This window comes from Verrucomicrobiales bacterium, assembly GCA_016793885.1.
GTDB lineage: Bacteria > Verrucomicrobiota > Verrucomicrobiia > Limisphaerales > UBA11320 > UBA11320.
Genome location: JAEUHE010000193.1, coordinates 1 through 57,671 on the forward strand (window position 1 = coordinate 1; position 57,671 = coordinate 57,671).

40 protein-coding genes (1 of these 40 running past the window's edge) are annotated in these 57,671 nt (G+C 60.9%); 27 read left to right on the forward strand and 13 right to left on the reverse strand.

Annotated features, from left to right (window positions below):
- Window positions 1-832 (forward strand): VWA domain-containing protein (locus JNN07_22020; protein MBL9170429.1); only part of this gene is annotated, 832 nt, incomplete at its 5' end.
- 215 nt (window positions 833-1,047) lie between these two features.
- Window positions 1,048-3,357, forward strand: a complete 2,310-nt coding sequence (locus tag JNN07_22025) for a hypothetical protein (protein ID MBL9170430.1) — start codon at window positions 1,048-1,050, stop codon at window positions 3,355-3,357.
- A 51-nt stretch (window positions 3,358-3,408) separates the two neighbouring features.
- Here the strand turns inward: JNN07_22025 and JNN07_22030 are convergent, their stop codons facing one another.
- Window positions 3,409-9,753, reverse strand: a complete 6,345-nt coding sequence (locus tag JNN07_22030; GenBank protein MBL9170431.1) for a lamin tail domain-containing protein — start codon at window positions 9,751-9,753, stop codon at window positions 3,409-3,411.
- 717 nt (window positions 9,754-10,470) lie between these two features.
- On the opposite strand from JNN07_22030, the gene JNN07_22035 reads away from it, so the two are divergent.
- Window positions 10,471-16,038 (forward strand): proprotein convertase P-domain-containing protein, encoded by a 5,568-nt coding sequence (locus JNN07_22035; GenBank protein MBL9170432.1) that lies wholly within the window; start codon window positions 10,471-10,473, stop codon window positions 16,036-16,038.
- A 72-nt stretch (window positions 16,039-16,110) separates the two neighbouring features.
- Here JNN07_22035 and JNN07_22040 read toward each other — a convergent pair whose 3' ends face one another.
- Window positions 16,111-18,525, reverse strand: coding sequence for a serine/threonine protein kinase (locus JNN07_22040; GenBank protein MBL9170433.1), 2,415 nt, complete (start codon window positions 18,523-18,525; stop codon window positions 16,111-16,113).
- Window positions 18,518-19,126, reverse strand: coding sequence for a sigma-70 family RNA polymerase sigma factor (locus JNN07_22045; GenBank protein ID MBL9170434.1), 609 nt, complete (start codon window positions 19,124-19,126; stop codon window positions 18,518-18,520). The genes JNN07_22040 and JNN07_22045 overlap by 8 nt, the downstream gene beginning before the upstream one ends.
- Window positions 19,127-19,333: 207 nt before the next feature.
- Between JNN07_22045 and JNN07_22050 the strand changes: the two genes are divergently transcribed.
- The 7 genes from JNN07_22050 (at window position 19,334) to JNN07_22080 (ending at window position 28,811) form a co-directional block, all read left to right on the forward strand.
- Window positions 19,334-20,086 carry a sigma-70 family RNA polymerase sigma factor gene (locus JNN07_22050; protein MBL9170435.1) on the forward strand — a complete coding sequence of 251 codons (753 nt, stop codon included), beginning with the start codon at window positions 19,334-19,336 and terminating at the stop codon, window positions 20,084-20,086.
- A gap of 64 nt (window positions 20,087-20,150) precedes the next feature.
- Window positions 20,151-22,475 carry a protein kinase gene (locus tag JNN07_22055; GenBank protein MBL9170436.1) on the forward strand — a complete coding sequence of 775 codons (2,325 nt, stop codon included), beginning with the start codon at window positions 20,151-20,153 and terminating at the stop codon, window positions 22,473-22,475.
- 11 nt (window positions 22,476-22,486) lie between these two features.
- The gene (locus JNN07_22060; protein ID MBL9170437.1) at window positions 22,487-24,427 is read left to right on the forward strand and encodes a hypothetical protein; all 1,941 of its coding nucleotides are present in this window, start codon (window positions 22,487-22,489) and stop codon (window positions 24,425-24,427) included.
- 5 nt (window positions 24,428-24,432) lie between these two features.
- The gene (locus JNN07_22065; GenBank protein ID MBL9170438.1) at window positions 24,433-25,263 is read left to right on the forward strand and encodes a type II secretion system protein; all 831 of its coding nucleotides are present in this window, start codon (window positions 24,433-24,435) and stop codon (window positions 25,261-25,263) included.
- A gap of 118 nt (window positions 25,264-25,381) precedes the next feature.
- Complete coding sequence (locus tag JNN07_22070; GenBank protein ID MBL9170439.1) at window positions 25,382-27,808, forward strand: phytase; 2,427 nt, start codon at window positions 25,382-25,384, stop codon at window positions 27,806-27,808.
- A gap of 141 nt (window positions 27,809-27,949) precedes the next feature.
- Entirely contained in the window at window positions 27,950-28,195 is a 246-nt protein-coding gene (locus tag JNN07_22075; GenBank protein MBL9170440.1) for a zinc ribbon domain-containing protein, read from the forward strand.
- A 64-nt stretch (window positions 28,196-28,259) separates the two neighbouring features.
- Window positions 28,260-28,811: an HD domain-containing protein gene (locus tag JNN07_22080; GenBank protein ID MBL9170441.1), complete on the forward strand. Its 552-nt coding sequence runs from the start codon at window positions 28,260-28,262 to the stop codon at window positions 28,809-28,811.
- A gap of 308 nt (window positions 28,812-29,119) precedes the next feature.
- Here the strand turns inward: JNN07_22080 and JNN07_22085 are convergent, their stop codons facing one another.
- A complete protein-coding gene (locus tag JNN07_22085; protein MBL9170442.1) occupies window positions 29,120-29,713 on the reverse strand; it encodes a lytic transglycosylase domain-containing protein in 594 nt (197 codons plus the stop codon).
- Window positions 29,714-29,770: 57 nt separating this feature from the next.
- Window positions 29,771-30,190, reverse strand: a complete 420-nt coding sequence (locus JNN07_22090) for an Rrf2 family transcriptional regulator (GenBank protein ID MBL9170443.1) — start codon at window positions 30,188-30,190, stop codon at window positions 29,771-29,773.
- 150 nt (window positions 30,191-30,340) lie between these two features.
- Between JNN07_22090 and JNN07_22095 the strand changes: the two genes are divergently transcribed.
- The 4 genes from JNN07_22095 (at window position 30,341) to JNN07_22110 (ending at window position 33,878) form a co-directional block, all read left to right on the forward strand.
- The gene (locus JNN07_22095; protein MBL9170444.1) at window positions 30,341-31,159 is read left to right on the forward strand and encodes a tetratricopeptide repeat protein; all 819 of its coding nucleotides are present in this window, start codon (window positions 30,341-30,343) and stop codon (window positions 31,157-31,159) included.
- Window positions 31,150-31,899 carry a TlyA family RNA methyltransferase gene (locus JNN07_22100; GenBank protein ID MBL9170445.1) on the forward strand — a complete coding sequence of 250 codons (750 nt, stop codon included), beginning with the start codon at window positions 31,150-31,152 and terminating at the stop codon, window positions 31,897-31,899. Before JNN07_22095 ends, JNN07_22100 begins: the two co-directional genes overlap by 10 nt.
- 217 nt (window positions 31,900-32,116) lie before the next feature.
- Window positions 32,117-32,767, forward strand: coding sequence for an NAD(+)/NADH kinase (locus tag JNN07_22105; protein MBL9170446.1), 651 nt, complete (start codon window positions 32,117-32,119; stop codon window positions 32,765-32,767).
- A 70-nt stretch (window positions 32,768-32,837) separates the two neighbouring features.
- On the forward strand, window positions 32,838-33,878 hold the full coding sequence (locus JNN07_22110) for a LacI family DNA-binding transcriptional regulator (protein ID MBL9170447.1): 1,041 nt from the start codon (window positions 32,838-32,840) through the stop codon (window positions 33,876-33,878).
- 293 nt (window positions 33,879-34,171) lie between these two features.
- Here JNN07_22110 and JNN07_22115 read toward each other — a convergent pair whose 3' ends face one another.
- The 6 genes from JNN07_22115 to JNN07_22140 form a co-directional block, all read right to left on the reverse strand.
- Entirely contained in the window at window positions 34,172-35,620 is a 1,449-nt protein-coding gene (locus tag JNN07_22115; protein MBL9170448.1) for a sigma-54-dependent Fis family transcriptional regulator, read from the reverse strand.
- Between the two features lie 213 nt (window positions 35,621-35,833).
- Window positions 35,834-36,268, reverse strand: a complete 435-nt coding sequence (locus JNN07_22120; GenBank protein MBL9170449.1) for a hypothetical protein — start codon at window positions 36,266-36,268, stop codon at window positions 35,834-35,836.
- Entirely contained in the window at window positions 36,265-37,674 is a 1,410-nt protein-coding gene (locus JNN07_22125; protein MBL9170450.1) for a tetratricopeptide repeat protein, read from the reverse strand. The genes JNN07_22120 and JNN07_22125 overlap by 4 nt, the downstream gene beginning before the upstream one ends.
- A complete protein-coding gene (locus JNN07_22130; GenBank protein ID MBL9170451.1) occupies window positions 37,671-38,411 on the reverse strand; it encodes a hypothetical protein in 741 nt (246 codons plus the stop codon). Before JNN07_22130 ends, JNN07_22125 begins: the two co-directional genes overlap by 4 nt.
- Before the next feature lie 123 nt (window positions 38,412-38,534).
- Window positions 38,535-39,680 (reverse strand): response regulator, encoded by a 1,146-nt coding sequence (locus JNN07_22135; protein MBL9170452.1) that lies wholly within the window; start codon window positions 39,678-39,680, stop codon window positions 38,535-38,537.
- 36 nt (window positions 39,681-39,716) lie between these two features.
- Complete coding sequence (locus tag JNN07_22140; GenBank protein MBL9170453.1) at window positions 39,717-40,202, reverse strand: chemotaxis protein CheX; 486 nt, start codon at window positions 40,200-40,202, stop codon at window positions 39,717-39,719.
- A gap of 223 nt (window positions 40,203-40,425) precedes the next feature.
- On the opposite strand from JNN07_22140, the gene JNN07_22145 reads away from it, so the two are divergent.
- On the forward strand, window positions 40,426-41,295 hold the full coding sequence (locus tag JNN07_22145) for an HDOD domain-containing protein (protein MBL9170454.1): 870 nt from the start codon (window positions 40,426-40,428) through the stop codon (window positions 41,293-41,295).
- Window positions 41,296-41,523: 228 nt separating this feature from the next.
- Here the strand turns inward: JNN07_22145 and JNN07_22150 are convergent, their stop codons facing one another.
- Window positions 41,524-42,462 carry a menaquinone biosynthesis protein gene (locus JNN07_22150; GenBank protein ID MBL9170455.1) on the reverse strand — a complete coding sequence of 313 codons (939 nt, stop codon included), beginning with the start codon at window positions 42,460-42,462 and terminating at the stop codon, window positions 41,524-41,526.
- Window positions 42,463-42,507: 45 nt separating this feature from the next.
- Here JNN07_22150 and JNN07_22155 point away from each other — a divergent pair, with 45 nt between their 5' ends.
- From JNN07_22155 to JNN07_22190, 8 genes are all read left to right on the forward strand, one after another.
- Window positions 42,508-43,878: an aspartate aminotransferase family protein gene (locus JNN07_22155; GenBank protein ID MBL9170456.1), complete on the forward strand. Its 1,371-nt coding sequence runs from the start codon at window positions 42,508-42,510 to the stop codon at window positions 43,876-43,878.
- Entirely contained in the window at window positions 43,875-44,699 is an 825-nt protein-coding gene (gene rsmA, locus JNN07_22160; GenBank protein ID MBL9170457.1) for a ribosomal RNA small subunit methyltransferase A, read from the forward strand. The genes JNN07_22155 and rsmA overlap by 4 nt, the downstream gene beginning before the upstream one ends.
- A 554-nt stretch (window positions 44,700-45,253) precedes the next feature.
- Window positions 45,254-45,658, forward strand: coding sequence for an Hsp20/alpha crystallin family protein (locus JNN07_22165; protein ID MBL9170458.1), 405 nt, complete (start codon window positions 45,254-45,256; stop codon window positions 45,656-45,658).
- A gap of 307 nt (window positions 45,659-45,965) precedes the next feature.
- Window positions 45,966-48,356: an endopeptidase La gene (gene lon / locus JNN07_22170; GenBank protein ID MBL9170459.1), complete on the forward strand. Its 2,391-nt coding sequence runs from the start codon at window positions 45,966-45,968 to the stop codon at window positions 48,354-48,356.
- 21 nt (window positions 48,357-48,377) lie between these two features.
- Window positions 48,378-49,151, forward strand: coding sequence for an outer membrane lipoprotein-sorting protein (locus tag JNN07_22175; GenBank protein MBL9170460.1), 774 nt, complete (start codon window positions 48,378-48,380; stop codon window positions 49,149-49,151).
- 225 nt (window positions 49,152-49,376) lie between these two features.
- Window positions 49,377-49,883 (forward strand): RNA polymerase sigma factor, encoded by a 507-nt coding sequence (locus tag JNN07_22180; GenBank protein MBL9170461.1) that lies wholly within the window; start codon window positions 49,377-49,379, stop codon window positions 49,881-49,883.
- An 11-nt stretch (window positions 49,884-49,894) separates the two neighbouring features.
- Entirely contained in the window at window positions 49,895-50,164 is a 270-nt protein-coding gene (locus JNN07_22185; protein MBL9170462.1) for a hypothetical protein, read from the forward strand.
- Between the two features lie 213 nt (window positions 50,165-50,377).
- Complete coding sequence (locus tag JNN07_22190) at window positions 50,378-51,607, forward strand: tetratricopeptide repeat protein (GenBank protein MBL9170463.1); 1,230 nt, start codon at window positions 50,378-50,380, stop codon at window positions 51,605-51,607.
- Here the strand turns inward: JNN07_22190 and JNN07_22195 are convergent.
- Window positions 51,583-52,032: a hypothetical protein gene (locus tag JNN07_22195; GenBank protein ID MBL9170464.1), complete on the reverse strand. Its 450-nt coding sequence runs from the start codon at window positions 52,030-52,032 to the stop codon at window positions 51,583-51,585. The two genes, JNN07_22190 and JNN07_22195, sit on opposite strands and share 25 nt — an antisense overlap.
- A 153-nt stretch (window positions 52,033-52,185) precedes the next feature.
- Between JNN07_22195 and carB the strand changes: the two genes are divergently transcribed.
- From carB to JNN07_22215, 4 genes are all read left to right on the forward strand, one after another.
- Complete coding sequence (gene carB / locus JNN07_22200; GenBank protein ID MBL9170465.1) at window positions 52,186-53,976, forward strand: carbamoyl-phosphate synthase large subunit; 1,791 nt, start codon at window positions 52,186-52,188, stop codon at window positions 53,974-53,976.
- 316 nt (window positions 53,977-54,292) lie between these two features.
- The gene (locus tag JNN07_22205) at window positions 54,293-55,462 is read left to right on the forward strand and encodes a nucleoside-diphosphate kinase (protein MBL9170466.1); all 1,170 of its coding nucleotides are present in this window, start codon (window positions 54,293-54,295) and stop codon (window positions 55,460-55,462) included.
- 132 nt (window positions 55,463-55,594) lie between these two features.
- A complete protein-coding gene (locus tag JNN07_22210) occupies window positions 55,595-56,680 on the forward strand; it encodes a hypothetical protein (protein ID MBL9170467.1) in 1,086 nt (361 codons plus the stop codon).
- A gap of 14 nt (window positions 56,681-56,694) precedes the next feature.
- On the forward strand, window positions 56,695-57,671 hold the 5' portion of the coding sequence (locus tag JNN07_22215; GenBank protein ID MBL9170468.1) for a MoxR family ATPase. The gene runs 31 nt beyond the window's last position; 977 of the gene's 1,008 nt are visible here — the first part of the coding sequence; the start codon lies at window positions 56,695-56,697; its stop codon lies beyond the right edge, outside the window.

A 57,671-nucleotide genomic window follows, 5' to 3' on the forward strand; every position in this document is an offset into this window, starting at 1 on the left:
TTGGTGTTTCGTGGACCAGACCGAGCTTACCCGCGAGGCGCCGGATTGGTTGCACCGGGTAGAACAAAGTCACGAGCCACTCATCCGCAAACTCCGACGTCAGTTCTATTCATTGACCCGTGATTGGCTGCGGCAACGACGTCAAACATCCGGATCGGAATTCGATCTCGACGCGGTGGTCGAATCAGAAACCGAGCGACGATCGGGCCACACTCCGGTGGAAGCCATTTATCTGAATCGAAAGCGGGACCTGCACGACATTGCAGCCCTGGTCTTGCTGGATGTCAGCTATTCCACCGACGCCTGGATCGACAACCGCCGAGTGTTGGATGTCATTCGAGAAACGGTGTTCTGCGTAGGAGAGGTCTTGGAGGATTATGTGGAGCAGTTTGGAATCGCGACCTTCACTTCGAATACCCGGAGGGCCTGCTCATTCGAATTCATCAAACCCCTCGCTGCGCCGTGGCGACAAACGCGAGGGCGGCTAGGCGCCATCGAACCACGCGGCTACACGCGCATGGGGCCGGCGCTCCGTCATGCCCAGGAGCAGCTCTTGAACATTCGGGCTAGTCGCAAGATTGTAATCCTCGTCACGGATGGGCGGCCGTGCGATTACGACCGTTACGAGGGGCAGTATGGACTCATGGATGTGCGCAAAGCGATCGAGACGGGCCAGGCCCAGGGGATTCGAACCCATGCCTTCGCGGTGGAGAAGCGTGCCGCTGAGTGTCTGCCGCAAATGTTCACCCGACATCGCTACGATATCGTCCCGCGTCCGGAGATTCTCGGCAGCGTGATGTGTCGGCTCTTTGCGAGGTTGCTGGCGGAGTAGTGGAAACACTCGTAATCGCTATTTCAGTTGGCGGAAATGTCGGCTGATCCCATTTCACCGATCTTGTGGCACCTAGGGAGGCTTTGGGCGGGTCGACCGTCGTGCCGTTCATCGCCCTTGGCCCTACCTCCGTGTGAGAAATTCGGATCGGGGACGTTTTTGAATCAGAGTTCGCTTGCCCAACGCATCCTCTCTTGGGTTGACTGCGCGCATCTATGAAAACCGGTTTGAAACGGGCTGCTCGAATTCTGCTGGCGGTGGGCGTCGCGGTGGGGACCTGTTCTGTGGTTGGTCAGACCTCGGCCGCGGTGCGCGTGCCCGAACTGATGGGGGCTTACCGTGCGGCGAAAGCGATACCGGACGACATGTTTCTGCAGGAGGTCGGGATGCAGGTGCCGTCGGCGGAGCCCTTGCTTTCGGTGGCCTTTCGCGGTGGACAGGTTTTCGCCGGCACCGCCCGCGGCATCGTCCGGCTCCAGGGATCCAACTGGCTGGCGGACTCCACCATCAGTCAGCCGATCCATCGGCTGGTGGAAACCTCAGGGCAATTGTGGGCCATGGGCGCTTCCGGGCTCCATCGATTGGAGGGGGATGCTTGGAAGCTCATCAGCTCGCAGCCGATCGTCGATGTCACCGAGTTTCGTGGTAAGCCGATCGCGGTGGGGGGCAAGCAGCTATTCGCCATCGACGCCGGCGCGTTGACCCCCTGGTCGACGAACGGATCACGGTTCGCCATCCATCGAGCGTTCCCGCATCAGGAGACGTTGTTTGTGGTCGGGCAAGGCCGGGTGGCGCCCTTCGCCTTCGGTTCGTTTGGCGGTCTGGATGCCTACACTTGGCCGTCCGATTTGGGATGGGACTGGGGATCGCCTCCGTCGTCGGCGACTCTTGATGCGCTGAGTGTGGGGCCGTGTCTCTACCTGGCCACCGACCGCGGATTGGGAGTTTTGAGGGGAATGTCCATGACCGCGGTACGCGGGGAGCACGGGTTGCCGTTTGAGGATCTAACCTGCCTGGCCAAGGGGTTTACCAATGACCTTTGGATCGGAACCACCCGCGGCGCCATCCGTCAGGTCGACGGGGTGTATCATTACTTCGCCGGCCGACGCTGGGTTCCCGGGGAGCGGGTGAATGATATCGATGTCCAAGGCTCAACCGTCTACCTGGCTACCGACAAAGGTCTGGGGATGATTCGTTACGAGCCGTACACCCTGCTCAAGAAGGCGGACTACTATGAACGTCATCTCGAGGAGTGGGGGCAGAAGCGGCTGGGGTTCACCCATAAATTGGAGTGGGATGCGAAGCTGAACGAGTATGTGCGGGAGGTCAGCGACAACGATGGCGGATACACGGGCAACTATTTGGCGGCGCAGTGCTATCGCTATGCGGTGACCAAAGATCCCGCGGCGCGACGCGAGGCGACCAACACCTTCCACGGCTTACGCTGGCTCGAGGCGATGACCGGGATTCCGGGTTTCCCGGCTCGGTCGGTATGGGCGAAGGGTGAGCGGGGGCATCAAGCGGGGCACGGATCGGGTGGCTACGCCGCCGAATGGCATGACACGGCAGATGGGCTCTTCGAGTGGAAGGGCGATACCTCCAGCGATGAAATCTGCTCTCATTTTTATGCCTTCGGACTTTTCCTCGAATTGGTGGCGGAAGGTGGCGAGAAAGATTTGGTGAAAGGCCATTTGGCCAGGGTGGCCTCCCACCTGATCGATCATCAATGGAAACTGGTCGATCTCGATGGGAAGCCCACGCGGTGGGGGCGGTGGGATCCTGACTACTTTCTGACCGATGAGGGAAAGTATGATCGCGGGTTGCAAGCGGTGGAGCTGCTTTCGTTCATCAAGACTGCGGAAGTTCTCACGGGGCAGGCCAAATTTAAGGAGGCGTACCAGCGGCTGATTCAACTGGGCTACCCGGCCTACACCCTGCGCGCGCGAAATACATTCCCGCCGGATAGTATCCTTCACTTTCTGGATGAACTGGCTTTCTGGAGCTATTGGAATCTGTTGCGGTATGAGCAAGACCCCGAGTTGCGCGCCCTCTATCGCCGTGGCTACGAACGAAGCTATGAGGTGGTCCGGGTGGAGCAGAATCCGTGGTTCAATTACCTTTACGGCGCGCTGACCGGCAATGATTGCGAACCCGTTGCCTCCATCGAGCATTTGCGGGGTTGGCCTTTGGACCTGCGGATATGGTCCTATCAGAATAGCCATCGCGCCGACCTACGAACCCCGGCTGGGTATGTCGCGTTGAAAGGCGGCAGCCGAACCTTCCCCCCGCGTGAAACTGAGCCGCTGCGTTGGGATCGATGGCTGATGCAGCCGGACGGCGGGGCGGGAGGCAATGATGTGGTGGAGCCGGGGGCCTGGTTGCTCGCCTATTGGATGGGCCGCTATCATGGGTACATCGACGCTCCCACCTCCACGGATCCGGCCCTGTTGGCTGTCGCGCACACCAAGGATCGTGAGCGCGGCGCCCGGCCCTACGAAGGACCGGGGCGCCCGCTGGGCTTCTGAGGCCCCTCAGGGACCGTACAAAAATAACTTCGGGTTAGTTTTGCACGGTCCCTAAGGTTGAAACGGCGTGATAATCCGGTAAAACCGAGAACCCGAGTTGGATTCCTCCGGAAGGCTCACCACACGATTGGTGGGGAAGGCGAGCACATGCGCCACGGCCCGCCATGAGGCCGTCGCGATTCGGTCGGTGGATTGAACGGTGTAAGTCCGATTCGAGACGGCGAGAAACTCCCAGCCCAGCCCCGCCACATTGGGTCGGGCTGCCAGTTGCAGCCGATCTTGGTTGCTGGTGGGATCTGTTCCCGCGACGTATTCCTCGCGATCGAGAAGTCCATCCTGATCGGTATCGATCTCCGGTTTTGTGCCGGCTGTGCCAAAGAGGATGTTTTCCCAGGAGTCGGCCAGGCCATCGCTGTCGAGGTCCGCCAGGTACTCGATCGCGGCGGGCGCGGAGACCACTCCGGCCGGGCTCGCTGGGTTGGTCGCGACGATGGCGTACGAAACCCAGGGAGGCGCCGCGTTGGTGCCTTCGATTCGAACGAAGAGATGATGGCCGTCCGTCACGAAGACCTGGGCCAGCTCGGGACCGACGGGAAGCCCGTTGCGCAGGATTCGGAAGCCGACCGGCGGGGTGGCGCTGTTGGTCACCGAGCCGGTGAGGATCAGCGGTCCTCCGGCGACGATGCCTTGGCTGATGGGCTGGAGCGTGAAGCTGGGCGGCACTGCCACCACCAGCCTGGCCGGGGCCGAGGTCAGGGAGGAGATCGGATCGGAGACCACCACCGTGTAGTCACCGCCATTGGCGGGAGCCACGCGACCGAGCTTGAGGGTGGAGGCTGTTTCCCCCGCCAGCTCGACTCCGTTTCGATACCATTGATACCGCAAATTCCACGGGCTCCGGGTGGTTACAGTCAGGGAAACATCCACGCCCGGGGAAACGGTGGTTCCGGCGGGTTGCTGCAGAATCAGGGTTGGTGCCGTCATGGTCAGAACCATCTCCGGGGCCGTTACGGAGCCAAAGGCATTGTAAATCACCACGCGGTAGCCGCCCATTTGACTCGGTTGGACTTTGGCCAGGTTGAGAGTTGAATTGGTCGCGCCGGGCAGATTCATTCCGTTCCATCGCCATTGATACGCCAGATCAGGACCAGTTGATTCCACCCCCAAGGTGATCGAGGCGTTGATCGTCACATTTTGGCTGCGCGAGGCATTCAAGAGCTGCGGCGCGGTTCCTGAGCGAGTTGCGGTGCCGGGGCTGGGGACGGCGGCGATCCAGTTGATCGGATCATTGCCGTAGCTGGCGGCGACCCGCCGCTGGAGCGAAAGACCATAGCCATCGGCGCCTGGCGGCCAGGGAGAGCCATCCTCGTAGTTAACTCGATCCAGGGTCACGTACGGGACATCCGTCTCGGTCGGGGTGGTCGGAGTCTTCAGCTCCACCGTTCCCTGGGAGTTGTCCAGTTTGCCGCGGTAAGGGCCGAAGAGGCGGGTGGCGGACGGCACGTTGTACTTGGCCCGGAATGCCGAGGCGTCGGTAGTGTTGGTCGGGTTGAAGTTCACCAGGAGGACATACTCACCCGGCGTGAGCGTGACGTTGGCGGGAAACTCGTAGTCCACTCCTCCGCGCAAATGCCAGGTGTTGGTGGCTGCGGCGGGATCGAATAGGGGTATTGCGATCGACGACAGGTTCAGCAACTCGATGTATTCCTCGCGATCCACATCCTCGCCGGCGGAATTCTCAGCCGGGTGATAAAAGATCTCCTGGATCACCACTGGGCCCACCCGGGGCGGGTGATTGGCCGAGCCCAGGCTGGGTTGGGATTGAGCGACGAAGTGCTGCTTTCCGGTGCTGGTGACGTGGAGCCCAAAGCTAACGCCATTGTCCGCCGCGCCGAAGGAGTGGCCATGAATAAAGCCCGTCAGCGCTCCGCTGGAGTCGGCGCTGAGCAGCCACACCTCATCGCCGTCGGCTCCCAGTCCAAAGCCATTGCCGGTGAGGTTGAAATCATTCTCATCGAACACAACATACCCTTGCGGAGGAATGACGGTTCCCGCCGGGATTTTGAATTTGTTGGGCGTGTTGAGATCATCGGTGAGCCACCATCCGCCGATGGCGGCCGAGGTGGTGCCAGGATTGTGCAATTCGATCGAGTCCAGCGGGGGCGGTGTGTCAGTGCGCGTCAGCGCCTCGGTTATCCAGACCGTCGGAGGGCGGGATCGTACGGGTTCCACGGCTCCGGGAGATCCGGCCTGCACCGCACTGGGCTGCCATTGGTCTCGGTTGCTCCACGAATCGGGTGCGGCGGTCTCGTCCACGAGTTGGAGGGAGAAGCCGAGGCCGTCGGTGAGGGCGAACCAATCATCGTCGTACTCGAAGTCCAGAATCTCCTCGCCGTTGCCATCGAGGAGCCGCAGTTGCTCCCCGTCGTTGTCCAGGCTGCCGACGTATTCGCCGGCGATGGGAAGGTCGCTGCCGTATCGTGCGGTGAAGGCGGCCAGGTTCTTCACGATGAGAACGCGCGCGCCGGGTGCCAAGGTGGTGAGGCTGCTGCCGGTGAAGCCGAACAGCACGCCGTTGGTGAAGCGGATGCCCCGCAAGTCCAATGCGGTGGTGGTGCTGATGTTCTTGAGCTCGAGGTATTCGAACTCATCGGGCGGCAGAGGGTTCCCCGCGAGAGGCGTGGGGTGAAACATGATCTCGGTCACTCGAAGAAACTCCTGGGCCAGGCTCGGAGAGCCGTCGTAGCTGTAGCTGCTCACCCGCTGGTCGTAGGCGTTTTCGATCCAGAGCGATTCCCCTCGGGCGGAGAGCTGGCCCTGGTAGGGACCCACCACAAAGAGACCTTGCCCCCCGCGCGGACCGGAGGCCCGCGCCCGGAAGGAAGGCGTGTGAGGGGAGAGGTAGATGACACCGTTGGAGGGAACCACTGTTCCTGGCCGGAACCGAAACTCCACGCCCCCGCCGACCTTCCAATCGGTGAGGTCGACGGCATAGGGCATGGTGTTGCTGAGGCAGACGTATTCCTGACGCTGATCGTGCGAGCTGGGGTTGAACTCGACACCGATGACCGTCAGCAGCGCGTCGTGGGGTTGGGCCAGCGGAATGCCGGCATTGTTGGCTGACGAGATCCCGATGGGACGGCTGGTGTTGGTGATGCTGTGGGTGACGTACCAGTGCCGACGACGCGGTCCGACAAACTGGTTCAGCAGATCTCCGACACCGGCACTGAAGCTTTTGGAAGGCGCCCAGGGCGAGTTGCCCCACTTGGCGCGGTCGAGGACGGCCTCGGCGGCGATGAGATTGGTCATCTGCTTGATGTGATTCTCGATGATCAGGCTCTCAGCGGGCGTGCCCGGAGGTTGGATCCATCCGTCCATGATGGAGCGTTCGCGTCGCAGCAACATCTGTCGCGTTTCCGGCAGCTGCACGATGACATCGTAGAGACGGTTGTAGTTGCCTCCGGTGCTGGAACCGCCGTAGAGCGGATGGCTCTTGGAGCCGTCGACCGTCGCCTCCAAGGGATCGCTGCCGCCGTAGAGCTGTCCCCAGGAGGCGTTCATATCAAAGGGAATATTGCGCCACAAACCGTCGCCGAACGTGTCCCGATACATGCTCATGTTGGCCCAGACATCGTCGTTCTCGGCGCACCAACGCGTTCCGGCGAGGTGGTTGATAACTTGGGGCAGGTCTAGGAGGTCAAACACGGTGCGGCGGCGAACGGCTGCACTCGAGGATTCGTTGATTCCGTTGGCCAGCTCCAGGTAGTCGGTGCGCGTCGGGTCCTCGTCCGGCTCGAGCTTCTGAAAGACGCCGGTGCTGGAGAAGTTTGGAACCAGGTTACCCACCGCCTTGTAGAGCGCCCCGTTGGGATCGTACCCGAGACGCTCCACCTGCTCCTGTCCGATGACGTCATTGTGGAAGGCGAGCTGGTAGAACTGCCCGTTCATCTGGACTCGCACTGGATAGTGATAGGGAGCGGGGACGCCGATCAGGTTGAGAAACCAGAAGCTGAGATGCTGGCGGAGGTAGGCGGGGTCCAAGTATTCCGCCAAGAGCGCCGAGCGTCGAGTTCTGCCTCCCGGGCCGGCATGGCGAAACTCGTGACCGCGATTGAACTCCAGCCGGTGTGATTTCTTGTTGAGGCTCGCCGAGGTGTTTCCTCGCAGCTCCATGTAGATGTTGTCATAGAGTTCGCCATCGTAGAAGACGGTCACCCTTCCGCCGTTTTCCGAATCAATGCCTCCCAGCTGGGTGGGCGCCACAAAAAGATGGAAGATCGGCAGCTTGCTGGTGAGGTTGGTGGGATTGACGATGGTTCCGAGATACTCCTCGGTGCTGGTGGGATTGGTGAACAGAGGCCAGCGGGAGTTGCGTGCTGTCGTGTCGGTGGCGGTGATCGCATAGCGGATGAGCTGACCGTTCGTGGACAGGTTGGCTGGGATGATCGCCCCATAGACACCGTCACCCGCGAGTCCATCCCCATGAAGGCCATCGTCCAACATCGGTGTGGACGCTTCGGTCCCAAATTGAATGCGATAACGCAGGGTGACACCGGCAACCGGCTGGAACGACCGGCGCACCGCCGCGGTGACGATGAGGTCTTCATGGTCGAGCGGCACGTTCGGCTCGTGCCCCACTTCGGCGATGACCGGTCCGGGCACGGCCGTGCCCCCCAGGTTGGCTGAGCCGGGCGTGGGTGTCGTGAAATAGACGTCGGTCGCACTGATCTCCCAACTGTCTCCAGCCGCCACCTGAGCGAATCCGAACGAAACATCCGGGACCTGTTGCGGCAGCGAGGGGGCGAATTCGGTCGCTACCGTCGTCCCATCAGGACGAACCAGAGCCAAGTACTCACCTCCGGCCGACAGTTGAAAGCTGGTATGCAGCCGCGCGCCCGGGATGCGACGATCGTTGCCCGAGGCGAAGACCACCAGGAACCGTCCGCCGGCCAGGTTGGTGGCGGGAAATCGCCACTTCCTCAGATCGTTGGCGGAGTCGGTGAGATACCATCCCTCGAGGTTCAAGTTGACGGCCGCCGGATTATAAATTTCGATCCAGTCGTTATAACGTCCGGTCTCGTCGGCCAAGATCCGAGTGTTCGAGACCAGGACCTCACTGATATAGGGGGGCAAATCCAACGCGTTTGGATCCAGCCGATAGGTCCAAGTTCCCCCCGCGAACCGATTGGCGGCCGGTGACTGATCGGTAATGCCATGGGTGGCGGCCCAAGCGAGGCGCACAGCACCGGTGGGAGGCTCCGGGAAGGTGAACAGGAACTGACTTCCTCCCGCCGGGGTCACTGAAGCAGCGGGCTTATCGTTGATGAGGAGATCGTTGGCGCTCACACCGCTCACGGGTTCGGTGAAGAGGACGGTCAGGTTAGTGAGAGAACGGACCGTTGCTCCGGCACTGGGCGATATCGCGGCCACTCCCGGGGGGCTGTTGTCGACGAGCGTGTAATTCCAAGAGGCATTGGGTGCTTGGGCGTTGAAGCGGTTAGGGGGCAGCGCTTGGTCGGTAATGGTATGGGCACTGTTCCAAGTGATCGATACCTCGCCGTAAGCGGGGGGCAGGAACGTATAGAGGTAGGTGGCGCTATCCAGGGCCGTTACCCCGGAGGCGGGAATGCCTGACACGAGCAGATGTGCCGCGGTTACCCCATTCACCGGCTCGCTAAAGGTGACGGTCAATTGGGACAGTTGATTTAAGGTGCTGCCTGCTGGAGGGGCGATGCTGGCGATGGTTGGGGGGATCGTTTCCGTGATGATGGTCTCCAGCGAAGCTTCGAAACCGAGATCGCTGCTGCCTAGACTGCTTTGGAAAACTTGGACCGCTAGCACATTGGTTCCGGTGACCAGGTAGGAGGGCGGCGCCGGGAGTTCGTAGACTTTGGACGACACGGGCTCCTGAGCATTGATGGCTTCGGTGGTGATCGAGACCGCACTGTCAGCTGCCCCGGACATGTTGACGCGGAGGACCTCCTTCCCATTGATCCAGGCGACGAACCCGTCGTCTACCAAGGCGTTAAGACGAAGACCACCGATTTGCGAAAAATTACTGATAGTGAACGTTTTGCGTAGGAAAATGGATCGATACACGCCCTGCATTCCCGAGATCTGGGTCCCACCTGGAAGAGCGTCACCAAACCAAAACGGGGCGGGTGCTGTCGTGAAAGATTGATCATTAAAGTCGACGCGTCGCCAGGCATCGACGGGAGCGGAGGCCTCAGCCGTTCCGGGCAACCACCGCCAGGGGGCACCCGTCGGAACGACGACGGCCGCCGATGCCTGCAGGCTCAACAACAGGGCAATCACGAACGAGGTGGCGAGGGGGTGTCCGCAGATCCGGTTTCGGAGGAGACGGCAAGGACTGTAAACGTTTAACAACAAGCTCATTACAAAGGTGCTTTCAGGTCGATCACGCCTAAAGATCGTGATCCAACGGCGCGCTCTGCACGGCAGAGCACGGGATATAACTAGTTATCGCATAGGAAATATCGGATGGGAAGCGTGTTTCGTGAGGAGCCCGACCGCTTCGCGGGGAGCTTGACGCTAGGGAGCGCTGTAAACCTCTCTCATCTTTGCCGCTAAGAATCGGGACCAGACAAATCGGAGGACACGGTCGTTTCTCACCTGGGAGGCAGTGGCTCGAACCCACAGGGTTCAAAGAGATTTAGCCGGGGGTGCTTGCACCCCCGGAACTGTTAAAAGTACGGAGCATCGCGCAGCGATGCCACCGGCCTCTGCGACCTGGGTCACCCGACTCAAGGAGCCTATTCAGTTCGTCACTCCATTGGCCGACGGGTGGCACGCCTTTCAGGGTGCTGTTGAATAGGGGGCCGACAAACCGGGGGTGTCGCTGCGCGCCACACCCCGTATAATCTCTTTGATCCTTTGGGGTTCTCGGCTTCGGCATCAGGAACTCAAGCGAATAAGGGAGGATCTCCTACAACTTGTGTAGTCTCGATTTTTAAAGGTAGAGATGAGAGCCCTCTGCGTCTTTGGTCCCCACAGCGGAGCTGGGATCTCGTCCCCCCGATTCCATTTTTCGTGAAAGGTTTTCTGAGGTGGCCGGTTTCCTTGGGTGCGCACACGGAAGATCACGGATGCACCATGAACCAGACATTAACGGAAACCGAGGGGCGAATCTCACTTCGTTCTCCGACCCACTCACGTTCGCAGACCCTGTTACTACTCATCCTCCTGTTCGCCTTTTCTTTGAGTCCAAGCCATGCGGCTACGCTTCGTTGGACGGGTGCGCACATTTCCAGCGGCCATTGGAGCCGCGGAGCGAATTGGGACTCGGGCAGTCCACCCCAGGACGGCGATACCATTGTTTTTCCAGGCGGGGCGGCTCGCCTCTCCAACACCAACGACATTGCCAACCTCCGCTTGGTAGCGGTCCGGTTCAGCGGGGCATCCGGCGGCTACGGTCTCTATGGAAACGGCTTCACGGTCACCAACAGTATTACCGCCACGAACTCGGCGGGAATCAATGGCATTGGCGTTGCTAGGATAACCCTCGGTAGGGACTTGCCCTTCACGGTTGCCCAGAGCGGCACAACCTTATCCATCACCTCGGAAGTGCGGCTCAACGGGCACGATCTGAGTTGCCATACCGTCGGCAGCCTGGGGCTTGGCGGTGCCATCAGCGGGACTGGTGGCGTCATCAAGAACGACAATGGAACACTCACTCTCTCCGGGCCGGACGCCAACACCTTTACAGGCGACTTGGTCGTGAATGGCGGACTGGTTCTGCTCGGCAAGACCGGTGGGCTGGCGGTGCCGAACCGGCTGGTCGTGGGTGGGGGTCCCGATACTCCTCACACCGACCAGGTTCGGAACCTGGCCGATGATCAGGTTAACGAGGTGACGATCAATGCCTCGGGGCTGTGGGATCTCAACGGAAACAAAGAGGTCATTGCGGACTTGGTGCTCAACTCGGGCGGGGATGTGGACACTGGAGCCTCGGGAGAGCTGATCCTGGGCATCGGTGCCGATGTGAGCGTGGTTCCGAGTCTCACAGGACTTCAGGATGTCTCGGTGATCACCGGCAACTTGAACCTGCTTCTGGGAGCGCATGTCATCTCGGTGGCGGAGGGCCCGGTGCTGCCCATTGATGCCACCGATCTGCGAATCGATGCGGTCGTCAGTGGGTTGGGGGGAATCACTAAGGAGGGTGCTGGAGATTTGCTGCTGACCGGCAGTAACAGCTTCTTGGCGCTCGTCACGGTCAATGGTGGGGATCTGCGCCTGGGGCATTCGTCGGCTCTGGGAGGATCTGTGGTGGGAACGATTGTCAACAACGACGCCGCCTTGGTGCTGCTGGGGAATCTGGCGATCGCGGATGAGTCCCTGACCTTGAACAGCACGGGACGGACTGGCGTGTTCAACGGGAGCGCGGTGGTGGATTCGGTGGGGACCAACCAATGGTCCGGCGAGGTGAGATTGGAAAGAACCGCACGTATTGATGCGGGGATGAATGCGGCGCTGAACTTCACTGGACCCATCGCCGGGCCCGGTGGCATCACCAAGGAGGGGGACGGCACGCTCCAATATTCATCGGCCTCCGGCAACAGCTATCGAGGGACGACAACGGTTCAAGCCGGAACACTGTGGCTGGACAACAGCCTCACCGCCTTCTCCGGCGACCTGGTGGTGGGTGATGGGATGGGTGGGCCTGCCGCTGACCGGGTGGTTTGCAACGGAGGACTTCAGCTTCCGGAAAGCCAAGCGGTCACGATTCAGTCCTCCGGACGATTGAAGACCTTCTTCGAGCGACTTGGTTCCCTGGCCGGATCCGGAGAGCTCGAACCAACCGTGCTTCTGCACTTCGGGTTGAACAACGCCTCGACGACCTTCGACGGCCATATTCTCCCGAGCGGCGGGATCCTCTACAAGTTTGGCACCGGCGTTTGGACCTTTAACGGACTGGCGGAGCACAACTTCACCTATCTCCTGTCAGGCGACCTCGTGGTGAACGGCGACCATCGGTTGCCGGGTCTCTACCTAAATGCATTGTCATCGCTCAGCGGTGAGGGGAAGGTCGGTCTTCTGCAGTGTGTGGGAGACATTTCTCCCGGCCACACTGTGGGCCGGCTCACGGTGAACCAGCTTCATTTCTTTGGCCCCAGCACGCTCCATCTCGAACTCAACGGGCCCTTGGCTGGGACGTCGTACGATCAACTCCGAGTGGTGAACATGGCGGATCTGGGATCCACCAAGTTGAATCTCGATCTCCAATACCCCCCAACCATCGGCGAGAGTCTCATCATCGTGGATAATCTCGGCGTGGATCCGATCGTAGATCGCTTCGATGGGCTACCGGAAGGGGCCACGATTCGGGTGAACCAAGTGCCGTTTGTCGTCAGCTACCACGGGGGTGATGGCAACGATGTCTCCCTGACCGCCACGAATGTCAGCGTCTCGATCACCGAAACCCGGATCGACGGCGGGAATGGCAACGGGGTCATCGATCCAGGGGAATGCAATGAACTCTCGGTGGGATTGATGAACGAAACGTCCACCCCGATGTCGGTCTCGCGGGTGGTCCTAGACACCACGACGCCTGGCGTTTTAATCACGCAACAGAACACAACGTACCCCGGATTCGCTCCGCTGGGGCGGCAGATCAATCGTGTGCCCTTTGAGTTGCGAACTCTGCCCGGGTTTGATTGTGGTCGAAAGGTTGAGCTCTTGCTCACGCTTACGGTGGATACCGGGGCGGTGTTCAGTATCCCGTTGTCACTGCCCAGCGGAGGAGCCGGTGCTCCTGCTCGGTTCGACAATGGGGCCAACTTGGCCTTGGTCGATCTGGGGTTGACCAGCTCGGATGTGGTAGTGTCGAACGTCGTGCCTTACGTCGGTAAGGTTTCCGTCTCGCTCCATGCCACCCACCCTGCGTCGGGCGATCTTGTGCTGCGGCTTCGCTCGCCTTCGGGGACGACCGTCAAACTGGCCAGCAACTTGGGAGGTACCACGGACAACTACGGCACCGGATGCGGCGAGTCCGCTCGGACCACGTTCGACGATGCGGCTGCCGTCAAGATCGCAGCTGGTGTCGCTCCGTTTGTGGGAAGCTTTACCCCGGAGGTTCCGTTGAGTGCTTTTCTGGGCGAAGATCCCAACGGGACGTGGACGCTTCTAGTGAACGACACCGTTGCGGGGGATACCGGTGAGCTGCGGTGCTGGTCGCTGCGGATCTCGCCCCCGGAATGCAGCTCCGGAGGAAGTAACTGTGAAGGCTGTGTCACCAACCTCACCGCCACGCTGAATGCGGACTCTTCGTTGCTGACTCAGCGGCTGGTGCGCGATGGCTTGGCCAGCCTGTGTGGCAGTCCCAAGGCTTGTCCGGGATCCGTGGCCGGACTTCCGCTTCGGTACCGAACCCACACCTTCACCAACAACGGCCCGGCCACGTGTGTGACGGTTGGCGTCACAGACCGTTGCCGTACGAATGCGCCGCTGCACGCGTCGGCGTATCTTACCCGGTTCGATCCAGCGGACCTCTGTGCTCGGTATCTGGGGGATGTGGGGAGTGAACTGCGCGGTTCCTCCGGGAGCTTTTCTTTCCCCGTGCCGGCCGATTCACTCTTCGTGGTGGTGGTGACATCCCCCGCCGCCTTGTCGTCCTGCGGCGCCTACGAATTGGAAGTTCATGGCCTGCCCTGTCCCGTGGCGCCTCCACATCCGTGCCCCGAGCCTCGGATGTCGATCCGAGCGCTGACGAACAACTTGGTGGAATTGAGTTGGCCGGCGTGCCCCGCCAATTTTTACCAAGTCGCAGCGAGTACCAACCTTCAGACGTGGAAGATGGCGAGCTCACCACTGGCTGGGCCTGCCCAGAACGGAATCATGACCTGGACGACTGAGTTGAGCTCGCCCCAGGAGTTCTTCCGCTTGATCGTGCTTCCCGTGACGAACTCGGTGGTGCCCACTCAAGCCGGGATCTATCGGGCTCAGAAGTTCGTCCACGACGGGATCACCCGGCAGTATCACCTCAACATTCCGACCGGTTACACCCATGCTGATCCGGCGCCTCTGATGCTGGCGTTGCACGGCCACAACCAAACCGCTGATTCGTTTTCATCGAACGTTCCTGCACTCGGCACGTATGCCAACTCAGCGGGAGTGATCCTGGTGTTTCCTGATGGGACTGAAGACGAGCGTGGGACAGGCTGGAATATCCTCCCTCCTTCCCTCGAGAATCCCGTCGATGATGTCGGGTTCCTCCTGGCGCTCATCGACCATTTGGACGCAACGCTGGGGGTGGATCGAAAGCGGGTCTATGCCGCGGGGTTCTCTAACGGCGGGCAGATGTGTCATCGGTTGGCGGCCACGACCACGAATGTGTTTGCGGCGTTTGCAGCCGTCGGGTCCGCGGTTGCCAGTCCGTTTGGCACCGATGCCTTGGTGTATCAGCCGCCTCCCTTGGAACCCCTGCCGGTAATGATTGTCAACGCAACCAACGACTGCAAACGTCCCTACTGGGGAGGCTTGAACGAGGATGGCGTGCTGCAGCCGGCCGCTCGGGATTCGGTGGCGCACTGGACCAATGCCAATCTCTGCACCCCGGCACCCATCATCACCACGAACACCTTTGTGACCAATCAGGTTCGGCGTGTGTTCGCTGACAGCTGTGCTGGGCCCTATCCAGGCTTGAATGCCGCGGTGACAAACCAGGTCATCCGAGAGCATTACCAGCTGACCTGCACTCCCGGCACCGAGGTCGTCTTCGTGACCCTGACCGACGGTGGCCACGCTTGGACCGAGGCGGGGGATAATGTGGGATTTGATGCCAGCCGGGAGGTTTTGGAGTTTTTTCTGAGCCACTGCCGCTGCGATGTGGCTGGGGCTCAGCCTCTCTCAGTGCCCACCGCGCCTGGCCAATACGAACTGACGTTCTGCGACCAGGGCTACAGCCGCCTGTTCCGACTTCAGATTCCGGCGGGATATCAGCCGGCGGTCCCCGCTCCGCTGGCTTTCGTGTTTCACGGAGGCCGCCAAACTGTGGCCGAGTTCAGCTCCCAGCATCCGGCTTTGTTCGCCAAGGCGAATGCCGAGAACCTGCTTTTGGTGCTACCCGAAGCGCTTGATCATCCCATGACTGGTGACACCTTGTGGGCGGATAAGCCGTTTCTTTACGTGGTGGACGACCGTTCGTTCATCACCAATCTTTTGGGCGCCCTCGATGCCGCTCTCAATGTGGACCGCCTGAGAGTCTATGCCGCTGGTTTTTCCGGTGGCGGCGAGTTCAGCTATTGGATGGGAAGCACGACCACCGGCGTGCTCGCCGCTGTGGCGGCCGTGGGTTCCCAAACGGGCTGGGTGGATCCTTCCACGGGATCGTTGGTTGTGCCAGCCCCGCCGCTCGAACCCATATCCGTGTTAATGGTTCGTGGGAGCCTGGATCCGGAGCGTCCGTTCAACGGCAGCGCCACCGTCTTCTCCGCCCAGCAAGATGTGGACTATTGGGTCGCCGGCAGCGGCTGCACTCCTCCGCCCACGTTCACGAGTGGAGGAAACCTGAGCGAATGGGATTACAACCCTTGTGCCGGCACGACACAAGTCACCTTGGTGCGCGTGGGGGGAATGGGCCACATCTGGCCGGACGCGGCCGATGGAGTGACCTATGACGCCAATGTTGACGTGATCGACTTCCTCCTCAGCCATAGTCGATAGTGTTCGATCGTTTCCGATAGCCCGGATCCGCACCTAGGTGGGATCCGGGCTATCGCTTCGAAAGACATGGGTCTACCTCCTTCCGCGGTTGCTCTCACTCCATCGGCGCGCCGTCGTTTCGACGTCTTCCCTCCATGCCTGATAAGCGGGCTCACGACGGAACAACTCATACGGATCGCCTTCGCCGACATGCTGGGGGGCGAAACCAACGAATTGTCGTTCGGATGCCGCTTCGTCGATCTCCACGTCGCTCGCGCTCACGCGCAGGCTCGAGCGAATGCGGGCGTGCTGGAATAATTCCACCTCGGAAAGGGTATGGCTGCCCGGCTTGAGTTGCATCCGCTCATTCCAGACCGATTCGGAATCGATTTGTCGCCCCCGCCGGTCGGCCAGAAAAACGCCCTTGCCGGCGTAGACCACCTTCGTCTCCGTCCAGCGCAGCGCCGCTGGCCATTCCCCCGGGACGTAGTCGGTGAGCCGGAGGAGGGCTCCATCGCTGCGATCGATGAGAGTGCTGTCCCAGATTGCCACGACCCGACTCAAGTTCTTGGCGTCGTCGAGATCGAGCAGGTTGCGGGTTACGATGACGCTGTTCGAGGTGCGGAACTCGGCCTCGCTTCCGGGGTCGGGGCGAAGGGTGTAGGCGCGGTGAATGATAAAGAGGCAGTTCTCGGTGTGGACCTTGATTGGGCCCCTCGGCGCTCCCCAGATGCCGACCGCGCTGCCCTGTCGGGCCAGCACCAGACAGTTTCGCAGCAGCGCGGAGCTGCCGGCGGAAAGGACGATCAGAGGTCGATGCGTCCGGGATCCGTCGTCCGAGGGAACCAGCTTTCCGGCCCGCAACAACATCGTCTCCCCTTGAGACTGAGCCCGGAGCACGCGGCAGTTCAACAGTGAGACCGGGGCACCCTCCGCTGAGATCAGCGGGAAGATGTTGATCCGATTGGAGCGCCGAAGCAGGGTGACTCCCTCAATGGTCAAAGGGGCGTCGGCCAGGATGAACGGTTGGCTTTCGTTGGTCGCCACCAGCACCGGAACATATCGATCGGCGGCCCGCAACGTCATCGACTTTGTGCCCACCCGAAACGAATCAATGACCTTTTCGCCCGAGAACCGCAGCTCGACGGTCTCCCCGTCACGGCAAGCTTGGACCGCATCCGGCAAGGTGGCGAACGTTCCCCATCGGCCCCGGATGAAGAACTCGTGTCCGTTGCGCTCGCAGAGGCGTGCGTTGATGAACGTCGTGCGGCCGGTGAGCTCGAGGCCGGCCAGAGCGGAGCCCGCGACCAGAGACAGGCCGGCCAGCACGGCGGCGGCCCGACCTACCCATACCGCGATTCGACGGCCTGGCTGCAGCACCACGCGCAAGGCATGGGTCACTTCATCGGCAGAGGAGAAACGATCCTCCGGCCTTCGGGCCGCCAACCGATCGATGATCGCGCCCAGATGGGCCGGGATCTCGGGCGCTCGTTCACGAATGGGTTTCCGGTTTCCTTGGGCGGCGAGCTGCAGGACCTCTGCGGAAGAGTCCCCCTCGTAGAGTGTGGTGCCGGCGGCGAGTCGATGCAGCAAGGCGCCCAAGGCGAAGAGATCACTTCGCGCGTCCATCGGTTCACCTCGTGCTTGCTCGGGGGCCATGTAGTGGGGGGTTCCGGCAATCGACCGATGGGTGGGTTCCGAGGCGGGCCCGTGGATAGGTTTGGCCAGCCCGAAGTCCGCGAGGCGCACCCGTTCCAGCCCCTGCTCGAGCAGGACGTTGGAGGGTTTGATATCCCGATGGAGGATGCCGACGGAGTGCATGGCGGCCAGCGCCTGAGCCAGCTGCATTCCCACGCGCGCCACCTGCTCCCAGGTCAGTCGGGGAGTCTTGGTCAAGAGGTCGGCGAGAGTCCCTTCCCCATGGAAGGGCATGACCAGGTAGGACAACCCCTTTTCGGTCCCGGCGTGGTAGACCGTGACGATGTGGTCATGGTGCATGGCGGCCACAGCCCGGGCTTCCGCGAGAAACCGATCGGAAAGCCGGTCTTCTCCCCTTTGGGGATAGAGGACCTTGATGGCCACGGTGCGATGCAGCGTCCGGTCTCGTGCCTTCAACACGAGGCCCATGCCACCGCTGCCTGCCAGGTCGAGGATTTCGTAGCCAGCGAACACTCCGAGTGAACCTGCGGAGAGGGGTGGATCGAGTCGCCGCAAAACCTGGGAGTTCGAAGCGTCGTCGTCGCAACCGCAGGACTGATCTTGGCTTATTACCGCCTGGCGGATGAGCGTGTCGAGAACCGGAGATCCCGGCGGCGCTTGCGCTAGGGGCGAGGCGCTTGGCAGGTCGCCTAGCAGACCCAGCAGCTGGCCCCGGGTCAGGCTTTCCAGCGACTCGGCACAGGACCGGCACCCGTGGAGGTGCAGCTCGATCGACTCCAGGGCGGGTGTGGCGAGGCTGCCGCGAGCAAAGGCCTCGAGTGTTTCTGGGGAAGGACAGGGGTTACTCATGTGCCAAACCCTCGAAGAGAGGGGACCCTTCTTCCACGGTTTGCACGAGCTGTCGTATGCGCAGGGTCACCCGGGAGCGGGCGATGTACAGTGCGTTGAGGGTCAAGCCAAGTTCTTGGGCGACAGTCTCGGCCGTCTCGTCCAGAATGGCGGTTCGCCAGAAGGCATCCCAGGTTTGGGGTTTGAACTCGGTCTGGATTTGTCCGGCCGCCCAACGCACCAGATTGAGCTGGTACTCACGCCGCCAGGTTTCTTCCAGTCGGCTCTCGGCCTCGGTTTCAGCCAGCTGTTGCAGTGTTGTTTCGCCCGCGGGGCGGGGATGTCGTGCCTGGGTGGCGAAAAAGTTGTTCAGTTTGCTGCGGACAACGGTGAACAGCCAGTTGCGAAAGGAGCTGCGCTGCGGGTCGTACTGAAAGCGAGAAATAGCCCCGGCCACCGCCTTCAGCACCTCTTGCGAGACATCGCCGGCATCGGTTTCGGAGAGACCCCGGCCGCGGCAGAACGCGAAGATAAGCGGCGTGTAGATCCCGACAAACTGAGACCATGCCGCTTCATCGCCCGCGTCACGCAGGCGGAGCAGCAAGGAGGGTCGAGTTCGCATCTCCGCAGCCATAACTCTCTATAAGGAAATCGAAGCCAATTGTCACCTCCGCTGTAACTCGCCGCGCCGGCTTCTGTAGTTCCCGGTGTGTCGAACCATTCCTTTGGCGCTTGGCTTTTGTGGGATTACTGGCCATTCTCAGACTGAGCCCATCGTGTGAAGACATAGCGGAGTCACTATAATAACAACCGACTGTCAGGCTAAACCATGTCACAGGAGACCAACCATCGGGAGCCGAGCTGGGATTCGGCGGGAATGTTCCAGACGACGCACTGGAGCGCGGTCCTGGCGGCGGGTCGATCTGAAACCCCGCAGGCGGCCGTCGCCCTGGAGGCGCTTTGCCGGGTGTACTGGTATCCGCTTTATGCTTACGTTCGACGACAGGGCCACAGTGCGCACGATGCTCAGGACCTGACTCAGGAATTCTTTTCGCGTCTCCTGCAGAAGAACTACCTTCAACTGGCGGACCAGGAGCGAGGCCGCTTTCGCTCGTTCCTGCTTAAGTCACTTCAAAATTTTCTCGTTAACGAATGGGTGCGAGGCCAGGCTCAGAAGCGTGGGGGAGGGGCTCCGCTCCTGCCCTTGGACGAGGCGGTTGCCGAGCGGCTCTATCAGCAGGAGTCGACGAACCGCACATCTGCCGAGACCTTGTTCGACAAGCGGTGGGCCATGACCTTGCTCGAGCGGGCACTCCAGCAGTTACAGGCGGACTATGCCGCGGCCGGCAAGGGGGAGCTATTCCAGCAGCTTCAGTCGCTGCTGCTGAACGAGGGCTCCGCGGAATGCTATCGAACCCTCGGTGGCCAGGTCGGGCTGAGCGAGGGTGCGGTGAAGGTAGCCGTTCACCGGCTGCGCCATCGGTTTAAGGAGGCGGTGCGATCCGAGGTCGCCCAGACGGTGGCGACGGCGGGCGAGGTGGATGAGGAGTTGCGCTGCTTGATGACCGCGATGATTGAATAAAAGGGGCAAATGGCTGTAACCGGTCGCTCTTGAATCTGTAGTGGGATGGGAAGCACGACTGTCTATGACGCAGTTTTCTTTAGATGCAATTTCCCGATGTCAGCGCTGCAACGCGTCGCTGGTCGGGCAGTCGGTGGGCGGTTTGTGCGCCAACTGCCTGCTGAAGCTCGCGTTCCAAAGCACTCCATTCGAGTCAGTTGAGCGGCATGGCACGCTCTCCGATCCCGGGGCTCCCCCGCCGGCTGCGGCTGCCGGTGCGGAACCCGTGCGCTCGCGTCCATTTGGGGACTTTGAGTTGCTGGAATTGGTGGGAAGGGGAGGGATGGGGGTGGTTTACAAGGCCTACCAGCGGAGCCTCAAACGAATGGTGGCTCTCAAGATGGTTTCGAATCACCAGGATGCATCCTACGACACGGTCGCGAGGTTTAGCATTGAGGCCGCCGCGACGGCCAAGCTGACTCATCCCAATATCGTGCCCATCTATCAGATCGGCGATCTTGAGGGACAGCCGTTCTTCAGCATGAAGCTGGTCAATGGGACCAGCTTGGCCAGGAGGCGGGCCGATTTCGGGCTGGTGGACTCTGCCAAGAAGAGCATTTCCAAAGAGTCGTCCCGGCAGCGTCAGGAAGTGATCGCCATGCTTCTGGCCAAGGTCGCCCGAGCCGTTCATTACGCGCATCAGCACGGTATTGTTCACCGCGACCTTAAGCCCAACAACATTCTGATCGATGCCGAGGGCGAACCTCATCTGACGGACTTCGGGATCGCCAAGCTCTTGGAGAGCGACGATGCGTTGACCGGCACCAATGATGTTCTGGGCACTCCGGCCTATATGGCTCCCGAGCAGGCCTCCGGCAAAGCGGTCTCGTTCGCGGCCGACATCTACAGTCTGGGAGCCATCCTGTATGAGCTGCTCACGGGGCGAGTGCCGTTTCAGGGTAAGACCCCGCTGGACACCTTGCGGAAGGTAGCCGAGGAGGAACCGTTACCGCCCGTGACGCTGAACGGGGCGGCCGATGTGGAATTGGCGGCCATTTGTCTGAAGTGCTTGGAGAAGGACCGGTCACTCCGCTACGAGTCCGCACTGAGTCTGGCGGAAGATTTGGAACGGTGGACGCGTGGCGAATCGGTGCAGGCCAAGCAAGCGGGGCCGTGGGTGAGGGCCTTCCGGTGGACGCGCCGCAATCCGGTCGGAGCCACCCTGATTGTTACGCTCTGCGCGGGCCTGATGGGAGCATTGGGGCTGTTAACGATGGTCAGTGCGGAGAAGGACAAGACCGCGGCGGTGCTCAAGGATGTTGAACGGGCCGGGCAAACGAATGCACAGCTGCTTTCCCTCACCGTGTCGATGCTCCACGAGCAGCTCGAGGGTTTGTGGCTCAGCACGGATCGTCGAGTTCTCCATATTTCCTCCGAACAATTGGCGGCGCTTTCTGGATTTCCTATAGCGACCGTGGCGAAGGGATCTTCGGTCGAGCGACTCGCTTTTGGGCTGGCCGCAAACGAGAGCCCGGTATCGGACTCTCAGAAGTATTCCTTGCTGCTTGCCCATCTGGAGCGCGAGTTGACGGAGCGGCGAGGGCGGCCGGTTCGAATCGATCTAAAGATCTTCAAGTTCAAAGAGGATCGTACCGCGGCTTTATTGACGAACGGAGTTCACTTTGCTCGCATGGGTGATATCTACTATTTGCGCACCAAGGAGAAGCATCCGGAGTTAGACGCGCTGGTCTTGCCGCGGTCGAAGCTGAAGACCGCAGTCTTTTTTACTCGCACCAACAGCGGCATCAAGAGCTTGGTAGATTTGAAGGGTCGCAGGCTTGCCTTCGGTGACTCGGTCTCAGGCATTACCTTTTGGGGCCAGGCCAAGCTGGCGGAGGCGGGCATTACCGGCTCCGACTTGAAGGAATACGTGTGCCTCGAGAGCCGCTCCGAATTCATCGAGGAAGTTCATGAGTTGGGCTACGAAGCGGCGGTTCGAAGGCGTGGCTGGCTACATAGTACTGCCGATGTGATCGAAGATGTTGTTCGGGGGCGATACGATGCCGGGGTCACCAGTTTGCGTGGGTTTGAAAACCATAAAAACCGAGGGCTTGTTCAGATTGGTGACTCCCACTTTGAGAGGAGCCCAAATCCTTGGGTCGGGAGCCGGCACTTGTCCGTGGAACTGGCCCGGGATCTGACTGCTGTGTTGACCAGGCTCGAGAACGCCCCGTTTCTGCTCCTTGTACCGGGCCGACCGTCAGGGTTCGAGCCGATCACGCCCTTGTCCTTCAGTGCGGTCCGCAAAGCGATGAGTCGGATGGAGGGGCTGTTTCCTCTCATCGATTATTCTTCTGCTGACGCTGGAACTCGCCCGGAGCATCGCCCTCCGCTTCCGTCAGCCAATTAGTGGAGCCAACAATGAAAATCTCCCGAACAATCTGGACCACCTTGGCCTTCGGTGCGGTCTTGTTGCTCCCGGTGAATTACGGTCGCTGCCAACTTGCCATCACGGAAGTGATGGCGTCCGCGTCGACAAACCTGGGCTCCATCAAGGTTCCTCAAGGGCCGGACTTCTGGGAGTTGACCAACTTCGGCAGCGAGCCAGCTGACCTCTCCGACTTCCGGTTTAGTGACAGTGTAGGGCTCACTGATGTCTTTGAGGCTGAAGACCGAGCCATGTTTGCGGGGCTCCAGCTCGGAGCGGGGAGCTCGATTCTCTTTTTTCAGGCAATTACCAACGTTTGCACCAACGCGACTCAGTTCCGCGCCTGGTGGGGGGAGACGAACATTCCGGCGGAGGTTCCGATTATTCCTTACACGCGACGTGGTTTCGGCCGCCTGAAAGATGCGGTTCAGGTCTGGAGAGTGGATGAGTCTGGCACGAATGAAGTGGATCGCGTGGAGCTTCTGGAGGCTCGCTCAGGCTTCAGCCTGGTTTACGATACCAACACCGGTTTCATGGATACGCTGAGCGAGGTTGGAGTCAATCGAGCCATCAAGGCGGCTCAAACGGATGATGTGGGCTCTCCCGGGACGGCCGGCGCAGCGGTGCCCGTGGGCTTTGCGCTTCAGCCTCAGAGCCTGACGGTGGATGCCGGGGCTCCTGCCGTGCTGAACGTTCGAACCCTAGGGCTGCCCCGGCCCCTGGTTCAATGGCAGTTTGAGGGGAGCGACCTTGCGGGCGAAACCAGGGATCGGATCGTCCTCACCAACGCCGAGCCGCAGCAGGCGGGACGCTATACGGCTCGGATCTTCAACGGGCTTACGTCGTCGACCAGCGAGGTGGCGGTGGTCGCGGTCAATACGATCCCCAGCGCACCGACGATTCTCAGCGCTCCCGTGGATCTGGTGGTGACCCCCTGGCAGACCGCCATTTTTCAGATAGCGGTCCGGGGTTACCCCCTGCCGGTCGTTCAATGGCGATTCGAAGGACAAGATATTCCTGGCGAAACCGGTTCTGTGCTTCGCATTCCGCAAGCCGATGAGTTCGTTTCCGGCGTCTACTCCGTGACTGTCTCCAATCAGTTAGGTGTCGCTGTTGCTTCCGCCTCGCTGAGCGTGAGACCCGAGCCCAAGCTGTTCATCACGGAGATGATGGGTGGGCGTTCGACCAACTCGCTGGTGGTGGGCCGATCGGACTGGTGGGAACTCACTAACTTCGACACCGACTCGGTCAACCTTCGAGGGTACCGGTTCGATGACTTTCCCCGTGTGCTCGAGGGCGCCTGGGTTATCACCAATGACCTGGTGGTACGCCCGGGAGAGTCGGTGGTTTTCCTTCAGAATATGACACCGGAATTCTTCACCGAATGGTGGGGCGAAGAGAATTTGCCAGCGGGTCTGCAGTTTGTTCGTTATGCGGGTAACGGGATCAACGCTCACTATGATTCCATCGCGCTGTGGAATCCCACCGCATCGGACGCTGACGACTTTATCACACGGTCTGAGTATGTGCACTTGGATAAAAACTATGTTCCGATCCAGGGATCGAGCCTCAGTTTTTGGTGCGACGGCCGCATCGAGGAAGGGCGGATGAGCCAGGTGGGGGAGTGCGGTGCCATCCGCGCCGCCAAGTCGGCTGATGTGGCGTCTCCCGGCTACTACACCAATCACCCTCCGCGGCAAGTGGCGCCTCGTCTGGTGACCATCCTCCACACGGAAGGCGCGATCCAGCTCACCTACACCGCCCAGGCCGGGACGACTTATGAGTGGCTGGCGAGCGGGGATCTGAGCGCAGGCAAGTGGACGGTGATCGCTCGGCAGACGGCCGCCGGTGATCGGATCGAGTTCAAGGAGTCGACGGCTCGGGGCACGAGCTGGCGGTTTTATACCGCGCGGATCGCCCTTTCATCCCCATGACTTCGATGCCCACCCCCTGCTCCAGAATCGCCCGCCACCACCGCACGCAGGCACTCGCCCAGCGATCTGCGACTTGCTCGTGCCTCGCCTTCACTCTCATCGAATTGCTCGTGGTGGTGGCCGTTATTGGCGTTTTGTCCGCGATGATCCTGCCGGCGCTGGGCAAGGCCAAGGCCACCGCGCGCAAAGCGTCCTGCCTTAGCCAGCTCAAGCAGTGGAACTTCGCCTTGATAATGTTTGCTCACGACAACGAGGACTTCATTCCGCGTGAGAGCTTCATTCCGGGCGGCACCACCATCAATCTCTGGGCCCAAGTGCGCAACCCGCTGGCCCATGATGTGTGGTACAACACCCTTCCCGACTATGCCCACTCACGGCGAGCCTCCGCCTATGCGCCGGAGGCGGTGCGCGCCGACTTCTACAAACCGGGGAATCTGTTCCACTGCCCTAGCGCTACTTTTCCCAAGGGATCTGGCGTCAGTGAGATTGCCTATTTCTCCTATGCCATGAATTCGAAGCTGATCCTGAATCCCTTTCGGAGCATCAAGCTCAGCTCCGTTCTGGAACCGGCGTCCACCGTGACGTTTCTCGATAACCGGCTCGAAAACGATCCCAAGGTCGATGAGAAGCAGGAGAAGGACAATCTCGGTCAACCCAGCGCCTATGCGAGCCGCTTTGTGACGCGCCACGGACAGAGCGGAGTGCTGGCCTTTGCCGACGGTCACGTGGACCAGTTGTCGGGCCCGGAGGTGGTTCACGATGGTTGGGCCGCGTTTCCGCAAACCCGCGTGATCTGGACGGTTGATCCCGGAGTCGATCCGAATCGGACGAATTGAGAGGGCGAGTGTGGGGAGGTGGGGCGGTGTTCCGAGCGAGGTGCCTGTAACCGATGGCCAGCTCGCCTGTAGTAAGGCTCCGGATGCAGGCAATCCCGTCTGCTTCTCAACCATCACCATGAATCCAATTCGATCCCAATTCTCTCTTCTCTGCGGTCTGGCTTCCCTCGCGCTCGGTCTGACAGCCAGCGCCGATCCAGTGCTGCTCAACGAAATCTACGTCAACCCTCCGGGGAACACGCTGCCCCATGAGTTCATCGAGATCAAGGGCCCGCCCCTCCAGTCGCTGGATGGTTACTTTTTGCTGGCTGTCCCTGGCAACGCGGGAGTTTCCGGCCGGGCCGATCTTGTGCTCGATTTGAAGGGCGTGGAACTGGGCGCGAACGGGCTCTTGATCGTCAAGGTCTCGGCCACGAATGGGTTTCTCGTGCCCCCCGCCACGCGCGTGGTGGAGAATCCACGGTTGATTGATACGGCTGTCTCCCCGCTGAATAACAACACGCTCTCGGTCCTGCTCGTGCAGAGCACGACGAGTCCGGTCGAGGGAACTGACTACGACTCCAATGATGACGGGGTCTTTGATGTGGCCCCCCTGGATACCGCGACAATCGTCGATGCGGTGGCGATTCGCCAGCTGCCAGCAGATCCCGTGTATGGCGGGGTTCGGGTTCCCAATGTCGGAAACGATAACCGCCCGGAGGCGGTGGTCCGCCTGGCTGGGGATCTCCGGCCGAATAATCCGGAGGCATGGTTCGCGGGCCGCATGAATGGCTCGGGTCTCACCGTGGCCTTCAATGCCCAGGTGACGCCGAATTATCCCGAGGGGGCCACCCTCACCCCGGGTAAGGACAATGTGGTTTTCAACGCGTTTCGTTTGGTGCAGTCGGGCAGCACCACCTATGTCGATGAGGATGGGGTCCTAGACAGTTATACACTCGCCTTGGGTGCAACACCCGCCGCGGGACAGGTAACGGTCAAGATCGCTGCCGACGCCCAGGTGCTGGTGAGTTTGGATGGCGTGCAGTTCGTTTCAGAAACGAATCTGGTGTTCACCACCGCGAACGCCTTGGTGCCTCAGGTGATCACGGTTCGGGCGATGGACGATGCGCTGGTCGAGTTGGGTCGCCTCCATCCAGGGACCATCAGCCACAGCATCGCGGCCACGGATGATGCGGAAACCTTTCCCGTCACTTTGGCCAGCGTAGGGCTGTTGGTGAACATTTTTGACAATGAGTCTCCGTTCCCGATCGTTTTGCCATCCCAGGAAACCCCCGCCAGCTTTGCCCCTGACGATTGCGATGACGCGGCCTTCTGGATTCACCCTACTGATCCGGCGAAGAGCTTGCTGCTCACCACGAAGAAGCTGGGCGGGGCGGTGGTCTTCGATCCCCTTCTCAACGAAGTGCAGCGCTTCGCGCCTGAAACCAACGGGGCCATCCGCTTGAACAATGTGGATGTGCTCTATGGCTTCCCCCTCAATGGAGGGAAGGTGGATCTGGCGGTCTTCTCGGATCGCATCAATGATACTCTCTACATCTATCGAATCGATGCCAACGTCGTGCGTGATCCGTTGACCCTGATTTCAGCGGATCTCACCACTCACATCTTCCCGGATTCGGTTGTGGCCGGGGATACGGCCTATGGTCTGTGTCTCTACACCAGCGTGCTCACGGGACGGCCCTATGCCTTTGTGAGCCGGAGCGCCAAAGGCGAGGTGGCTCAGCTGGAGTTGTATGATGCGGGAGGTGGGAAGGTAGGGTGGCGCGCTGTTCGCCGCATTCAGTTGCCGGAGAACATTCAGGCGGAGGGCATTGTCGCTGACCAGGAGTTGGGCTGGGTCTACTTTGCGCAGGAGAAGGTTGGCCTGTGGAAATATTCGGCGGAGCCCACCCGGGGCGGTCTGGGGGGGACACTCGTGCAGAAGATCAAGCCGGCCGGGGCGATTCTCTCCACGGACATCGAGGGGCTCTGCATCTACTATGGCGCCAATGGTGGAGGCTACCTGGTGGTTTCGAGCCAGGGTGACAACAACTTCGCGGTATTCTCGCGCGATCCCGCGAATACCTACTTGGGTAGTTTCGCCATCGGTGCCAACCAGGCACTCGGTATCGACCAAGTCACCACCTGCGATGGCGCGGAGGTATGTCCCATTGCGTTGCCTGGCTATCCGCAGGGAGTGCTTATCGTTCAGGACGGCGAGAATGACGGCTCAGTGAGTGTTCGGAACACCAACTTTAAACTCGTCCCGTGGGAGAGTGTTGCGCGGGTCTTCCTCCCGGTCCTGGATGTGACTCCCGCAGCGTATGATCCTCGTCGGCCGACCAGTCGGATTCAACCGCGGTTTGATCAGGTGACTCGACTCGAAAATGGCGATCTTCAAATCGCACTTAGCGGAGCTTTGGGATCGGTCCATCGCTTGGAGTCCTCCGAGGATCTCAGCCGCTGGGATCTGGTCGACACCTTGGAATTCACCACCCCGATGGTGGAGCCGGTAGTTCGCGTGCCCGCGGGTGCGCGCAAGTTCTACCGCTTGGTCGCGCCCTAATCGCTTCGTGAGGCAGGCAGGACACTTTCGTCGGCCTGGCGAACGGGGGCGGCGAGAACTCGAATCACCTGCCCGTTGACGAGCGTTCCCTATCTTGTAACCTGTTGTTGGCGTTGACCCGAGGTCAACGCCAACAAACTTATGGCTACTTACGTTTACGAAACCATTCCGCAGAAACCCGGGCAGAAGGTCCGTCACCTCGAGATCAAGCAGAGCATGAAGGATGAACCGCTGACCCAGCATCCCGAAACCGGTGAGCCCATCCGCCGGGTCATTTCGGGTGGGTTCGGGACTCTGAGCAAGGCGGAAGGCAAGTCGGTGGGCTCCACCGCCCGCTCCGGACATGGTGGCGCCTGCGGCTGCGGAGCCGGCGGTTGCCGAAATTAGCACCCTCGGTTCGTCGCAAAATCTTGGCTTGTCGTGGCTCTCGGGAGCGGGGAAGATGGCTATTATGCAACCTAGTGAAGTTGTCTCCGAGATTTTCGATGTCTTCCATGAGCATGGGGACGGGATGTATGGAGAGCGCGTGACGGAGCAGCAGCACGCCCTGCAGTGTGCTGCCTTGGCGCAGAAGGCCGGGGAGCCGCCGGCCCTGATCGCCGCCTGTTTGCTTCACGATTACGGTCACTTGGTTCATGGGTTGGGCGAAGATATCGCCGATCGAGGAGTCGATGCTCGCCACGAGCGAGTCGGAGCCAACCGTCTGGAGGCTTGGTTCCCTGCCGCCGTCGTTGAACCGGTGCGGCATCACGCGACCGCTAAGCGCTATCTCTGTTGGAAAGATCGCCAATATTTCCAGGGGCTGTCGGCCGCCTCCCAGAAAAGCCTGGCTTTGCAGGGCGGACCGATGACCGAATCCGAGGCTCGGGATTTTGAGGCGCATCCGCACTTCGCCAGCGCGGTGAAGCTCCGTCAGTATGACGATCAGGCAAAGGTGCCGGGCATGATCACTCCCGCGTTGGAGGACTTCCGCGACCTGTTGGAATCTCTGGTTCGGTTCTAGCATCCTGTCGGACTTTCCCCCACCGGAGGTGAGACTGTCTTTGAACCTCATCTGTGCTAAAGAATGACGTAGGAAATGTCGCGACAGGCTGCTAGATGTTTTTCCTGCGGAAAAGAGCCGATCCGTTGAAGGTTTTCTTGAACATAGGGCGGGGCAAGGGCGTCGGGTTTTGCATGGATCCCCGCTTCGTCACTACCCCGACTCCGAGTCGGGGTGATTGCTAGCAGGCCGAAGCCAAGAAAGCCCTGGAACCAAGGAGTAGCCCTGGCGGGCACCCTGCAGAACGATATTCTAAGTCCGACGGCCTGCTAGCGTTTGGACTTGGGGGGGAAGGTTTCGCGGTAGCGCACGTAGCGCTCGGAGACTCTCACCACATAGTCGCGGGTGCTGGGAAAGCCGATCGCTTGGATGAAGGCGGCGCTGTTGGTGGCTGCCGCACCCTTGGCCCACTTGAGCACGTTGGCTCTGCCCGCATTGTAGTCGGCCAAGGCGTAGGGCAGGGGATTGTCGGTGTTCTTGTAGCGTTGGGACACTTTGCGCAGATACCAGGTCCCGGCGCGGGTGTTCATGGAGGGATCCAGCATCTGACGTTCGAAGTGCAGGGCCACGCGCTCGGCGCGTGCCCACTCATCAGCGGTGCCGGGCATGAGCTGCATCAGCCCCAGCTCTCCCTTGGATCCGCGGGCATTGGGATCGAACCCGCTCTCCCGCCAGACCACGGCTTTGATGAGCGCGGGATGGACCTGATAGCGCGAGGCTGCCGCCAGGATAAAGGCGTCCTGACTGGATTCCTTCCAGCCCCGGTAGCGTTCCCACAAAGTGAGCACCCCGCCCGCGAGGATGAGCAGGAAAACGCCGACTCGCAGGCGTCGAGACCGGCGGGATGACTCGGAAGGCTTCACCACAGTTATAAACGCCGGGAAGGTCAGACGGTTTTGCGGCTGCTGGCCCGGGCCCGGCTAGATGTAATACATTCTCTGCTTGGCACTGCTTTGCTCCGCCAGGCTCTGGAAGTTGATGGAGTCGGCGGCCTGGTCGACGGTATCCTGGAGCTTTTTCCAAGCCTCGCGCAGTTCGCTGGGGCATTGGGCATCCGTCAAGGCGGAGGTATCGAACAAGGGGCCGTGCACCGTGCGCAGGACCTCGCCCAGGGTAATCTCCCCTGGCGGCCGGGCCAGCAAATAGCCCCCCTCCTTGCCGCGCACACTGCGAACGATGTTGCGGGACTTTAGATCGATGAGGATTTGAACCAGGTAGTTGGCGGGCACGCCATTGGCTTTGGCCAGTTCGTCGACCTTCATGGCCTTCTCCTCGCCATAGTGCCGCGCCAGGCTGAGCACGGCTCGGGCCGCGTAGTCGCTTTTGACCGATAGTTTCACCAGGTGGAGATAATCAGGGGTTGAGGCCTGGGACAAGAAGGGATTGCAGCTAGATATTTTTCCTGCGGCAAAGAGCTGATCCACTGAATCGGGCCAGAGCCAAGCCTTGCTTCCTCGGGTGCTCTCAGGATAAAAACTCCGCTCGTCGAAATGGTTATCTGTCAAACCAATCGGGCCGCCTTCTCCTTTCTTGTGGGGATGGTGGCTCTCTGTTTTCTGGCTATCGGCCTGCGAGCGGCGTCAGTGGACGTTTCGGTGGCCTTTGACGAGGCCAACCGACTTTACGAACAGGGGCGGTTTGGTGCGGCTGCCGATGCCTATGAGTCCCTGCTTCAGGCTGGGCAGACCACGCCGGCGGTGTTGCACAACTTGGGAAATGCCCGGTTCAGAAACGGCGAGATCGGACGCTCCATCCAGGCGTTCTTGCAGGCCGGGCGCCTGGCGCCACGCGATTCCGGCATCCAGTCGAATCTCCAGTTTGCCCGTCGGGCGGTCAAAGGGGCAGAGGAGTCGTCGGTTTCCTGGCCCCGGCGGTTGGTGGGCCGTCTGAGCGCGAACGAATGGGCTTGGCTGGCCTCGGGTTGTGGCTGGCTCTTCTTTCTGCTGCTTGCCGCACGTGAGTGGCGTCCGGCACTGCGTAGCCGAGTCGGGCCCTGGTTGCAGACCTCGGGTGTCTGCCTGGCCATCGCGGGTGTCGGCTTCTGGGTGGTCAGTGAGTCCGAGAGCCGCGCGATCGGCGTGGTGGTGGTCAAGGAAGCGCCGGTCCGTTTCACGCCTCTGGATGAGTCTCCGGTGTCCTTTGCGGCGGTCGATGGTCTGGAATTGGTGATTTTGGGACATAAGCCCGGCGTTTCCGGGCAGGGGGAATGGGTTGAGGTGCGGGATGCGGCGCAACGTTCCGGGTGGATCAAGCGCGGTGCGCTAGGACTGGTGACGGAGGAGCCGGTGACAACGGGTCCATCCAGATGAAGCGACTGGACCAAGCACTCGTGGAGCAGGGCCTGTGCGAGAGTCGGGAGAAGGCGAAGCGGGCGATATTGGCCGGCGACGTGCGCGTGAATGGCCAGGTGGCGCAGAAGGCGAGCGACTCGGTGCGGCCGGGCGATGAACTGGGCTTGGCGGCGCGTGAGCGCTACGTCAGTCGGGGCGGTCTCAAGCTGGAGCACGCCCTGAAGCACTTTGGCGTCGAAGTCCAGGGCAAGCGGGCGGTGGATCTGGGAGCTTCGACCGGAGGGTTCACCGATTGTCTGCTGCAAGCCGGCGCCAGCCAGGTTTACGCGGTGGATGTGGGGCAGGGCCAGCTGGCTTGGAAGCTCCGCCAGGACCCCCGAGTCGTGGTGATGGAGCGGACGAACGCCCGGTCGTTGAGTCCGGCCGGGTTCCCCGCTGGGTTCCAGCACGTGCCGCTCATTGTCATCGACTGTGCCTTCATCTCCCTTCGCCAGATCCTTCCGTCCGCGATTTCCCTGCTTGACCTAGGGGGGCTGATCGTGGCGTTGATCAAGCCGCAATTTGAAGCCGGAAAGTCCGAGGTGGACAAGGGTGCCGGCGTGATTCTGGATCCGCTGGTCCATGAGCGGGTAGTCCAGGAGATCCGGGACTTTGTGGTCCAGGAGCTGAAGGCTGTCTGGCGTGGCGTCGTGGAGTCGCCCTTGGTGGGGCCGGCGGGGAACAAAGAATTTTTGGCACTGATTGAAAAAGCGGCTTGAACCCATTCGCACGGTCGGTCTGACGGCCAACTCGCAGAAGCCGCTCAGCCGCGCCCTGGTTCAGCGCACGGCTCGGCTGGTGCTTAAGAGCGGGCGAGCCCTCCTGTGCGATGCCGCGACGGCTCAGTTGGCCGGGCTCTCCTGCACCCAGTTTGCAGACACTCGCGGCTTGGCGGGTGAGGTGGACCTCCTGTTGGTGTTCGGTGGGGACGGGACCATGCTTCGGGTGGCTCGCGACACCGCCGGCATTCCCACTCCCATCCTCGGGGTGAAGGTGGGGGGGCTCGGGTTTCTGACCGCCGTCCAGACCCATCAGCTTCCCGCGGCCTTGGAAAAGGTCTGGACTGGCCACTACTCGCTGGAAACCCGGCCCTTGATTGAGGCCCGCATCGAAGGCCGCACCAAGTCCCCGGCTCAGGTGGCGCTCAACGATTTTGTGCTGGGCCGCGGAGATGTCTTCCGGCTGATCGAGTTGGGCGTCAGCGTGGACGAGGAGTTTCTGACCCGCTACCGCTGCGATGGTTTGATTGTCAGCTCGCCCACGGGGTCGACCGCCTACTCGCTGGCGGCGGGTGGGGCGATCGTCAGTCCGAAGGCGGATGTGATGACCCTCACGCCGATCTGTCCGCACACGCTGTCCAACCGTTCCATCATTGTCGACTCCCACTCGCTGGTGAAAGTCGCGGTGCTGAGTCGGACCGTCCAGACCATTCTGACCGCCGACGGTCAAGTGCAGACCCCGCTGAAACCGGGGGAGGTCGTGCAGATCAGCCAGAGCCGGCATTCAGTGCGGCTGCTTCGTCTGGAGGGCAGCGCGTTTTTTGCGACGCTTCGGCAGAAGTTGAACTGGAACGGGAGCAGTGTTTGAGCCGCGTGAACCTTGGAAACCGAACGCGCATCTATCGAAATCGAAGTCACCTTAGCTACTGAATCACATCATGCTTCGCCTCAAAGATATTGCTGAGCGCGCCGGGGTATCGATCATGACCGTGTCGAAATCGCTGCGGGATGCGCCTGACATCTCGGCGGCGACGCGTGAGCGCATCAAGAAGCTGGCGTCGGACATGGGCTATGTGCCCAACTCCGCCGCCCAGGGATTGCGCAACCGCACCACCCGTCTCCTGGGACTCATCATTCCGGCGGCGACCAATCCCATCTACGCGCGGATCACCATGGCGATTGAAGAGCAGGCGTATGCTCGGGGCTATGACGTGGTCTTTGCCCACTCCCTGAATCAGCCGGACCGGGAGGAGGTCTGCATTCAACGCATGTTGGCCCGGCGGGTCGACGGCGTGTTCATCAGCCCGGTCTATCGCATGGAGACCGAGTCGCCGGCCTACCGCGAGCTGTGGAACCGGCGGGTTCCGACGGTGTTGCTGGGGCATCGTGCTCCGTTTTGCGCCAACTTTGCGTCGGTGGAGACGGAAGATATTCTCGCGAGCTACCGGGTGACTCGACACTTGCTTCAGCTTGGTCATCGTCGGATTGCCTTCTTGGCAGGTCCGAGCAGCTCGCCGACCAGCCACGAACGGCTCGAGGGCTACCGCCGAGCGGTGCGCGAGCTGGGGCTTCAGGTGGAGGATTCGCTGATCTTTCAGGCGGGCAGTACCATTGACGAGGGCGAGAAGGCGGCCGCCCAGATGGCGGGCGAGAAGTGCGGCGCCACCGCCATCCAGGCCGTCAACGACATGGTGGCCATCGGAGCTGGAACGTTCTTTCTGCAGCAGGGGCTCCGCATCCCGCAGGATTTTTCGATCGCCGGGTTTGGCAACATTCTCGTCAGTGAACATTTTCGCGTCCCGCTAACCACCATTCGCCAGCCCAAGTTCCGGCTGGGAGTGGCGGCGGTGGAAACGATGTTTCGACTTCTGGATGGCGAGATGCCTCCGGTCAAGCGCTTGGCTGGCGACCTGGTGGTGCGGGAAAGCACCGGCGCTCCTCCGGCCGTTTCGGCCTTTGGCGTGCGCGAGCAAGTGTGAACCGGGGGGGTGGGGTAGGTGTCAGGTGTCCGGTGTCAGGCGCCCGTAATCGTAATCGTAATCGCTCCCTCGCTCCGCGGAGGTCTCCCCATTTTCTCACACAGAGGTCGCAGAGATCACACAGGGGGGGGGACTCGGATTGCACATTACGAACTGTTCATTGCTTACGTCCGCTGCGCTCGGGGAATTGTCCGTGGACGGACAACCCTACAGTTGTAGCGTGGGCCGTCTCGGCCCATTCCCATGTCCCCAATCGCAAATCCAAAATCTAAAATCTAAAATCCAAAATCGACTCACGCGGCTTCTGAGACTGCGTCTTCCAGATCTCGGGTGATCATGGCTTCGCGGTAGCCGGCTTGCCGATACTCGCTCAGCTTGTTGCGCAGAGTGCGTAGGCTGATCCCGATCATCTTGGCCGCGTGCGTACGATTGTTGTTGCAGCGCTTGAGGGCGGCAAAGATGAGGTCTTTTTCCAGCTGATCCAGGGTTGGAAGCGTGTCTAGTTCCTGCAGAGGCTGGGTGCCTCGCGATCGCTCGGGCAGCTCTTCGCTGGCGATCACCACATGGCTGGTGGATCGGGTGAGCCCCAGGTGTTCGGGTGTCAGGGTTTCCTCGCCGGCGGCGAAGATGACCGCGCGCTGCAGGACGTTCTCCAGCTCGCGGACATTCCCCGGCCAATGATGGCTCATGAGCGCATCCAAACACTGGCTGCCCAACATCGGGGACGGGATGCCCAGGCGGCGGGCGCTCTGATCAACAAAGCGCTGGGAGAGCTGTGGAATGTCCTGCATGCGGCGTCGCAGCGGCGGGATGTACACGGGAACCACGTTCAATCGGAAGTAGAGGTCTTCGCGAAATTCTTTGCGGGCGATGCTCTCCTCCAGATTTCGGTTGGTGGTGGCGATTACGCGGACATCGACCGGGATGGTTTTGCTGCCCCCGACGCGCTCAAGCTCCCGCTCCTGGAGCACGCGCAACAGCTTCGCTTGGACTTGCGGCAGCACCTCGCTGACCTCGTCGAGCAGGATGGTCCCGCCATTGGCCAGTTCGAAGCGTCCCTCGCGGCGCGCGACCGCTCCGGTGAAGGCGCCTTTTTCGTGTCCGAAAAACTCGCTCTCGATCAGGTTTTCGGGCACGGCGGCGCAGTTCACCCGGATGTAGGCGGCGTTGCGCCTCAGGCTGTGCCGGAAGATCTCGCGCGCCACCAGCTCCTTGCCCGTGCCGCTTTCCCCTTGGATCAGCACGGTGGCATCCGTGGGACCCACTTTGGCGATGAGCGAATGCACTTCCTGCATCGCGGTGCTATCGCCGATCAAGGCGCTCAGGGTTTCGTCGGTGGGCGTCTGGCTGAGGAAGCGGTTGACCTTCACCAGCTGCGTGTATTCGGCCGCCTTGCACAGGCAGACCTCGACCTGCTGCGGAGTGAAGGGTTTGAGCAGATAGTCGAACGCGCCCTGCTTCATGCAATCCATGGCGCTTTCTACGGTTCCGTAGCCGGAAATGATGATGACCAGCGGCTTGTTGGTTCGGTGACGGCAAAAGTCGAGCAGGTCGGTTCCTTCGCCATCGGGCAGCCGGACATCGGCGATGACGACGTCGTAGTTGTCCTTGAGGAGGCATTCCCGTGCGGTCGCCAGGGTGGGGACGGCGGTCACTTCATAGTGGCATTGTTTCAGTTGGATCTCGAGGGTCTTTCGGAGGACCTGATCATCTTCCAGCAGCAATACTTTCTCGATAAGCATGAGAACGGATCTTTTGGGAGCTTGGCTCCCGTTACCTTACGTCGCCGTCGGTACGCCACAAGATGGCAGAGTGAAGCCGGACGGTTTCAGCATCACCTGCGACTCCATTCAGTGTGCCTCGCCCTCCGAGTTGGCGGGATCCTAGAAAGCCCTTTCCTTGGGCAGCTTCTGCGCCTTCCGCGAGAAGCCACAGAACTATTCGGCAGAAGTTGCCTAAACTTGAGGGGGATTCTGTTGATGGCGCCGATACAAATCGGCGACGTAGTTCGGCTGCGCCGGGGATTGGACCTTGGCCAGGTGCCGAGACGGAATGCTGCCGGCCCTAAGCAGCCGCTGCTCGTTCTCGCGATCCCGCAAAATCACGCGCATCAGCAGATCCTGCGTGCTGCGGAGCGCCACGGTCACTTCGGGGTGGTTCGTTCGGTCGTGGGGACCCCGCTGTTGCCAGGCCATCCGATGCTGGCGGAGCGATTGGAGAGCGGTGGCCAGCTGCGGCAGGAGTCGCTGTTTGGCCTCCGTCGTGTGCTTGGGCAGTCCCGGCTCCCCCTGTGCGAGCAGTGAGGCCTCCTGCTCCACCAGATCGAGGATTTGGCGTCCGAGGGCTTGGTAGCTCTCCAGGGTGGTCAACAGCGGCAAGTTTGGACTCATGGTTCCCGGGGAGCAGGAGGGGTACCAGTTGGCGCAGCGGCGCCCGGGGTTTTCGGTTTGGTGCCGCTGTTGAAGAAGGCGTTCGTGCGCTCCGCTTGGCCGGTCCATTGCAGTTGGTCGGCTCTCCATTTCGCCATGCCGACCACGGGACGCAGGGCGGAGGTCAGGTTGGTGGTGCCCTCGCCGGCTCTGAGGATCAGTTGCCGGTAGGCTTGTTCCGCCTTGGACGTTTGAGCGAGCTTCTCATAGACGAGTCCGATTTGGTAGAGCAGGGGAAGCTGCCAGTCGAGGCGTCCGCTCAGCGGGAGCAGGCCTTCGTAAACGTCCAGGGCGTTGAGATAGTCGCCTTCCTGGTAGAGCTGGTTGGCGATTTCGTTGCCGGCTCGCTGCTGCCAGTAAATCCAGGTCGCCCGGTTGGTTTTGCTCAAGCTCTGCTGGGAGACCAGCAGCTGGCTGACCTCCTGGAGCGCGTCCCGGTTTCGCCCCATGCGCTTCAGCGCGTTGGCCAGGAGAAACCGGACCTCGGGATTTTCGGGTGACGTTGGATAGAGCCGCAGGAACTCCCGTGCCGCGGCCTCCAGGTCCCGGTCGTTGCCCATCCGTTCCCGGCATTGGACGAGGCGGTAATGAATCTGGGAGCGGTGGAGCCGGGCCGCTTCCTGCTTCAGCAATCGTTGGAAAAAGTCGATGGCGTCCTCGTATTTTCCCTGCAGGAAGTAGGTCTCGGCGATTTCGGTCTGGGCTTGGAGCACCACATGGCGATAGGTCTCCAGATTCCCTTCCTTCAGTTTGAGCGCACTGCTCCCCACGGAATAGAATTTGGCGAGAGCGAGCGTCGGGGTCCCCATTTCACGGTACATGAGCCCCTGGCGCAGGAGGACCTCCGGACAGGTGGGCGAGTCCGAGAACGTTTTGAGGAACTGGTTGTAGATCTGCTGAGCGCGGGAGAATTCCTTCTCCTGCTCGGCCAGCAGGCCCAGTTCGAGCAGGGCAACCTGCTGGATCTCCGGCGGGGCGGATTCTTCGAGGATGGGGACCAGAGTGGCCCGGGCCGCGTCGGCCTTTCCTTCAAGACGATGTTTGCGACCCGCCTCCAGCTGAGTGATCAAGCGGTCGTAGCGCTCCTGCTCCTTGGTCTCACCATGCTTTTCGGTCGCGGGTTTGGTGATGAACTCCGAGGAGGGGACCAGGCTGGTGGGCCGATGCGGTTTCGCTGGCTCCGGTGCGCTGGCTGGTTGGGCCGCCGGCGCGGTGGCATTTGTTTCAGCGTGATCCTCGTTGGCCGCGAGGTTCCCGATGATGGCTTGGCAGCAGAGCAGGACGGTGGCCCAGTGGCGGCTCGCGAGCCGGCGGGCCTGGGCGGGCCTGGGACACCAGCGGCGATCTTTTCGCGGAGGGCGGCTCATGGCTTGGGAACAAGTTGGTAAGTGGCCGTGCTCGACGGCAGAGTGGTCATCGGCTGGGGAGGCACGAACTCGACCGGCACCAAGATCTCAGGCATGGCCTCCAAGGCGCCGGAGTTTTCGGTCGGAGTGGCCGAGAGAGGGTCGTTTGGGCGGCGCTTGAAAAATCGGACCAGCATCTGCGGAGTGATGGCAACCCGTCCGGACGGGTCGAAGGAACGGATGCCCACCGGTTCGGACGCGGCGCGAAATTCCACGATGGGCGTGGGGTTTTGCTTGGCCGGTTCGGGTTGTTCCGTCGGCGGTGCCTGATCCGGTTTGGCCGCTGGCTTGGCGGCATTCTCCGGCGGGGTGGCGGCGGTGTCCCCCGCGGGCGGCGGCGGTGGGCCATAGGGCTCGGGCGGCAGTGGCTCCTCGGCGGCAGCAGGCTTGGCGGGAATGGGCTTCTCGCCGGGATTGGCGGTGGTGGCAGCGGGAGCGGCTGATTCCGGTTTGGAGGGGGCAGCAGCGTTCTGAGCGCGGGGATTAGGCTGTGGATTCGAGGGCTGCGCACCCGGGCTGTTCAGCCTGAGGGGCGGCGGACCAACCCGGCTCAGGTACCCCTCCCCGGCGCTCAGCACGGCTGGAGTCGCGACGCCCAGCGCGGCGGCCAGAAGCCCCCCGAGCGCCCACCGTGGCAGCCACTGCGATCGAAGCTCGGAGTGGTGAATGGGCCGAAAAGGTAAGGGGGTTGTGAACATCGGGCCTTTAGCGAGTTGGGATTGCCGGGGGGGGAGCCACGGGTGGAAAATACCGAAACCGGCTCTCGGCACAGGGATGCCGGGAGCCGGTCAGGTGTAGATTCTTTGAGTCGGCCAGGGATCCTAAGCGGCGGCCGCGAGTTTTACCCCCAGCTGCGCCATGGCGTCCTGGTAGCTGGTGAACAGGCGCCAGTCCTTGGTTTCTTCGTAGTTCTTGCATTCCAGGCATACGGCTTCGGATCCGATCATGCTGTATTTCAATGAGAGCTCGTGGCACAACTGAATCGCATTCAGGCCTACCTTGATCAGGGTGATGTCGGCCTTTTTCAACTGGCTGAGATCGATGACCATCTTGTCCAATCCGGCATCCACTGCCGCGTTCACCTTGTTGCGGAGGTGCATTCCGACCTCGTTGGCAACGCTCTGGCTGAAGTCGACCGGCAGGGTCATGACCAGTGCGCCGTCGCGGGTGGCGAAGTAGCGGAGCGACGTGTCGAGGTTCAGGGAGCGGCAAACCCGCGTCTTGAGCTCGTCGAAATCGATGGGCTTGGTCAGCACGCCGGTGAAGCCGCTCTGCTGGGCTCGGGTCTGCTGGTCGGTGTCGGTTTTGACGGTCAGTCCAAACACCGGGACGCTCTTTGTCTTGGCGCTGCCCCGTAACATCTGGAACAGCGTGTAGCCTCCGTTTTCAGGCAGGGTCAGGCTCACCATGATCAGATCCGGGGAGCTGGAACTGCAATGATCGACCGCCTGACCGGGGGCGCTGACTCCCTCCACTTTCCATTTCGTGTCGGCCAGCCCGGCTCGGATTTGATCCACGATGGCGGGCTTGTCGTCGACGACCAGAATCTGGATGACGTCGTCGTAATTCTTCGCCTTGGCCACCGCTTCTCCGCGGGGCTTCAGCTCGATCACGCGGCTGACCCGCTCGATGATCATGTCTTCTTTGAAAGGCTTGATGAGGTAGTCGCGAACCCCGAGCTTGGCGATCTTCAGCACCTGCTCGCGGCCTGCTTCAGCCGTCAGCATGATTACCGGAATGGATTTTAAATCCGGATCAGCCTTCAGCTTGGAGAGCATCTCGTACCCATCCATGATGGGCATGGTGAAGTCCAGGATGATGACATCCGGTTTTTCGCGTGTCGCGACAGCCAGGCCTTCGACGCCATTGGATCCTTCCAGAATCTCGCAGTCGAAGGTCTTGAAAGCCTTCGCAACGATGAGGCGGATGGTCTTGCTGTCATCAACTGTCAATATCTTGCGTCCCATAGCGGTTTTGTTCGTTCGAGGTTGAAATTGGTCGGTCTACGGCTGGGCTTTGTCTTCGGGCTTGATCAACACCTCAATGGCTATCTGCTGGGTGTTGTCGCAGCGAAATCCCACGACGATCCGCGTCGCGCTCGTCACGGGCTGGATGCTAAACTGGCTTCCGCGCACGATGGAGGGAATGGTGAGCACGCAGCTCATCCCCCGGTCGCACAGTCTCGATTTGATATGCCCCACCACCATGTTGCCCAGCTCGCCCATGGAGTCGTTCACCATTTCTTCGCCATCCACCTCCGTGGGGTCCAACCCCAACATGCGAGAAGTGATCACGCGGGCGTAGTCATCGTTGGAATAGATGAACACGATGCCCGTGATCTGGCCGATAAAGCCCACCGAGGTGGCCACGTGCGATCCTCCTGTGGTCAGCAGGGCTAACGTTGAGTCCGGCTCAGTCTTGATTGACAGCATTGTGCTGAACACCTCGGAGACGGCCCCTTTGATCAGATCTTCCAGGACATCGATCATGCAGTTCTTCCATCGGCATCCCGGTGATGCACTTAACTTAATAATTGATCCTCGCGCCAGGCCTGGGGGTGTCGGGCCCGGAACGGCCCGGTCAGCTGCTTTTGGGGCTTTTGGGGCGAGTGGGAGATTTGGGGTAACCTTTTTGGTGAACTTGTCGATGTTTTGAAGTGTGATAGGACTTGAGACGAAATTGCCGCCCAAGATGTCGACGCCCCCATTGTCCATGGACGCGATCGTTGCCCGCGTCGAACAGTGCCCCTCGCTGCCTTCGCTGAACTGCAACGCCCGGGACATGATTCGCCTCTTGAACGCGGGCCAGACCTATACCCATCAGATTTGTGAAATTGTGCAGCGCGACCCCAGCCTGACGGCTCGGGTCCTGCGCATGGTCAACAGCGTTTACTTCGGCCTGGCGGAGCCGGTCACGACCATTGAGGAGGCGATTTTCTTCGTGGGGACTGAGCAGATCCGGCATCTCGCGATGGCGACGCCGGTGATCGAGGACTTTCAGAAGCTGGTCGGCAGCACCCCTTTCGCCTGGCGGCCGTTTTGGCAGCACTGCATTGCCGTCGCGTTGATGACCCGGGAAGTGATGAGTTCCCTGGTTGCTCCCACGAACCAATCCGACTACGTGGCGGGGTTGGTGCATGACGTCGGCAAGATTGTGATGGCGGCGGCGTTCCCCAAGCATTTTCAGGAAATCCATCGTCGCGTGGCCGAGGAGCCGGTGAATCTCGTGGACATGGAGAAGCAGGTGCTGGGCACGGATCACATGGTCTTGGGTGGCATGTATCTGCGGCGTCGGAATTTCCCGCCGGCCTTGGTCGATGCCGCGCAGCATCACAGCGCTCCGGAAAACGCGGAGCATGAGCCAGCCATTGCGGCGGCCGTTCAGATTGCGAATCTGGTCGTGCGCAAGCATCAGCTCGGCCGCAGCGGCGAGGAGCGTCCGGTCTCGCTCGAACGGTGCTTGGCGGCCAGCGGATGGACCTTTCTGGCACCGAGTCTCTCGCCGGAGGGACGAGCGACGGCCTATGCCGGCTGGCAGCGGACCTTGGAGGGTCTGCCCGGAATTCTGGAATCCGTGATCTGACAGGTCCGACCGGCAGCTAGATATTTTTCCTGCGGAAAAGAGCCGATCCGCTGTTGGGTTGCGTGAAGATGGAGCGGGGCAACGGCGTTTTGAAGAATCAGATTGAGTTTGCTCACCCCGACTCCGAGTCGGGGTGATTGCTAGCAGGCCGGCATCCAAAAAACCCCAGAACCGAACAATAGCCCTGGCGGGCACCCTGCAGAACGATATCTTAAGTCCGACGGCCTGCTAGACGTAGTTCAGCGGGAAGACGGGGCCGAGCCCGTGTTTGACCAGCAGCTCCTGGAATTTCGCCAGGCCCCGCTTTTCGTCGCTGCCCAGGTGGTAGTGGATATGCCAGCCGAGATAGTCTTTGCGAAATTCCAGATCGTATTCCGTGCGGTTGTGGATCAGGTAGTCCAGGGTGTCCATTCCGAAGTCGCGCGCCTCCCTCAGCAGCCGACGCAAGCGCGCATTCTCCACGCCGCGTCGCAACGTCCAGGCAGCATAGACGAACGGCAGGTTGGTCAGCTCGTACCAGGCTGCGCCCAGATCCCAGATTTGGTGGTCCGGGGCTGAGCGGAGGAAATCGATGGCTGGGTTGCCGATCAGCAGGACGTAGTCATGCTGGGCAGCGTGGGCGTAGGAATCCAGCGGTTGGAATTCGGGTTTCAGTCCTTTTTCCGCGAGCAGCACCTTGAGCAGATTGACGCTGGTGAGGGATGCCGGATCGCAGGCCACCGTGCGGATCTCCTGCAGCGGTTTTCGATGGGCCAGGAACACGCTTTTGACCTCTCCCAAGGACGCCACCGCGATTCCATCGAGCACGTCGTAATGGTCGTTGAGCAGCGCCTCGGTGATGCTCATGAGCGCGGCATCCAGCTCGCCGTGGCGCAGGAGAGCGCCCAACTCCGAGGGCGGGGCGAAGCGAACTTGCGTTTCCAGGCCGCGCACCAAAGGGACCGAGTTGAGATAGGGCACCGAGCCCACGCGGAAGGGAGCCAGCGAGTCCTCGAGTTCCCCTTCGCGTTGCGTTTCGGACGCACGGCGCTCACGTTGCACGCGGCGTGCGAGGTCCTCCGCGTTTTCGCGCGGGGCCATTTTAAGTTTAGGCAGCTCGTCACCAGGCAGCATTTGCTGGACAAGGTAGGGTGGCGGGACGGGGTTGTCCAAACGTGATTTCGTCATCGAGTGCTGGAAACATGCCTCCTTGCTTGATTAACTCCCGGCTCGATGCGATCCGAAACCATTCTGAAATGCCTGCGCGCCTACGAGTCGCGCAACGTGACATTTCAGGACCCCGACGGCTCTTGGCCGGTGGTATGGAAGCGGGCCAAAGGGTGTCGGGTGTGGGATGAGGAAGGTCGCGTGTATCTGGATCTGACCGCCGCGTTTGGGGTGGCGAACGCCGGCCATGCGAATTCCCGGGTCGTTCGCGCGGGTCAGCACCAAATGGGGCAACTGCTCCACGCCATGGGCGATGTGCATCCGCATCGGCTGAAGGCCGATCTGGCTCGAGAACTCAGCCAGCTGACCTTCGGACGCTGGCGAGCCCGGGGCCGGGGGAAAACCATATTTTGCAGTTCGGGATTTGAGGCCGTCGAGGCCGCGCTGAAGACGGCGCTGTTGGCTACCGGGAAACCAGGGATTGTGGCCTTCGAGGGGGGCTATCACGGGTTGGGATATGGCGCGTTGAATGCAACTCACCGAGGTCATTTTCGCGATCCCTTCCTTCGCCAGTTGAGGGATTTTGGATCCTTCCTCCCTTTTCCCAGCGCCGCGCCAGGTCCAGTCCGCGGTGGCGCTTCAGCCCCGGCGGACTTGGCGCCGAACCTCCGGGAGCTTGAACACATGCTCCGCCGTCGCGTGAGCCAGGAGCCCATCGGAGCGATTTTGGTCGAGCCCATTCAAGCCCGGGGTGGAATCCGCATTCCGCCCCGTGGATTTCTGTCCATGCTGCGGCGGGTTGCGACGGAGACCGGTCTGCTGCTGATTCTGGACGAGGTCTATACCGGATTCGGGCGAACCGGGCGTTGGTTTGCGACGGAGCATGAGTCGGTCATTCCGGATCTGGTGTGTTTGGGGAAAGCCTTGACGGGGGGATTTCCCCTCTCGGCTTGCATTGGCGAGGCAGGCCTGATGGATCGAGCCTGGCCGGAGGCCAGCGGCGAGGCGATCCACACCAGCACCTTCTTGGGGCATCCGGTGGGGTGCGCCATGGCGCTCGCTCAGATCCGCGAAATTCGTCGGCGAGATTTGGTGCGGCGCAGTGCTCGACTGGGACGCTCGTTGCTCCAGCGGTTGCGGGCGGTGCGCCTGCCTGGCCGGCCGAATTTACGGTGCGAAGCCCGGGGTGTGGGGCTGATGGCCGGTTTGCAGCTGCATCGATCAGACGGGCATCCGGCGACGGCCGAGTCGCTCTCGGCCATCAAGGCGATGTTGCAGCGCGGGTTTGTGCTGTTACCGGAGGGTGCGGACGCTGACGTGATCGGCTTCACCCCTCCGCTCGTGATCAGCGAGCGGGAGTTGGATCGAGCGGTCGAAGCCCTCCAGCGCTGTCTAGATTTGGATGTCAGATCAGCTCCTTTGACGGGTTCTCCATGAAACTGAACGAAATGCGCCAGATCCTCGACCAGCGGGGGATTCTGCTAACCAAGTCGCTGGGACAGAATTTTCTGCACGACGAGAATCAGCTGAAGAGAATTGTCGATGCTGCGGCGTTGAATGCATCGGATCAGGTGCTGGAAGTCGGCCCGGGTCTCGGGCCGCTGACCGAGTGGCTGGTGGCCTATGCGGGATCCGTGACGGCCATCGAAGTGGACCAGCGATTGGTCGCGTTTCTGCGGGAGCGGTTTGTGGCGGTGAACAACCTCACGCTGATTCATGCCGATGCGCTTCAGTACCTCAAGGATCACAGCCGGGACTGGTCGTCCTGGAAACTCGTGGCGAACCTGCCCTATTCAGTGGCCTCCCCGTTGTTGGTGGAGTTGGCGCTGGGAGGCAACGGCCCGCTGCGCATGGTCACCACGTTGCAGTTGGAGGTGGCCAAGCGGCTGATCGCCAAGGCCGATACGGATGAGTACGGCGTGCTGACGCTGCTGCTGCGATTGGATTATCAGGCGCGCATTGCCTTTCGTGTGCCGCCGAGTTGTTTTTTTCCGGCACCGGACGTTGATTCTTCCTGCATTGTTTTGGAGAAGCGGGTTCGTCCCCTGCTTCCGCCCGCGAGCCGACGGGTCTACGTGAGCCTGGTCAAGCTGGCCTTCAGTCAACGTCGCAAGATGATGATGAAGCTGCTGAAAGCCACCTGGCCGGAGGAAACCCTGCAGAAGGCCTTTGTCGCGCTCAAGCTTCCGGCTGATATCCGGGCGGAGAAGGTCGAGTTGGAAGGGTTTGTGGCGTTGGCGGAGATGTTGACGGCGTAGGATGGGGATTCGTCCATGGAGTGTGGGCCGTCTCGGCCCACCCCCAATGTGCAATGTGAAATGAGCAATGAACAATGTGCAATCGGCGCGGCTAAAGGGACCCTGATTTCACATTGCGAATTGCTCATTGCTCATTTTTCATTGGGGACCAATCAGGCCCGCTGCGCTCGAGGGCCGAGAGGGGAACGTCCGGGGACGGACGTCACTACAATGGTGGGCCGTTTTTCAATTTCCAAACTTCCCAGGTGGGGTAGCTTGTTTACATGTCGGTTCAAGAAATGGTTGCTTTGGCGGTGGTGGCGACAACCCTCGGGCTGTTCGTTCGGGCTGCGCTTCGCCGGCGACGGCAGCTGCCTTGGCAGCGGGGGAGTCATTGTGGGTGTGGAAGTCCCAGCGGGTCTGCGGCGGGGGGGGCAAATCCCCAGGTTCTCCGAATTCGGGGTCGGAAGGGAGAGACTCCGCAAGTGATTGTGACATCTTCGCAGCCAAAGCTTGCACGAACTCCAACCGTGGATTAGTTTTGCTGCGTCGTTTACCCCTGATGCAAACATCGTGTGAACGCCTCGCCTCATTTGATAAAAAAGAGTCCAGTCGCCAGTCGTGATGTTGATTCGGGGTCGCGTTGGGAACCGAACACGGACGTCTACATCACGGATAACCGTTTGGTGATCAACGTCGAGTTAGCGGGAATGCGTCGTGAAGACCTCGAGCTGTGCGTTGATGGCAAGCAGCTCATCATCTCCGGCCAACGCCCGGATTGTTGTCGTCCCCCGGGATGCTCGTTTCTGGTGATGGAAATCAACTACGGTCCCTTTTCCTGCGCTTTCGAGCTTCCGGAAGGATACGATTTATCCGAGGCCGTGGCTGCCTACCAAAACGGCTTCCTGAAGATCGAGATTCCCCAATCCTCGCGTGCCTCCAGCCGGCGGCAAATTTTGCAGATCACCGAGGTGAAGTAGATCCCGGCTCCTGGGCTTCCCTCGAACGACCGCGGCCCCGGTCCAGGTGACCTCCGTCACGGGCGTGGTCTGCGGAATCGGCAGCCTGCTTAGCTAACCCCCGGCATCTCCAGGCCGGGTGACAAAGTTGCCGGCCAGGAGCTGGTTTTAGGGCCGGCAGAAACGTGCTGGCCTTCGGCTTGCCACCTCTCTGAGGCCCGTCGGCCTTGTTCCTGCTTGCTTCAGTCCTGATGTGCCCCTGCGGATGCGGAAATAATGGGAAAGAGACTTCCTTTTCTAGCATCTAAGGTCTAAACCGAACAAAACGATGACCAGTCCTGACACAGAATTCATCCGAATCTTGGGTGCGAGCGGCAGTGGAGCGGCGGCACGTTCTTCCGCTAAGACCGTCCCGGATGTCCTGCCGGTCCTCGGGCTTTCGGACATCGTTATCTTTCCTGGCATGGTGGCCCCTCTGCTCGTGGAGACCGCCCAGAGCATTCGCCTGATCGACGATGTGGTCGAAGGGGATCGGTTGCTGGCGGTGGTGCTGCAGAAGAACGCCGAATCCCAGAACCCGATGCCGGAGGAGATGTGGGAGCATGGGTGCGCCGCCCGAGTCCTCAAGATGATGAAGTTTCCGGACAACACCGTCCGGATTCTGATTGAGGGGCTGTGGCGGATTCGGATTCAGGACTACGAAACCCTGTCTCCGTACCTTCGGGCGCATGTGGAGGTCCTGAAGGACTCGGTAGATGAGTCCGTCGAGCTGGTCGCCCTGACCCGCAATGCGCACCAGCAGTTTCAGGAAATCATCAAGCTCAGCCCCTCGATCTCCGAGCAGGTCAAGGTTGCGGCTCTGAACACGGATGCTCCCGGGACCTTGAGCGATATTGTCGCCACCAACCTGAATCTGAGCCTGGATGAACGGCAGCACCTGATTCGGGTGAACGATGTCAAAGAGCGGTTGAACCTGCTTCGCCCCCTGATCACGCGTGAGTTGGAGGTGCTCTCGATTGGCTCGAAGATCCAGAACGAGGTCAGCAGCTCCATGGCCAAGAGCCAGCGGGATTTCTTCCTCCGCGAGCAGATCCGGGCCATCCAGCGCGAGTTGGGCGAAATGGATCCGGTGACCACCGAGGTCAACCACTTGCGCGAGCAGGCGGACAAGAACCAGCTTCCCGATGATGTTCGGAAAGTGGTCTTTAAGGAGCTGGATCGCCTGCAGCAGCTGAACCCTTCGGTGGCGGAATATGCGCTCACGCGGAACTATCTCGACTGGCTGATCGAAATGCCCTGGTCGAAGTCCACGACCGACAGTCTGGATCTCGATGCGGCCAAAAAGCTTCTCGACGAGCAGCATTATGGTTTGGAGAAGGTGAAGGAGCGGCTGCTGGAGTTCTTGGCGGTGATCCAGCTGAAGAAGAATCTCAAGGGCCCCATCCTGTGTCTGGTAGGGCCGCCGGGAGTGGGCAAGACCTCGTTGGGCAAGAGCGTTGCCGATGCCTTGGGCCGTAAATTTGCCCGCATTGCGTTAGGCGGCATGCGGGACGAGGCGGAGATCCGCGGCCATCGGCGAACCTATGTGGGGGCCATGCCGGGACGCATCATTCAGAGCCTCAGGCGGGTGGAGAGTCGGAATCCGGTCATTCTTTTCGACGAGTTGGACAAGGTGGGGGCGGACTATCGGGGAGATCCCGCCGCGGCCCTGCTCGAGGTGCTCGATCCTCAGCAGAACAAAACCTTTACGGATCACTACCTCGACGTGCCGTTTGACCTGTCCGGGGTGTTGTTTATTGCGACCGCAAACTGGTTGGATCCGGTGCATCCCGCCCTGCTGGATCGTCTGGAGGTCATCCAACTCCCCAGCTACACGGCCAGCGAGAAGCTGTATATTGCCAGGCGGCATTTGGTGCCGCGCCAACTGGAAGAGCACGGCCTGAGTCGGAACAAAGTCAAGCTGCCGGACAAGACCTTGCGTTCCTTGATCTCGGACTACACCCGGGAAGCGGGGGTGCGGCAGTTGGAGCGCGAGATTGGCTCCCTGGCCCGCAAAGCGGCTCGCAAGTGGATTGGCAAGCAAGCGGTGACCAAGCCGGTGGTGATTTCGGATGCGGATTTGAAGGAGTATCTGGGTCCGCCCAAATTTGTGCAGGAGTCGGCGGAGAGCATTTCTGAGATTGGGATTGCGACGGGGCTGGCCTGGACACCGGTCGGCGGGGAGATCTTGTTTCTCGAGGCGACCCGGATGCCAGGAGCTGGCCGACTAATGCTGACCGGCTCCTTGGGTGAGGTGATGAAGGAGAGCGCGCAAACCGCCTTGAGCTACCTGCGCAGCCAGGCTCGAAACCTCGAGTTGGACGTCCGGGATTTCGACAAATTGGACATCCATCTTCATGTCCCAGCCGGTGCCACCCCCAAGGATGGACCGAGCGCGGGAGTGACCATTGCGGTGGCCTTCGCGTCGTTGCTGTCCCAGAAGCGTGTTCGGTCGGATGTGGCCATGACGGGGGAGATCAGTCTCCGCGGGCGAGTGTTGCGGGTGGGCGGCATTAAGGAAAAAGTGATGGCGGCCGCCCGGTCCGGCGTCAAACAGGTCATTCTGCCCAAGCAGAATCAAAACGATTGGCTGGAAGTGCCTGAGGAAATCCGTAAGCGCATGAAGGTGCACTTCGTGGAGCGCTTGTCGGAAGCCCTCTCTAAGGCCCTGATGCCGTAGTGGAATAGCGGGACCGTGCTCATGAAGTTGTCGCGTTACTGTTGGGCCCTATGCCTGTGGATAGGCCTCGGATGGATGGGGGGGCCAGGAGGGAGCATGGGTGCGCGGGGTGCGGAAAGCGCGCTGGCTCCGGATTACCTGGAGGGCGAGCGTTTGGCTGCTCAGTTACGGGCGAGTCCGCCGGCGGAGGAGATGAACCTGAAAGGCCGGCTCAACATCCGCGACGCCTCCGGCGCTGTGCGGGATGTGCCCTTCGAGTTTAGAACCGTCGTGACTCCCACCAACTGGATGGCCATCTATCGTTCGAATCCCGCGGGCACCAATGATGCGCGGCATACTCCTTTGGCAGTGGTGCATGCGGCGGGTCAACCCAATGCTTACTGGCAGTCCTCGCTCCCGCAGCCCAATGCCTGGGCCCCGCTGGAGGCGGGTGAGGCCTATGAGAAGTCGTTTGGGGGATCTGATTTTTCGATTCAGGATCTGGGATTGGAGTTTTTGCATTGGCCCCAGCAGCGGCTGGTTCGGGTGGAGATGCGCAAGAGCCGATCCTGTCATGTGCTGGAGAGCACCCATCCGCGCCCGGGAACCGGGGGCTACTCCCGGGTGCTGTCCTGGCTGGATGTGGAGAGCGGGGGGCTGCTCTTGGCAGAAGCTTATGATTCGCGTGGAAAGCTGCTTAAAGAGTTTGCTGTCAACAGTATGAAGAAGGTGGACCAACGTTGGCAGGTGCAGCAGATGGAGATGAGAAATGTGCAGCAACGCTCTCGCACACGGCTTGAGTTTGAGGTAAAGTAGAAGGAAGAGTGGCGAGCGGGGAGTGACAAGTTGCCCTGGTCACCCATCGGCAATCCAAAATCCAAAAGCTAAAATCCAAAATCTCGGAGACTGCATCGCGTAACGACCCTGTGCGACGGTTGTCCAAGTGTTGTGGAAGCTCAACTAAGAATGCCGGAAACCGGACCTTCTACACCGTTGCCGCTGCCGGCGTCACCCGACGCTCCGGCCCCTTTACCATGTCCCGTGCCGGCTGATTTCAGCAAGATCTACGAGGAGCATGGCCGGCAGGTGTATTATGTGGCCTTGAGGATGCTGAGCGATCCTGCTCAGGCGGAAGACGCCACCCATGATGTCTTTGTGAAGGTGTTTCGCAATCTGGACCGTTTTCGGGGGGAGTCCTGTATTCGCACCTGGCTGTATCGGATCACCATGAACCACTGCCAGAACATGCTGAAGTCCTGGCAGCATCGGAACATCCACAGCAATGCGGAGGATGCCTTGTGGGATACGAGTGTCGGTCCTGATGAGTCGCCTTTACAGGTCCTGGAAACGCAGGAGTTGGGCAGTCGGATTCAGAAAACCTTGGATGCGCTACCTTGGGAATACCGTAAATTGCTTCTCCTCGTTGCCGATGAAGAAATGAGCTATGATGAAATCGCGCGTGTCACGGAGCAGAGCGTGGACGCAGTGCGCGGCAAGCTTCATCGAGCCCGGAAAGCCTTCGCTCAGCAGTTCCGTACAACCGCCTGACCCTTTTGCCCATGAACCCGAAGAAACCGAAGCTGCCATCCTCGTTACCTCAGATTCATCTCGATTTGAGCGCGCAGACTTCTCCTGAGCTGGAGCAGACGCTCACGTTTGATACCGTGGAGGAGCTGCTCAGCTACGACCAGCGCGAGACCGAGGTGCCCGATCGCATCGGACGTCGTCTCCGGGTGTCTCTGCCGGGCCATGAGTTCAAACCCATTCACCCGACGCCCGCCTCCCCCTCGTCGTCCTCGGCTTCCTGGCCTGCCCGGACGGAGGAATGAGACGATTTTGGATTTTGGATTCTGGATTTTGGATTCCTGATTGGCGATTCTGGATTTAAGAATGAGTTCGAGCAGTGCGTGAGTCGCTCAGCCGCAGCCTCGTCACCTCGGCTCGTACAGGCCCAAAGGGAACGGAGCGGCGTCCTGACTTCCACTCGCGAAATCCGACGTCTAACCTCCAACATCTAAAATCTCGGATCGCCGATCCACGAAATGAGCTCTTACCCCCTCCTCCGCGGCTTCTTAGTGCTGATTGTGTTGGTCGGTCTGCTGGTGTGGTTCATCTGGCTCACCCTTCGCAAGGCGGTGGATCCACGGGCCATGCGCATGAAGTGGTGCGTCACGTTCGCTCTGTTGCTGGGATTGTTGGTGCCGGTCATGATGACGGGACCGAGCCAGTTGGGAGCGTTTGTCGTTCCCGTGGTTGCGGCAGGCATTGGCGTGATCCTGAGCATACTTTGGGCTCCCCATATCGCGGGCATGATGGCCAAACCCATTACCGCCGCCATCGATGGGGGGGACGAGGAAATGGAGGCGCGTCCGCTTTACTCCATCGCCCTCTCCCGGAGAATGTCGGGACGCTACGACGAGGCCTTGAAGGAGGTTCAGGCCCAGCTCGAGAGGTTTCCCAATGACTTCGAGGGACTCATGCTGAGCGCTGCCATCGCGGCCGAGAACCTGAACGACCTGCCGCGGGCTGAGGTGATTGTTCAACGGCTGGCGAACCTGCCGGGACTTCCGCCCGGGCAACTGGCGGGCGCTCTGAACTCCTTGGCGGATTGGCATCTTCGGTTTGGCCAGGATCCGGAGGCGGCGCGCCAGGCTCTCGAGCAAATTCTGCAGCGGCTACCTGACACGTCGATGGCGGCGATGGCTCAGCAGCGTCTGGCGCATGTGACCCAGGTGGGGAGCCTGGTGGAAGGGTTCGATCGTCCCACCCTGACCGTGACCCCGGGTGATCGGCGGCTGGGCCTGCGTCAGCATACCCAGGACTTGGTGCCGGCGGAACCGACCCCGGCGGAGGAAGCCGGCAAGTTGCTGCAACGGTTGCAGCAGTTCCCGGAGGACAATGAAGCCCGGGAGCAACTCGCTCGGGTCTACGCCGAGGGTTATCATCGTCCGGAGATGGCCATTCTGGAGCTGGAGCAGCTTATCGCCCGTCCGCTTCAACCCACGAAGCAAGTGGTGCACTGGCTGCATCTGATTGCCGACATCCAAATCAAACATCTCAACAATGTGGAGGCCGCTGCGGCCGCGTTGCAGAGGGTGATCGACGGGTTTCCTAATGGGGCGGCCGCGGAGAATGCCCGGACACGGATGAACCTGCTCAGGCTGGAGCAGCGCGGGCAGGAAAAACCCCGAGCAGTGACGCTCGGGGAATACGAGCAACGGCTGGGCTTGAAAGGCACGAAGGCCGATCAGCGCCGAGAAGATCGCGGCTGAGCGGCAGCATCGACGGCGGGCACGAACGGAGGCACCGACCGGTCGGTCACCAGGCGCAGGGCGATTTGCTTGTCGACTTCGCTCGCCAGATAGAGATCGGCCCCACCACCCTTGGTGCGGGCTTGGACGGTGGCGCGCGACCAGCGGTCGCCCACTGGGTCGATGCGAATCCAAATTCGCCGGGTATCAATGATGCCCTCCAGGGAGTTGTTCACGGTGTTTTCGCCCGTGAGCTGGCCGTTCAGCTGCAGCACGTCCTTCGCCGCCCGAATCACCTTGTCGGTGGGATATTCGTATCGGCCCTCGATCTTATCGCGGACGAAAGGGACGCCCATCCGGCGGTGATCATCGACGGTTCGGATGCAGCCGGTGTAGGTTCCGACCGCCACAACGGCCACGAGAAAGGTTGCCAAGCGCTTCAGCATCCACGCGTCATGCTAAAAAGGCCCGGGACCGTCAAGCTTGCAATTGCAGGTTGACCCGATTTTTCCGCTCCATTTTCCTTGTTTGGATAAATTCATCAACCCGGAACTTGTCAGCGGTCCGGGTCTCAGGCTTACTTCGCGGGATTTTATCGGATGAATTCAAACTTGCTCTCCAAAGCTAAATCGCTCGGGTTTTCCGACCGGCAGATTGCGCATCTGACCGGCCAGACCGAGGACGCCCTCCGCGCTGAGCGCAAAGCTCAAGGCTTGGTGCCCAGCTATCGTCTGGTGGACACCTGTGCTGCTGAGTTTGAGGCGTACACCCCTTACTATTACTCGACCTACGATCGTGGGGACGACGAGGTTCGTCCTTCGGATCGGAAGAAGGTCATGATCTTGGGCGGGGGGCCCAATCGTATCGGGCAGGGGATTGAGTTCGATTACTGCTGTGTCCACGCGGCTTTCGCCTTGAAGGAGGACGGCTACGAGACGCTGATGGTGAACTCGAATCCGGAGACTGTTTCCACCGATTACGACACCAGCGACAAGCTCTTCTTTGAGCCCTTGACCCTGGAGGACGTGCTGCACATTTACGAGCGCGAGAAGTGCTGGGGAGCAATCGCTCAGTTCGGCGGGCAGACGCCTTTGAATTTGGCCTTGGGGCTGCAAAAGAACGGCGTGCGGATTATCGGGACTTCTCCCCAAAACATTGAGATTGCTGAGGATCGGAAGCTCTTTGCGGCCATGCTCGACCGGCTGGGTATCCCTCAGCCCAAGAATGGCCTCGCCACCAACGAGCAGGAGGCCTTGGCGGTGGCCAAGACGCTGGGATATCCCGTCCTGGTGCGCCCCAGCTTCGTTCTGGGTGGGCGGGCCATGCAGATTGTTTACTCCGACAGCGAGCTTCAGCATTACATGCGCTTTGCCGTCGAGGCGTCGCCCGAGCGGCCGGTCCTGGTGGACAAGTTTCTCGAGGATGCGACGGAGGTCGATGTGGACTGCATCGCGGACGTCGGCAACTTCGACGATCCTTCGCAGGGAACCATTGTGATGGGGGGCGTGCTTGAGCACATCGAGTTTGCCGGGGTTCATTCCGGGGACGCGGCGATGGTGCTGCCTCCGCACGGCCTCACTCCGAAGGTGATCGACACGATTCGCGCCCACACGCATGCGATGGCTCGGGAGCTGCGCGTTTGCGGCCTCATGAATGTCCAGTACGCCGTTAAGGATGAGGTGGTCTATGTGCTCGAGGTCAACCCTCGGGCCTCTCGCACCATCCCGTTTGTGAGCAAGGCCATCGGAGTTCCGTTGGCCAAACTGGCGGCCAAGGTGATGGCCGGCAAGACCCTGGTCGAACTTGGGTTTACCCAGGAAGTCTGGCCGAAGTACTGGGCGGTGAAGGAATCGGTCTTCCCGTTCAACCGCTTTCATGGGCAGGACATTCTGCTCTCCCCGGAGATGCGATCCACCGGGGAAGTGATGGGCTTGGATAAGGATTTGGGTATTGCTTATGCCAAGAGTCAGATGGCGGCCGGCTCCCCTCTTCCCCTCTCGGGTTCGGTCTTTTTGAGCGTCAGCCAGGCCCACAAGGCCAAGGTGGTTGAAGTGGGTAAAGGATTTGCGGATCTTGGGTTCGAACTTGTTGCTACAGAAGGAACTGCGGCTGTTTTGGAGCGTGCTGGGTTGAAGGTTCGCCGGGTTCCGAAGTTGATGGAAGGGCGGCCCAACGCGATCGATCTGTTGAAGAACCGAGAGATTCAACTGGTGATCAACACCCCGAGCGGGGCTAATCCCCGAGCGGATGAGATCAAGATTCGGACCACCGCCGTGTATACGGGGACCCCGATCATGACCACCATCAGCGGCGCCATGGCGGCCATTTTGGGAATTTCGGCGCTCAAGAAGCAGGGGTACCAGGTTCGGACCCTGCAAGAATATCACTAACTTAGTGGTTTTCCCGGTTGACGCGTTTCTTCCGGGGTACCTAAGGTAGCTCTCGTCCGTGCGAATCCGGCTAAGCCGGAATGCAAGGCACTGTATGCCCGAAGGTTATTGCGTTAAATGCAAAGCGAAGAATGAAATCGTCCACGCCGTGGAGGAAGTCATGAAGAACGGGCGTAAGGCGATCAAGGGAGTCTGTCCCACGTGTGGGACAGTCATGTTTAAAATCCTAGGCGGCAAGGCCTCGGCTGGGGCCGAGCCACCTGCATCCACTCCTGAGACTCCTCCTTCTTCGACAACATCTTGAGTTTCAATTTCTATGGCAGAACAACTGGCTTACGCCATCATCACACCCTACTCGCTGCATAAATCTCGCACCGGAGGTATCCTCGCTCGATTGATCGCGCGGACTCGTCTGGAGCTGGTTGGCGCGCGCATGTTTGCTCCCAGCGCGGAGCTCGTTAAGGAATACTCTCAGGCCATCGTGTCGGCGAATGATCCTCAGGATCGCCGCGTGCAAGAATTGCTTCGGGACTACATCCTGCAGAATTTCTCCCCTGATCCCAAGACGGGACGTCGGCGGCGGGTGATGATGCTCTTGTTCCGCGGCGAGGAAGCGGTGCGGACCTTGCGGTCGGTGGTGGGCAATCTGAGCCCGGACCGCCGCAGCGGTGAGACGATTCGCGACACCTATGCGGACATGATCCTGGACGACAACGGGAACGTTCGCTATTTCGAGCCGGCGGTGTTGGCACCTCCCAATGTGGAGGAAGCCGAAGTCAAGTTGAAGCTCTGGGCGCGCTACTCCGACACCGACGGTGGCATCTTGTCGAACACGATCGGTTACGCGGCCGGCGAAACCCCGCAGCGCACCCTGGTGCTCATCAAGCCGGACAATTTCCGTTTCCCCACCGGCCGCCCCGGAAACGTCATCGATTTCTTTTCCCGCACCGGGCTCTACATCGTCGGCATCAAGCTGCACCGCATGAGTGTGGCTCAAGCGATGGAGTTCTACGGGCCAGTGCGTGAAGTCCTCCGTACCAAACTCAAGGATGTGGTTGCCAAGCAGAGCAAGGAAGCCTTGGAAAAGGCTTTTGGATTTGCGTTGCCGGAAAAGGAAGTCAAGCAGCTCGGTGAGATCCTCGGTCCCATCTACGGTGACAACCAGTTCGACAATATCGTCCGCTTCATGGCCGGCAAGGCGCCGAGCGAATGCACTCCGGAACAGCTGAATGCCCCCGGGTCCGAGCGCTGTATCGCTCTGGTCTACGAGGGAGTGGAAGCTGTTTCGAAAATTCGCGACGTGCTCGGTCCCACCGATCCTTCCAAGGCTCCTCCGGGATCTATTCGTCGTGAGTTTGGTTCGACGATCATGGTCAATGCCGCTCATGCCAGCGATTCGGAAGACAATGCCCGTCGCGAGGTGGGGATTGTCAAAGTGGAAGAGAATGTCTTCCGCCGCGAAATCGATGCGTTCTTCAAGAAGTAATTCCACGGTGCCCTCGGGGACGCGGCGGGCTCAAGCCTGCCTGTTGGCGCGTCCCGATGATCATGGCCGCCCGTGTCTTACGGACTCAATACAACCTCTTCTCGCGGGGCTGTGCGCTCCGCCTTCTTATTCATGATTCCCCCTGATGATTCTCCAGCCCCCCAGGCAGGTTCGTCCGACCCCGGCGGTTTCGGACCCCGCCGTCCGCCCCGACGACGTGGGCGACGCGGTGGACGGCGACGCCGGCGCGGCCCGGCTCCGGAGGGTGGTGCTGTCGAGGCAGCTGGACAACCTCAGGCTCAGGCGGTGGGAGATCGGGAGGAACGAGACGAGGTAGATGAGCGCGATGAGGAGGGCTCGGGTGAGGCCGCCGAAGTCGCTTCGGGTGAGTCCTCTTCCGAGAATTACTTTGAAGGGTCGGGTGCCTCTGAAGGCTCGAAAGATTCCCGGGAAGGGTCGGTAGACGAGGATGACGACAATCGGGGCAACCGTATTCCGGACGAAGAAGCCGACGCCGTCGGATCTCGCGCGGAATCGGGATCTGCAACGGATGCCGAGGAGGATGAGGAGCCGCCTCTGCGGCCGATTACCCCGGCGCCCCGTGCCTTTTTGCCGCAGAGGCCGAGTCGGGCGGGACGTCCCGACCCTCAGCGCCCCCAGCGTCCTCAGCGTGATTTTCAGCGTCCCCAAGCCCCGCCACCTCCACCGCCTCCGCCCAGACATCGCTCCGTTTCTGAAGCGATCGAGGAGGTTCGTAAGATCACTTTGGAGCTTCAACACGTGCTCGAAGAGCTCGAGGAGGTCATGGATGTGCTGCAGGCGGCGCACGTCGAGAAAGAGTCCGATGAGGCTGAAATCGAGCGGTTGAAGCAGACCTTGCAGCGCCTCAATCAGGTGCGTCCCCAGCGAGACTTGCGGCAGGCGTTTCGTCCCCCGCAGCGCGAGCAGGGCGGTGGTTCGCACAGCCATGGGTCTCATGCTCATGGATCCAGCCACGGGCATTCTCACTCCCCAGGATCGGGTCAGCCGCAGGGACAGTCCCAGCCGGGGCGGGATCGCGAGCGCGATCCTCGTGACCGAGACCGTGATCGTGATCGCGATCGCGATCGTGACCGTGACCCCCGGGATCGGGAGCGGCCGCAGCCGACGGAAACCCAGGAAAGCTCTTCCTCCTCCACGACCGAAGCACCCACTGCCGGGGAGGGACAGGGCAGTTAACAGAAAGGCAACTTGTGGCGGTTCCTGACAACACGAAGTCTCTCGAGAGACAAACGGTCGAGTTACTCCAAACGGGACGCGCCCGCATCCTGGCCGAGCTTGGCAAGGCGGTTGTTGGTCAGCGCGAGGCCATCGAGCAGATCCTGCTGGCGCTGTTTGCCGGCGGCCATTGTTTGATTACGGGTGCGCCGGGACTCGCCAAGACCCTGCTCGTTAAGTCGATCTCCCAGGTATTTCAGCTCCGTTTTCAGCGGATTCAGTTCACGCCGGATCTCATGCCGGCCGACATCACGGGAACGGAGATTCTGAACTCGGGCGCGGAGGGACGGGTGATGACCTTCGTCAAAGGGCCCATCTTCGCCAACATGGTCTTGGCGGATGAGATCAACCGGACCCCGCCCAAAACCCAGGCTGCCTTGCTCGAGGCGATGCAGGAGCATCAGGTGACCGCGGCAGGCACCCGCCACGCCTTGGAAGAGCCTTTCTTTGTGCTCGCGACCCAGAACCCGATCGAGATGGAGGGAACCTACCCGCTTCCCGAGGCTCAGCTGGATCGGTTCATGTTTAACGTGGTGATCAACTATCTGCCCGAGGACGATGAAGTCCGGGTGGTCACTCAGACCACCTCGAATGTTCGCGAAGTGATCCAGGCTTTATTCACCGGCGAGGACGTGTTGCGCTTTCACGAAATCATCCGGAAGGTGCCGATCGCCGAGGATGTGGTTCGCTATGCGGTGCGTCTCGCGGCGGCCTCGCGTCCCCGTCAAAAGGGCACGCCCTCCTTCGTCAACGATTGGGTGAACTGGGGTGCTGGTCTGCGGGCGGGACAATTCTTGGTGTTGGGTGCGAAAGCCCGAGCCCTGCTGGAGGGTCGTCCTCACGTGACCGATGCGGATATCAAGGCGCTCGCCCAGCCCGTCCTCCGTCACCGCATTCTCCTCAACTATCGAGCCGAGGCCGATGGCATGACCGTGGAACAAGTGATTCAACG

What these genes read in the sequence shown, in the direction of transcription:
- JNN07_22080 (MBL9170441.1), top strand. Translation starts at nt 28,260, where the DNA reads ATGCAACCTAGTGAAGTTGTCTCCGAGATTTTCGATGTCTTCCATGAG.
- JNN07_22095 (MBL9170444.1), top strand. Translation starts at nt 30,341, where the DNA reads ATGGTTATCTGTCAAACCAATCGGGCCGCCTTCTCCTTTCTTGTGGGG.
- lon (MBL9170459.1), top strand. Translation starts at nt 45,966, where the DNA reads ATGACCAGTCCTGACACAGAATTCATCCGAATCTTGGGTGCGAGCGGC.
- carB (MBL9170465.1), top strand. Translation starts at nt 52,186, where the DNA reads ATGAATTCAAACTTGCTCTCCAAAGCTAAATCGCTCGGGTTTTCCGAC.
- JNN07_22195 (MBL9170464.1), bottom strand. Translation starts at nt 52,032, where the DNA reads ATGCTGAAGCGCTTGGCAACCTTTCTCGTGGCCGTTGTGGCGGTCGGA.
- JNN07_22110 (MBL9170447.1), top strand. Translation starts at nt 32,838, where the DNA reads ATGCTTCGCCTCAAAGATATTGCTGAGCGCGCCGGGGTATCGATCATG.
- JNN07_22035 (MBL9170432.1), top strand. Translation starts at nt 10,471, where the DNA reads ATGAACCAGACATTAACGGAAACCGAGGGGCGAATCTCACTTCGTTCT.
- JNN07_22135 (MBL9170452.1), bottom strand. Translation starts at nt 39,680, where the DNA reads ATGGGACGCAAGATATTGACAGTTGATGACAGCAAGACCATCCGCCTC.
- JNN07_22150 (MBL9170455.1), bottom strand. Translation starts at nt 42,462, where the DNA reads ATGACGAAATCACGTTTGGACAACCCCGTCCCGCCACCCTACCTTGTC.
- JNN07_22040 (MBL9170433.1), bottom strand. Translation starts at nt 18,525, where the DNA reads ATGAGTAACCCCTGTCCTTCCCCAGAAACACTCGAGGCCTTTGCTCGC.
- JNN07_22050 (MBL9170435.1), top strand. Translation starts at nt 19,334, where the DNA reads ATGTCACAGGAGACCAACCATCGGGAGCCGAGCTGGGATTCGGCGGGA.
- JNN07_22190 (MBL9170463.1), top strand. Translation starts at nt 50,378, where the DNA reads ATGAGCTCTTACCCCCTCCTCCGCGGCTTCTTAGTGCTGATTGTGTTG.
- JNN07_22075 (MBL9170440.1), top strand. Translation starts at nt 27,950, where the DNA reads ATGGCTACTTACGTTTACGAAACCATTCCGCAGAAACCCGGGCAGAAG.
- JNN07_22070 (MBL9170439.1), top strand. Translation starts at nt 25,382, where the DNA reads ATGAATCCAATTCGATCCCAATTCTCTCTTCTCTGCGGTCTGGCTTCC.
- JNN07_22120 (MBL9170449.1), bottom strand. Translation starts at nt 36,268, where the DNA reads ATGAGTCCAAACTTGCCGCTGTTGACCACCCTGGAGAGCTACCAAGCC.
- JNN07_22065 (MBL9170438.1), top strand. Translation starts at nt 24,433, where the DNA reads ATGCCCACCCCCTGCTCCAGAATCGCCCGCCACCACCGCACGCAGGCA.
- JNN07_22115 (MBL9170448.1), bottom strand. Translation starts at nt 35,620, where the DNA reads ATGCTTATCGAGAAAGTATTGCTGCTGGAAGATGATCAGGTCCTCCGA.
- JNN07_22105 (MBL9170446.1), top strand. Translation starts at nt 32,117, where the DNA reads ATGCTTCGGGTGGCTCGCGACACCGCCGGCATTCCCACTCCCATCCTC.
- JNN07_22045 (MBL9170434.1), bottom strand. Translation starts at nt 19,126, where the DNA reads ATGCGAACTCGACCCTCCTTGCTGCTCCGCCTGCGTGACGCGGGCGAT.
- JNN07_22060 (MBL9170437.1), top strand. Translation starts at nt 22,487, where the DNA reads ATGAAAATCTCCCGAACAATCTGGACCACCTTGGCCTTCGGTGCGGTC.
- JNN07_22205 (MBL9170466.1), top strand. Translation starts at nt 54,293, where the DNA reads ATGGCAGAACAACTGGCTTACGCCATCATCACACCCTACTCGCTGCAT.
- JNN07_22130 (MBL9170451.1), bottom strand. Translation starts at nt 38,411, where the DNA reads ATGTTCACAACCCCCTTACCTTTTCGGCCCATTCACCACTCCGAGCTT.
- JNN07_22185 (MBL9170462.1), top strand. Translation starts at nt 49,895, where the DNA reads ATGAACCCGAAGAAACCGAAGCTGCCATCCTCGTTACCTCAGATTCAT.
- JNN07_22210 (MBL9170467.1), top strand. Translation starts at nt 55,595, where the DNA reads ATGATTCCCCCTGATGATTCTCCAGCCCCCCAGGCAGGTTCGTCCGAC.
- JNN07_22155 (MBL9170456.1), top strand. Translation starts at nt 42,508, where the DNA reads ATGCGATCCGAAACCATTCTGAAATGCCTGCGCGCCTACGAGTCGCGC.
- JNN07_22030 (MBL9170431.1), bottom strand. Translation starts at nt 9,753, where the DNA reads ATGAGCTTGTTGTTAAACGTTTACAGTCCTTGCCGTCTCCTCCGAAAC.
- JNN07_22140 (MBL9170453.1), bottom strand. Translation starts at nt 40,202, where the DNA reads ATGATCGATGTCCTGGAAGATCTGATCAAAGGGGCCGTCTCCGAGGTG.
- JNN07_22025 (MBL9170430.1), top strand. Translation starts at nt 1,048, where the DNA reads ATGAAAACCGGTTTGAAACGGGCTGCTCGAATTCTGCTGGCGGTGGGC.
- rsmA (MBL9170457.1), top strand. Translation starts at nt 43,875, where the DNA reads ATGAAACTGAACGAAATGCGCCAGATCCTCGACCAGCGGGGGATTCTG.
- JNN07_22175 (MBL9170460.1), top strand. Translation starts at nt 48,378, where the DNA reads ATGAAGTTGTCGCGTTACTGTTGGGCCCTATGCCTGTGGATAGGCCTC.
- JNN07_22145 (MBL9170454.1), top strand. Translation starts at nt 40,426, where the DNA reads ATGGACGCGATCGTTGCCCGCGTCGAACAGTGCCCCTCGCTGCCTTCG.
- JNN07_22055 (MBL9170436.1), top strand. Translation starts at nt 20,151, where the DNA reads ATGACGCAGTTTTCTTTAGATGCAATTTCCCGATGTCAGCGCTGCAAC.
- JNN07_22125 (MBL9170450.1), bottom strand. Translation starts at nt 37,674, where the DNA reads ATGAGCCGCCCTCCGCGAAAAGATCGCCGCTGGTGTCCCAGGCCCGCC.